At 59.5% G+C, this 48,002-nt stretch carries 46 protein-coding genes, 2 tRNA genes and 3 pseudogenes; 29 read left to right on the top strand and 22 right to left on the bottom strand.

Annotation, left to right across the window (positions count from 1 at the left end; translation table 11 throughout):
* Positions 1-52: 52 nt before the first annotated feature.
* The 3 genes and pseudogenes from RBQ93_RS11075 to RBQ93_RS11060 all read right to left on the bottom strand — a co-directional run bounded on the left by RBQ93_RS11075 (position 53) and on the right by RBQ93_RS11060 (position 2,149).
* Positions 53-628, bottom strand: coding sequence for a hypothetical protein (locus tag RBQ93_RS11075; RefSeq protein WP_320372178.1), 576 nt, complete (start codon positions 626-628; stop codon positions 53-55).
* A pseudogene (locus RBQ93_RS12465) lies at positions 629-1,892 on the bottom strand (tyrosine-type recombinase/integrase). It lies immediately after the preceding gene.
* Positions 1,893-2,072: 180 nt separating this feature from the next.
* A tRNA-Met gene (locus tag RBQ93_RS11060) sits at positions 2,073-2,149 on the bottom strand.
* 287 nt (positions 2,150-2,436) lie between these two features.
* On the opposite strand from RBQ93_RS11060, the gene fdnG reads away from it, so the two are divergent.
* From fdnG to mobB, 5 genes and pseudogenes are all read left to right on the top strand, one after another.
* Complete coding sequence (gene fdnG / locus RBQ93_RS11055) at positions 2,437-5,463, top strand: formate dehydrogenase-N subunit alpha (RefSeq protein WP_320372175.1); 3,027 nt, start codon at positions 2,437-2,439, stop codon at positions 5,461-5,463.
* A complete protein-coding gene (locus RBQ93_RS11050) occupies positions 5,460-6,311 on the top strand; it encodes a 4Fe-4S dicluster domain-containing protein (RefSeq protein ID WP_320372174.1) in 852 nt (283 codons plus the stop codon). Before fdnG ends, RBQ93_RS11050 begins: the two co-directional genes overlap by 4 nt.
* A complete protein-coding gene (nrfD, locus tag RBQ93_RS11045) occupies positions 6,308-7,516 on the top strand; it encodes an NrfD/PsrC family molybdoenzyme membrane anchor subunit (protein WP_320372173.1) in 1,209 nt (402 codons plus the stop codon). Before RBQ93_RS11050 ends, nrfD begins: the two co-directional genes overlap by 4 nt.
* A 78-nt stretch (positions 7,517-7,594) precedes the next feature.
* Positions 7,595-8,071 (top strand): annotated as a pseudogene (mog, locus tag RBQ93_RS11040) (molybdopterin adenylyltransferase); the annotation flags it as partial.
* A 27-nt stretch (positions 8,072-8,098) separates the two neighbouring features.
* Positions 8,099-8,614: a molybdopterin-guanine dinucleotide biosynthesis protein B gene (mobB, locus tag RBQ93_RS11035; protein ID WP_320372181.1), complete on the top strand. Its 516-nt coding sequence runs from the start codon at positions 8,099-8,101 to the stop codon at positions 8,612-8,614.
* Between the two features lie 157 nt (positions 8,615-8,771).
* Here mobB and RBQ93_RS11030 read toward each other — a convergent pair whose 3' ends face one another.
* From RBQ93_RS11030 to mutS, 12 genes are all read right to left on the bottom strand, one after another.
* Positions 8,772-9,149 carry a HigA family addiction module antitoxin gene (locus tag RBQ93_RS11030; protein ID WP_413818381.1) on the bottom strand — a complete coding sequence of 126 codons (378 nt, stop codon included), beginning with the start codon at positions 9,147-9,149 and terminating at the stop codon, positions 8,772-8,774.
* 11 nt (positions 9,150-9,160) lie between these two features.
* Positions 9,161-9,442, bottom strand: a complete 282-nt coding sequence (locus tag RBQ93_RS11025; protein WP_320372171.1) for a type II toxin-antitoxin system RelE/ParE family toxin — start codon at positions 9,440-9,442, stop codon at positions 9,161-9,163.
* 101 nt (positions 9,443-9,543) lie between these two features.
* Positions 9,544-9,620 (bottom strand) — tRNA-Met (locus tag RBQ93_RS11020).
* A 53-nt stretch (positions 9,621-9,673) separates the two neighbouring features.
* Entirely contained in the window at positions 9,674-10,441 is a 768-nt protein-coding gene (locus tag RBQ93_RS11015) for an SPOR domain-containing protein (protein WP_320372170.1), read from the bottom strand.
* 8 nt (positions 10,442-10,449) lie between these two features.
* On the bottom strand, positions 10,450-12,144 hold the full coding sequence (argS, locus tag RBQ93_RS11010; protein ID WP_320372169.1) for an arginine--tRNA ligase: 1,695 nt from the start codon (positions 12,142-12,144) through the stop codon (positions 10,450-10,452).
* Positions 12,141-12,317, bottom strand: a complete 177-nt coding sequence (locus RBQ93_RS11005; protein ID WP_320372168.1) for a hypothetical protein — start codon at positions 12,315-12,317, stop codon at positions 12,141-12,143. Before RBQ93_RS11005 ends, argS begins: the two co-directional genes overlap by 4 nt.
* Before the next feature lie 12 nt (positions 12,318-12,329).
* Complete coding sequence (locus RBQ93_RS11000; RefSeq protein ID WP_320372167.1) at positions 12,330-12,626, bottom strand: septum formation initiator family protein; 297 nt, start codon at positions 12,624-12,626, stop codon at positions 12,330-12,332.
* Positions 12,627-12,629: 3 nt separating this feature from the next.
* Positions 12,630-13,568 (bottom strand): UDP-glucuronic acid decarboxylase family protein, encoded by a 939-nt coding sequence (locus RBQ93_RS10995; protein WP_320372166.1) that lies wholly within the window; start codon positions 13,566-13,568, stop codon positions 12,630-12,632.
* Between the two features lies 1 nt (position 13,569).
* Positions 13,570-14,928 (bottom strand): UDP-glucose/GDP-mannose dehydrogenase family protein, encoded by a 1,359-nt coding sequence (locus tag RBQ93_RS10990; protein WP_320372165.1) that lies wholly within the window; start codon positions 14,926-14,928, stop codon positions 13,570-13,572.
* Complete coding sequence (gene rsmI / locus RBQ93_RS10985) at positions 14,929-15,771, bottom strand: 16S rRNA (cytidine(1402)-2'-O)-methyltransferase (RefSeq protein ID WP_320372164.1); 843 nt, start codon at positions 15,769-15,771, stop codon at positions 14,929-14,931.
* On the bottom strand, positions 15,771-17,066 hold the full coding sequence (locus tag RBQ93_RS10980; protein WP_320372163.1) for an N-acetylmuramoyl-L-alanine amidase: 1,296 nt from the start codon (positions 17,064-17,066) through the stop codon (positions 15,771-15,773). The genes rsmI and RBQ93_RS10980 overlap by 1 nt, the downstream gene beginning before the upstream one ends.
* The gene (gene mutS, locus RBQ93_RS10975) at positions 17,063-19,675 is read right to left on the bottom strand and encodes a DNA mismatch repair protein MutS (RefSeq protein WP_320372162.1); all 2,613 of its coding nucleotides are present in this window, start codon (positions 19,673-19,675) and stop codon (positions 17,063-17,065) included. The genes RBQ93_RS10980 and mutS overlap by 4 nt, the downstream gene beginning before the upstream one ends.
* Positions 19,676-19,774: 99 nt before the next feature.
* Between mutS and RBQ93_RS10970 the strand changes: the two genes are divergently transcribed.
* From RBQ93_RS10970 to RBQ93_RS12460, 4 genes are all read left to right on the top strand, one after another.
* A complete protein-coding gene (locus RBQ93_RS10970) occupies positions 19,775-20,893 on the top strand; it encodes an efflux RND transporter periplasmic adaptor subunit (protein ID WP_320372161.1) in 1,119 nt (372 codons plus the stop codon).
* Positions 20,890-23,964 carry an efflux RND transporter permease subunit gene (locus RBQ93_RS10965; RefSeq protein WP_320372160.1) on the top strand — a complete coding sequence of 1,025 codons (3,075 nt, stop codon included), beginning with the start codon at positions 20,890-20,892 and terminating at the stop codon, positions 23,962-23,964. The genes RBQ93_RS10970 and RBQ93_RS10965 overlap by 4 nt, the downstream gene beginning before the upstream one ends.
* Positions 23,965-24,044: 80 nt before the next feature.
* On the top strand, positions 24,045-24,686 hold the full coding sequence (locus RBQ93_RS10960; protein ID WP_320372159.1) for a TetR family transcriptional regulator: 642 nt from the start codon (positions 24,045-24,047) through the stop codon (positions 24,684-24,686).
* A 71-nt stretch (positions 24,687-24,757) separates the two neighbouring features.
* Complete coding sequence (locus RBQ93_RS12460; protein WP_413818380.1) at positions 24,758-24,943, top strand: Rdx family protein; 186 nt, start codon at positions 24,758-24,760, stop codon at positions 24,941-24,943.
* A gap of 34 nt (positions 24,944-24,977) precedes the next feature.
* Here the strand turns inward: RBQ93_RS12460 and RBQ93_RS10955 are convergent, their stop codons facing one another.
* From RBQ93_RS10955 to RBQ93_RS10940, 4 genes are all read right to left on the bottom strand, one after another.
* Positions 24,978-25,946 (bottom strand): 4Fe-4S dicluster domain-containing protein, encoded by a 969-nt coding sequence (locus tag RBQ93_RS10955; RefSeq protein ID WP_320372158.1) that lies wholly within the window; start codon positions 25,944-25,946, stop codon positions 24,978-24,980.
* Positions 25,903-26,544 (bottom strand): molecular chaperone, encoded by a 642-nt coding sequence (locus RBQ93_RS10950; RefSeq protein ID WP_320372157.1) that lies wholly within the window; start codon positions 26,542-26,544, stop codon positions 25,903-25,905. The genes RBQ93_RS10955 and RBQ93_RS10950 overlap by 44 nt, the downstream gene beginning before the upstream one ends.
* Before the next feature lie 79 nt (positions 26,545-26,623).
* Complete coding sequence (locus RBQ93_RS10945) at positions 26,624-27,388, bottom strand: 4Fe-4S dicluster domain-containing protein (RefSeq protein WP_320372156.1); 765 nt, start codon at positions 27,386-27,388, stop codon at positions 26,624-26,626.
* An 18-nt stretch (positions 27,389-27,406) separates the two neighbouring features.
* Positions 27,407-29,971 carry a molybdopterin-dependent oxidoreductase gene (locus RBQ93_RS10940; RefSeq protein ID WP_320372155.1) on the bottom strand — a complete coding sequence of 855 codons (2,565 nt, stop codon included), beginning with the start codon at positions 29,969-29,971 and terminating at the stop codon, positions 27,407-27,409.
* A gap of 117 nt (positions 29,972-30,088) precedes the next feature.
* On the opposite strand from RBQ93_RS10940, the gene RBQ93_RS10935 reads away from it, so the two are divergent.
* The 15 genes and pseudogenes from RBQ93_RS10935 to RBQ93_RS10865 all read left to right on the top strand — a co-directional run bounded on the left by RBQ93_RS10935 (position 30,089) and on the right by RBQ93_RS10865 (position 40,247).
* Positions 30,089-30,430 (top strand): metalloregulator ArsR/SmtB family transcription factor, encoded by a 342-nt coding sequence (locus RBQ93_RS10935; protein WP_320372180.1) that lies wholly within the window; start codon positions 30,089-30,091, stop codon positions 30,428-30,430.
* A gap of 91 nt (positions 30,431-30,521) precedes the next feature.
* Positions 30,522-31,592: an ACR3 family arsenite efflux transporter gene (arsB, locus tag RBQ93_RS10930; protein WP_320372154.1), complete on the top strand. Its 1,071-nt coding sequence runs from the start codon at positions 30,522-30,524 to the stop codon at positions 31,590-31,592.
* Positions 31,593-31,837: 245 nt separating this feature from the next.
* Positions 31,838-32,836: a GTP 3',8-cyclase MoaA gene (gene moaA, locus RBQ93_RS10925; RefSeq protein WP_320372153.1), complete on the top strand. Its 999-nt coding sequence runs from the start codon at positions 31,838-31,840 to the stop codon at positions 32,834-32,836.
* Between the two features lie 4 nt (positions 32,837-32,840).
* Positions 32,841-33,266 (top strand): annotated as a pseudogene (locus RBQ93_RS10920) (MOSC domain-containing protein); the annotation flags it as partial.
* Complete coding sequence (locus RBQ93_RS10915; protein ID WP_320372179.1) at positions 33,264-33,650, top strand: DUF2703 domain-containing protein; 387 nt, start codon at positions 33,264-33,266, stop codon at positions 33,648-33,650. The pseudogene RBQ93_RS10920 and the gene RBQ93_RS10915, both read left to right, overlap by 3 nt.
* Complete coding sequence (gene modA / locus RBQ93_RS10910; protein WP_320372152.1) at positions 33,647-34,447, top strand: molybdate ABC transporter substrate-binding protein; 801 nt, start codon at positions 33,647-33,649, stop codon at positions 34,445-34,447. The genes RBQ93_RS10915 and modA overlap by 4 nt, the downstream gene beginning before the upstream one ends.
* Entirely contained in the window at positions 34,447-35,127 is a 681-nt protein-coding gene (modB, locus tag RBQ93_RS10905) for a molybdate ABC transporter permease subunit (protein ID WP_320372151.1), read from the top strand. The genes modA and modB overlap by 1 nt, the downstream gene beginning before the upstream one ends.
* A complete protein-coding gene (locus RBQ93_RS10900) occupies positions 35,108-36,211 on the top strand; it encodes an ABC transporter ATP-binding protein (protein ID WP_320372150.1) in 1,104 nt (367 codons plus the stop codon). Before modB ends, RBQ93_RS10900 begins: the two co-directional genes overlap by 20 nt.
* A 114-nt stretch (positions 36,212-36,325) precedes the next feature.
* The gene (locus tag RBQ93_RS10895; protein WP_320372149.1) at positions 36,326-37,303 is read left to right on the top strand and encodes a permease; all 978 of its coding nucleotides are present in this window, start codon (positions 36,326-36,328) and stop codon (positions 37,301-37,303) included.
* A 42-nt stretch (positions 37,304-37,345) separates the two neighbouring features.
* Positions 37,346-38,278, top strand: coding sequence for a cation diffusion facilitator family transporter (locus RBQ93_RS10890; protein ID WP_320372148.1), 933 nt, complete (start codon positions 37,346-37,348; stop codon positions 38,276-38,278).
* Between the two features lie 32 nt (positions 38,279-38,310).
* On the top strand, positions 38,311-38,538 hold the full coding sequence (locus tag RBQ93_RS10885) for a thioredoxin family protein (RefSeq protein WP_320372147.1): 228 nt from the start codon (positions 38,311-38,313) through the stop codon (positions 38,536-38,538).
* Between the two features lie 57 nt (positions 38,539-38,595).
* Entirely contained in the window at positions 38,596-39,282 is a 687-nt protein-coding gene (locus tag RBQ93_RS10880; RefSeq protein WP_320372146.1) for a DUF4405 domain-containing protein, read from the top strand.
* Positions 39,283-39,294: 12 nt separating this feature from the next.
* The gene (locus tag RBQ93_RS10875; RefSeq protein WP_320372145.1) at positions 39,295-39,762 is read left to right on the top strand and encodes a rhodanese-like domain-containing protein; all 468 of its coding nucleotides are present in this window, start codon (positions 39,295-39,297) and stop codon (positions 39,760-39,762) included.
* Between the two features lie 3 nt (positions 39,763-39,765).
* The gene (locus RBQ93_RS10870) at positions 39,766-40,089 is read left to right on the top strand and encodes a metalloregulator ArsR/SmtB family transcription factor (RefSeq protein WP_320372144.1); all 324 of its coding nucleotides are present in this window, start codon (positions 39,766-39,768) and stop codon (positions 40,087-40,089) included.
* A complete protein-coding gene (locus RBQ93_RS10865; protein ID WP_413818379.1) occupies positions 40,086-40,247 on the top strand; it encodes a (2Fe-2S)-binding protein in 162 nt (53 codons plus the stop codon). Before RBQ93_RS10870 ends, RBQ93_RS10865 begins: the two co-directional genes overlap by 4 nt.
* A gap of 41 nt (positions 40,248-40,288) precedes the next feature.
* On the opposite strand, the gene RBQ93_RS10860 is transcribed toward RBQ93_RS10865, so the two are convergent.
* Positions 40,289-41,866: a putative bifunctional diguanylate cyclase/phosphodiesterase gene (locus RBQ93_RS10860; protein WP_320372143.1), complete on the bottom strand. Its 1,578-nt coding sequence runs from the start codon at positions 41,864-41,866 to the stop codon at positions 40,289-40,291.
* Positions 41,867-41,968: 102 nt separating this feature from the next.
* Positions 41,969-42,832, bottom strand: a complete 864-nt coding sequence (locus RBQ93_RS10855) for a class I SAM-dependent methyltransferase (RefSeq protein ID WP_320372142.1) — start codon at positions 42,830-42,832, stop codon at positions 41,969-41,971.
* Between the two features lie 108 nt (positions 42,833-42,940).
* On the opposite strand from RBQ93_RS10855, the gene queC reads away from it, so the two are divergent.
* From queC to RBQ93_RS10830, 5 genes are all read left to right on the top strand, one after another.
* Positions 42,941-43,612, top strand: coding sequence for a 7-cyano-7-deazaguanine synthase QueC (queC, locus tag RBQ93_RS10850; protein WP_320372141.1), 672 nt, complete (start codon positions 42,941-42,943; stop codon positions 43,610-43,612).
* 155 nt (positions 43,613-43,767) lie between these two features.
* Entirely contained in the window at positions 43,768-45,114 is a 1,347-nt protein-coding gene (locus RBQ93_RS10845) for a cytochrome ubiquinol oxidase subunit I (RefSeq protein WP_320372140.1), read from the top strand.
* A gap of 2 nt (positions 45,115-45,116) precedes the next feature.
* A complete protein-coding gene (cydB, locus tag RBQ93_RS10840; protein ID WP_320372139.1) occupies positions 45,117-46,145 on the top strand; it encodes a cytochrome d ubiquinol oxidase subunit II in 1,029 nt (342 codons plus the stop codon).
* A 112-nt stretch (positions 46,146-46,257) separates the two neighbouring features.
* Positions 46,258-46,536: a DUF6516 family protein gene (locus RBQ93_RS10835; protein WP_320372138.1), complete on the top strand. Its 279-nt coding sequence runs from the start codon at positions 46,258-46,260 to the stop codon at positions 46,534-46,536.
* Between the two features lie 4 nt (positions 46,537-46,540).
* Positions 46,541-46,885: a transcriptional regulator gene (locus RBQ93_RS10830; RefSeq protein WP_320372137.1), complete on the top strand. Its 345-nt coding sequence runs from the start codon at positions 46,541-46,543 to the stop codon at positions 46,883-46,885.
* 95 nt (positions 46,886-46,980) lie between these two features.
* Here the strand turns inward: RBQ93_RS10830 and RBQ93_RS10825 are convergent, their stop codons facing one another.
* Positions 46,981-47,556 carry a hypothetical protein gene (locus RBQ93_RS10825; protein WP_320372136.1) on the bottom strand — a complete coding sequence of 192 codons (576 nt, stop codon included), beginning with the start codon at positions 47,554-47,556 and terminating at the stop codon, positions 46,981-46,983.
* Positions 47,557-48,002: the final 446 nt, after the last annotated feature.

Below are 48,002 nucleotides of genomic sequence, written 5' to 3'. Positions count from 1 at the left end.
CTGCGAGATTGTAGAAACAGGGAATGAAAGCTGGAGAATCAAAACCAGAAATTCACACAAAAACTAACCGCTGGGGTGGGTCAATTTTGGACGCCGATGGTGGGTCAATTTTCAATGCCGATTGACATTGAATGGCTTTCTGTGACAAGGGGCCTGATAAAAGGTCCACCCACTGGTAAAAGGCTTTCATCACATACAGCATATTCCCTGTTTCTTCGTATTGGCGCCGTGCATCATCTGATATTCTTTTGAATATCTTCAGATCCTCTTGTTGGTCGATGCTTGAGGCGGTAATAATTGAAGGATTGGGATATTTGCCCTCTCGGTTTGACTGCTTGGTCTCCGGATGTTTTATTTCAATCGGATTGCGACGATTTGCATATTTGGTGTTTTGGGCTGTTGGCTTTCTGTGGGGCTCTGCTGGCTCATCTTCGAGTGCTGGGATACAGGCAAGGATGTCTTGGGCTGTAATCTGCTTTTTCTGATTGAATAAATGTTCAAGCCTGGCGTATCTCGCCCTTATCCCGGATCGTACAAGTTCTGAATGGAGGTCGTTTAATTTAAGTCCCCGCTCAAGCAATTCATTGATAACAGGTACAGTCATGTCTGTTATTTCATGCTCATCCATTTACGCCGCCTTGTGGAGGGGTATTACCTTTGCCCCGCTCTTTAGCCCATCCAAATAGTCGGTCCACTTCTGCATCATTCTGCGACGTTCGGCAACGAACGTGGTCCGGTTATAGGCGCGACCGTTTGCGTCTTTCACCGCATGGGCCAGTTGATGCTCGATGATGTCGGGCCGAAAGCCGAGCACCTCATCAAGGATAGTGCGGGCCGTTGCCCGAAAACCGTGACCGGTCATCTCACTGCCGGTGTATCCCAGTCGCCTCAGGGCGGCAGTGATGGCATTTTCGCTCATGGCACGCAGCGGCGTGCGGTGGCAGGGGAATACGTATTTACTGTGGCCGGTCAGGAGTTTTAGCTCGCACAGTATTTCAACTGCCTGGGTCGAGAGGGGGACGAGATGGTACTGACCCTTGCGGTCCAGCTTGGTCTGGGTCTTGAGCTTCATGCGTTCGACCGGGATGTTCCATTCGGCTTCATCAAGATTTAACTCCTCCCATTCCATGCCCCGTAGTTCGCCAGGCCGTACGAATAACATGGGCGCAAGCTTGCAGAGCGCACTTCACCACAAAACTTCCCTGGAAGCCGTCTATGGCTCTCAGGAGTGGGCCAACATCCTTGGGGTCGGTCAGAGCGCCGAAGTGCTTGGTGCTTGCAGGCGGTAGTGCTCCCCGTAAATCAGCTGTGCAGTCGCGATCTGCTCGTCGGCCGTGGGCTATGGCATATCGCAGCACTTGGCTGATAATAATTTTTACGCGGTGGGCCGTTTCGAGGATGCCTCGTGACTCTATCTTCTTCAGGACCTGCAGCACATCAGGCGCCTTGATGTCTTCGATCGGCATAGCTCCCAGGTAGGGGAAAATTTCACGTTCTAAACGGCGCAGGATGTTTGTGGCGTGTCCCTCCGTCCACTGGGTTTGGTAGGCACCGTACCATTCACGGGCGATTACCTCGAAGCTGTTGGCAGCGCGATCCTCAGCGGCTTGCTTCTTGGCCCGTTTGGCGACCATCGGGTCTACGTCGTTCGCTAATAATTTTTTGGTTTCGTCTCTGCGGCGTCTGGCGTCGGCCAGTGAGAGGGCAGGGTATGATCCGAAGGAGGCGGTCTTGCGTTTACCGTTAATACGGTAGTCCAGTCGCCATAATTTTCCGCCGGTAGGCGTGACGAGCAAATAGAGCCCTTGGCCGTCTGAGAGCTTGTATTCGCTGGTTTTAGGCTTTGCCTTGCTTACCTGGAGGTCAGTGAGTGGCAGAATCCGCTTTGGCATTGTGTTTACCCCCTTTTTGACGGTATCCATCTCGGGGTGACGGTATTTTGCAGTTATAAATACCGTCAAAAAATCTGGATTCAAGCATACCAAGTCGGACTGTGGTGGACAAGATAAAAGAAAAAGCCCTTGAATTTTCAAGGGCTTTTATCTTAATCCGGACGTTGCCGGATTTGTTCTTGGTGGCTGCTCAGGGACTCGAACCCCGGACCTCACGCGTATGAAGCGTATGCTCTAACCAGCTGAGCTAAGCAGCCAAATGAGTTTTTTTGTATAGCTGATTGTGATGCTGGCTGTCAAGGCTAAATCATGGTGGTGGGATGTTGTAGACGTGTAGACAGAAGTACGCAGCTGGAGACAAAATGATACAAAAGCTATGGGTCGTTTTGGAGTGCGTGTGTAAATTTGAAATAGCTAATCTGGTAATGGTTCGAAATTGCACTGGTTTGTTGGGGAGGGGGTGGTGCGGCAGCTATGGCACACATGTTGCTCAAAAGGGACGGATTTGTAACGTGTTTGTGCTTTATCGCTAAAGGAGGAAAGAATGGGTATTTCCAGACGTCAGTTTCTGCAGGGCGGGGTGCTGGCAGCAGCCGGTACGGCCCTGGCAGGCAAAGGGGAGGCCAGTGTCGATTCCCCTGAGCTGAGAACCAAGGGGGCCACGACCTCCACCACCATCTGCCCGTATTGTGCTGTGGGCTGTGGCCTGGTGGTCAGCACCAAGAACGGCAAGGTGATCAACATCGAGGGCGACCCCAAGCACCCGATCAACCAGGGTTCGCTCTGCTCTAAGGGCAGCTCGATGTTTCAGGTGGCGGTGAACGACCGCCGGCTGCAGAAGGTGATGTACCGCGCCCCTGGCTCCGCCACGTTTGAGGAGAAGAGCTGGGACTGGGCCCTGGATCGGATCAGCCAGCTGATGAAGGAGACCCGCGATAAGACCTTTAAGCATACCGAGCTGAACAAGAAGGACAACAAGCAGTACGTGGTGAACCGCACCGACGGCATGGCCTTTTTTGGCGGGGCCGGCCTGGATAATGAAGAGTGCTACCTGTGGTCCAAGTTTGCCAGGGCCATGGGAGTTGGGCAGCTGGAGCACCAGGCCCGACTTTGACACTCCGCTACAGTCGCCGGTCTGGCGGCTTCTTTCGGTCGTGGTGCCATGACCAACCATTGGAATGATCTGCAGAACAGTGATTGCATCTTTATTATCGGCTGCAACCCGGCCGAGAACCATCCGATCTCCTTCAAGTGGATCGAGAAGGCGGTGGACAACGGCGCCAAGCTGGTGGTGGTGGACCCGCGCTATACCCGTTCGGCCTCCAAGGCCGACATCTACGCCCAGATCCGTCCCGGCACCGATATCGCCTTCCTGGGCGGTCTGATCAACTACGCCCTCAAGAATAACCTTGCGCACCTGGAGTACGTGCGGGATTACACCAACGCCTCGTTCATCATTAATGACACGTATGGCTTTGAGGAGGGGCTGTTCTGCTCCTTTGACGACCAGGAGAAGACGTACGACAACAAGGCCTGGGCCTATGAGCTGGACGGCTCCGGCAACCCCAAGCGGGACCGCAGCCTGAAGGACCCGCGCTGCGTCTACCAGCTGCTGAAGAAGCACTACTCCCGCTACGACCTGGATACGGTCTGCTCGATCACCGGCACCAAGCGGGGCGATTACCTGGCGGTGGCCGACGCCTTCTGTAACACCGGCCGGGCCGATAAGGCCGGCACCATCCTGTACGCCATGGGGATCACCCAATCAACCCACGGCACCCAGAACGTGCGGGCGGTGGCCATGCTGCAACTGCTGCTGGGCAACGTGGGCATCGCCGGCGGCGGGGTCAATGCCCTGCGGGGTGAGTCCAACGTGCAGGGCTCCACCGACTACGGTCTGCTGTTCCACGTGCTGCCCGGCTACCTCAAGTCGCCGGAGATCGATAACGTGAGCCTTACGGCCTATAACGAGAAGTGGACCCCCACCACCAAGGACAGCCGCAGCGCCAACTGGTGGGGCAACACGCCCAAGTACGTCACCAGCCTGCTCAAGGCCTGGTACGGCGACAACGCCACTGCGGAAAACGACTTCTGCTACGACTACCTGCCCAAGCGCTCCGGTAACTACTCCTATTCCAAGATCATCGAAAAGATGGGTAAGGGTGAGCTGGAAGGGCTGGTCTGCATGGGGATGAACCCGGCCGTGGGCGGTCCCGATTCCGGCAGCGCCCGCGAGGCGCTGGGCAAGTTGAAGTGGCTGGTGACGGTGGACCTGTGGGAGACCGAGACCTCGATCTTCTGGAAGCGCCCCGGTGTCGATCCCACGAAGATCCAGACCGAGGTCTTCATGCTGCCGGCCGCCTCCTCCATCGAGAAGGAGGGGTCCATCTCCAACTCGGGGCGCTGGGCCCAGTGGCGCTACAAGGCGGTGGAGCCGGTGGGCAAGGCCCAGAGCGACCTGTGGATCATCGATCAGTTCTACAAGCGGGTAACCGCGCTGTACCAAAAGGGCGGCACCTTCCCCGAGCCGCTCACCAAGCTGGCCTGGAACTACGGCAACGGCCATGAGCCGGATGTGCACCTGGTGGCCAAGGAGATCAACGGCTACTTCACCAAAGATGTGACCGTAACCGAAAAGGGCACGACCCTGGTCTTTAAAAAGGGCGACCAGGTGCCGGCCTTCAAGTATCTGGCCGCCGATGGTTCTACCCTGTCGGGCTGCTGGCTGTATTGCGGCTCCTACACCAATGACGGCAACCAGATGGCCCGCCGCGACGACAGCGATCCGACCGGCCTGGGGATGTATCCTAAGTGGTCCTGGTGTTGGCCGGTCAACCGCCGCATCCTTTACAACCGCGCCTCGGTCACCCCGCAGGGGATGCCCTTTAACCCCAAGCGGACCGTGATCGCCTGGGACGGAGCGGCGAAGAAGTGGCAGGGTGACGTGCCGGATGGGCCCTGGCCGCCGATGGCCGACGACAAGGAGGGCAAATACCCCTTCATCATGCTGCCGGAGGGCCATGGCCGCCTGTACGGTCTGGATCTGAAGGATGGCCCGTTCCCCGAGCATTACGAGCCGGTGGAGAGCCCGGCCAAAAACCTGTTGTCTGCGGTACAGAACAACCCGGTGGTCAAGCTGCCCAAGAACGTCAGCTCCAACCTGGAGCAGTACCCCTACATCGGCACTACCTACCGGATGACCGAACACTGGCAGACCGGCGGCATGACCCGCAACCTGCCCTGGCTGGTGGAACTGGTGCCAGACATGTTCGTGGAGATGAGCGAATCCCTGGCCAAGCTTAAGGGGATCAAGCGGGGCGACAAGGTGACCGTGACCACCGAGCGCGGCTCGATTGAGGCGGTGGCGTTGATCACCTCCCGTCTCAAGCCGTTCAATGTGGGCGGTCAAAAGGTGGAGCAACTCGGCATGCCGTGGCACTTCGGCTACGCCGGCCTGTCCACCGGCGACAGCGGCAACATGCTGACCCCGGCCGTGGGATGCGCCAACACCAATATCCCGGAGTTCAAGGCGTTTCTCTGCAATATCGAGAAGGGGGGACGTAAGGGATGAGCGTAAAAACCATCGACTACAGCAAGAACAAGGCGTTTTTGATCGATACCACCAAGTGCACCGGCTGCCGCGGCTGCCAGGTGGCCTGCAAGCAGTGGAACCAGCTGAAGGCCGAGGAGACCACCTTCTTCAGCGGCGAAGGCTACCAGAACCCGCCGGCCATGTCGGAATACACCTTCACCCGGATCAAGTTCCGTGACTACCAGAAGGATGGTCAGAACGAGTTCGCCTTCTATAAAGAGATGTGCATGCACTGCAACGACCCGGCTTGTGCCTCGGTCTGCCCGGTGGGGGCCTTCAAGAAGACCAAGGAAGGCCCGGTGATCTACGATGCCGGCCGCTGCATCGGCTGTCGTTTCTGTATGATCGCCTGCCCCTTCGGCATCCCCAAGTACGAGTGGAGCAAGGCCTTTCCGCTGGTGCGCAAGTGCACCGGCTGCTACAGCCGGATCAAGGAAGGGCTGGAGCCGGCCTGCGTGACCGCCTGTCCGACCGCCATCAGCTACGGCAGTCACGATGCGATGCTGAAAGAGGCAGAACGGCGGATGAAGGAGAAGCCGGAGCGCTACTACAAGAAGATCTACGGCAAGGAAGAGGCCGGCGGCACCAGTATCTTCTATCTGACTCACCAGCCGCTGGATGAGCTGGGCTTCAAGCCGGTCACCAGCCGGGCCTTGCCCTCCTATACCTGGGAAGCCCTGCGGCTGGTGCCGGGCATCTTCCTGACCGTGGGCGGTACCCTGTCGGCCCTGTCCTGGTTTAACCATCGCAAGGAACGGGTGCGGCGCGAGGAGGAACAGCGCCAGCAGAACGCCGACCAGCAGCCCACGGAAGGAGATCAGCAATGACCGCCGCACGCCTGATTATCGATGAAGTCAAAGGCTATCACCGTTTTTTGAAGTTCATGATCGTCCTGGTGGCGCTGGGGGCCGCGGCTTCGCTGCTCCGTTTCGTGTTCGGCCTGGGGGCCACCACCAACCTGAACGACACCTATCCCTGGGGCCTGTGGATCTCCTTTGACGTGGTGACCTCAGTGCCGCTGGCGGCCGGCGCCTTCACCCTGGGGGCGATCGTACACTGCTTCCATATCAAGAAGCTGGAACCGCTGGTGCGGCCGGCCATCGTGACCGGCTTCCTGGGGTATTCGCTGGTCTGCGTGGGGCTGCTGCTGGACCTGGGGCAGTTCCACAAGGGCTGGCACGTCCTGGTCTACTGGAACGTGCACTCGCCGATGTTCGAGGTGTCGATGTGCGTGATGGCCTACACCACGGTGCTGTTCTTGGAGTTTTTGTCGCCGGTCTGCGAGAAGTTCGGCTACCGCCTGCCGCTGCGGGTGCTACGCTGGCTGGAGATGCCGTTGGTGATCGCCGCGGCCGCCATCTCCACCCTGCACCAGTCGTCGCTGGGCACCTTCTTCCTGATCGCCGTGGATAAGCTGCATGCACTCTGGTACAACCCGCTGCTGCCGCTGTTGTTCTGGATGTCGGCCATCTTTACCGGCATCTCGATCATCATCATCGAGGCCACCATGGTGCACCGCTACCTGAACCAGCCCGACGAGTCGGAGCTGTTGGAGGTGCTGACCCGCATCCTGCCCTGGGTGCTGGGGGCCTACCTGCTGGTGAAGCTGTACGCCACCATCTTCCTCAGTCACGGCCCGCTGTTCGACCGTCCCTGGCTGCTGATGTTGTTCTTGGCTGAACTGGTGGTGGGGGTGATCATGCCGCTGCTGATGTTCCTCAACAAGGCCAACCGCGAAGACAAGCGGATGCAGCTGCGGGGCGCCACAATGGTGGTCTTCGGGCTGGTGCTGAACCGCTTCAACGTCTCGATGTTCGGCATGATCCAGCCCGATCAGCAGATTTACATCCCCTCGCTGATCGAGTCCCTGGTGACGGTGGGGATTATCGCGGCCCACGTGTTGTTCTTTGTGCTGATCGCCAAGTATTTCCCGATCTTCGAGCACCATCCCGAGACCGTGGATTACACCCTGCCCGACAACTTCCGCAAGCTGGAGGGAGCGCACAAGCCGGCTGCTGTCCAGGCCGAGTAGGCCTGAGCGGCATGCGCTGGACGGCGCAGCGCTGATCTGGCACAATGGCTGCCAGATCACGTAAAGGAGTAGTGTGCGATGAAGATTGCCATCCTGACCTTAAGTGACCGTAGCGCCCGTGGCGAACGGGCTGACGCCAGTGCCCCGGCCCTGGCCGACTGGCTGGCGCAGCGGGGGTACGGCGTCGTTCAGACCGAGATTATTCCCGACGATGCGCCAACCATCGTGGCGAAGCTCACGGAGTGGGCCGACAGCGGTCGCTTTGACCTGATCCTGACTACCGGTGGCACCGGCGTGGCGCCTCGCGATGTGACCCCCGAAGCCACCCTGCAGGTGCTGCAGCGGGTGGTTCCCGGCATTGGCGAAGTGATGCGGGCCAGGTGCCTGCAGAAGACTCCCCATGCCATGCTCTCGCGGGCGGTGGCAGGCATCCGTGGCACTAGCCTGATCATCAACCTGCCCGGCAGCCCCAAGGGGGCAGTGGAGTGTCTGGAGGCGGTCTGGGAGGCAGTGCCTCACGGTGTGGCCAAGATCCAGGGCGACCCATCCGACTGTGTGCCGCTTCCTGCCAAACAAACCGTTCTGCCGGTGCCGGCGGTCTCCTTTGTGGCCAAGTCCGGCACCGGCAAGACCACTCTGCTGGAACAGGTGATTGTGGAACTGAAACAGCGCGGCTGGCGGCTGGGAGTGATCAAACATGACGCCCACCGCTTCGACATCGACCACCCCGGCAAGGACAGCTACCGCCTGACCGCTGCCGGGGCCGATACCATGCTGATCTCCTCCCCAGAAAAACTGGCCGTGGTTAAAAAGCATCAGGCCTCGCCGCCAATCGAGGAGCTGATCGCCACCTACTTTGCTGATGTGGATATCGTGCTGACCGAAGGGTTCAAGCAGAGCGGTCTGCCCAAGATTGAGGTGCATCGCGCCGAGCGCAGCAGCACCCTGTTGTGTCGCGGTGAGCAGCATGACCCGACCTTGCGGGCGGTGGCCAGTGATGAACCGCTTGAGTTGGATGTGCCGGTGTTGAATCTGAATGATCCTGTGGAGGTGGCCAGGTTTGTGGAAGAACGGTTTCTGGGAGGGGCGAAACGGTAAACTGCCCTAGCCTTAACTGCAACGGCCCGTCGAACTTACGGGCCGTTTTTTGTGGGGCAGGCAACAAAAAAAGGACGTCCCGTTGGGAACGTCCTTTGAATGCTTTGGTTGCGGGGAGAGGGCTGAACCTGTGAGCATCGGACTCATACCCCAGCGGTCAGGCTGCCAGCCGCTGTGAACGTTCCTTTTGTATCCGAGAAAATAGAGGGATGGAAGCCAGCACCGTCGCGATTTTTTCTCGCGCTGTTTCCGTGTCGTACGATGCTTGCAGGGCCATCCAAAATTCGGGTGTTGTGCCGAAGAACTGCCCTAAGCGCAGGGCGGTATCCGCAGTAATCGCACGCTTGCCATGCACAATTTCATTGATCCGGCGAGGAGGTACGCTGATCGTCACGGCAAGACGATACTGCGTCACTTCAAGCGGCTCCATAAAATCATACAACAGCACCTCGCCCGGATGTACCGGGGCCAGCCGTGTCCCGTCCGAAACATCGGAAAAATCCATTGTATCCAGTTTGTCGCGCGTAATAGTCATCATCCTTACTCCTAGTGGTAATCCACTATCTGCACATCCTCTGCATCACCATTGTTCCAGGCAAAGCAGATGCGCCATTGATCGTTGATTCGTATACTCCACTGTCCTTTGCGGTCACCTTTCAGGGCTTCCAGTCGATTGCCAGGCGGTATCTTCAACTCATCCAGGAGTCTGGCCGCATCAAGTTGTTTGAGCTTGCGACGAGCTACCTGCTGCATATCCTGCGGCAAGCGACGTACCACATACCCGGCAAAGACGGCAGCGGTTTCCTTGTCAGAAAAGCTCTGGATCATGGTGTAAACATAATGCTTCGCGTTAATAACGTCAAGCGATATGTTTGGGAGGTAGGTTAACAAAAAAAGGACGTCCCGTTGGGAACGTCCTTTGAATGATTTGGTTGCGGGGAGAGGATTTGAACCTCTGACCTTCGGGTTATGAGCCCGACGAGCTACCAGACTGCTCCACCCCGCGTCAATTGGAATACCTCTTATAGCAGGGCATGGTAAGGCGTGTCAACAATTTTATTATTCGTCCTGGTCGGGGACGATCTTGGCCCCCATCATCAGCTGATTGGAGATAGTTGTGGCCGATTCCTTGTCCAGGTGACGGCCGATCCGCACCCGGTACCAGGTCTTGCCCTCCAGGGTGGTTTCGGAAACCTTGGCTGCATAGCCCCTTGACGACAACCGTGACTTAAGCGTTTCGGCATCCTTGCGGTTACTGTAGGAGGCCACCTGAACAAGATAGCCAGTGGGTTTTGGTGCTGGCTTTGCAATCGGTTTTGCAGCGGGCTGTGCAGGCACGTTTTTTGGTGCCTCCACTGGCTGCTGTGGAGCGGATTGCGGTACAGGCGCCGTCACTGGCGGCTGTGGTGCTGGTTTCGGTTTTTCATTGATACCGCTGCCCAGCACGGTGTTCTTCTGGCCCTTGGGCAGGTTATCGAAGAAGGATAAGGGTAGCTCAGGGTGACTTGGGACGGGTGCAGTACCAGGTTGGGCTGCCGGTGCTGCCTCGGACTGCTGTGCTGGCCCGTCAGGTGTTGCGGCTGGCGGGGGCTGCAGACCTCCCTTGGCGCCGGTCTCCAGACTCTGTTGCTCCATGGCAGCCCGAAAGGCCTTTTTGGATGCCTGTTGTGAGAAGTACCAACCGACCCCAAAGCCGGAACCGAATAACAGGCCGCCGCACACGACGAGGGCGATCAGTGTGGCGCTGGAGACACCACTTTTAGGCCGATGCCGCGACGGGTTCGGTACGGTGTAGGATTGTCGGGGTTCGCTGTAGTCGATCCGCATCGGGGTGCCTACATCTTGTCCGGTGCCGAGACACCAAGCAGGGACAGCGCGTTGCGCAGCACCTGTCGGGTGACCGACAGCAGGAAGAGGCGTGCTTCGCTGACCTGGCGGTCATCGGTGACCACCTTGGTCTTGTTGTAGTAGCTGTGGAACTGGCCGGCCAATTCGGTCAGGTAGTAAACGATCCGGTGCGGCTCAAAGTCGCGGGCCGCTTCATCAACTACATCCGGCAGGCTGTCTAAGAGCTTGATCAGTTTCAGCTCTTCCGGCGTCTCCAGGCGGGACAGCAGCAGGTCGGCAGCGGCAGCGTTCGGTACGGCCAGCCCCTTTTCGGCGGCGTTTTCGAAGATGCTGCAGATGCGGGCGTGGGCATACTGGATGTAGTAGACCGGGTTGTCCAGCGACTGCTGCTTGGCCAGGTCGATGTCGAACACCAGTTGTGAATCCGGCTTGCGCATCACGAAGAAGAAGCGGGTGGCGTCGCGGCCCACCTCGTCGATCAGGTCCCGCAGGGTGACGTAACTGCCGGCCCGTTTGGAGATCTTGACCTCTTCGCCGCCGCGCATCACGGTGACCATCTGGTGCAGCACGTATTCAGGCCAGCCCTTGGGGATGCCGACATTCAAGGCCTGCAAACCGGCCCGCACCCGGGTGATGGTGCTGTGATGATCGGCGCCCTGCTCGTTGACCACCCGCACGAAGCCGCGCTGCCACTTGTCCAGGTGGTAGGCCACGTCCGGCACGAAGTAGGTGTAGCCACCGTCGGTCTTACGCATCACCCGGTCTTTATCGTCGCCGAAGTCGGTGGTACGCAGCCAGAGCGCCCCTTCCTGCTCATAGGTATGGCCGTTGGTGATGATGGCCTGCACTGCGGCCTCCACCTTGCCATCGCTGTAGAGGCTGGATTCGAGGAAATAGTTGTCGAAATGGACATCGAAGGCCTTCAGGTCCTGATCCTGTTCGCGGCGCAGGGCCGCCACCGCGAAACGGCGGATGGCGTCCAGGTCTTGCGGGTCGCCGGACGCGGTTACCTGCTGGTCGTCGGCCTGTACCGTCTCTTTGGCCAGGTAGGCGGCGGCCACATCCTTGATGTAGTCGCCCTGGTAGCCATCGGCCGGCCAGCGCGGGTCATCCGGTTCGATCCCCAGGCAACGGGCCTGTACCGAGAGGGCCAGGTTGCTGATCTGGGCGCCGGCGTCGTTGTAGTAGAACTCGCGGGTCACCTGCCAGCCACTGGCTGACAGCAGGCGGCAGAGTACGTCACCAATGGCGGCGCCGCGGCCATGGCCGATATGCAGCGGCCCGGTGGGGTTGGCGCTGACGAACTCCACCTGTGCCTTGCGGCCCTGGCCGCTGAAGGTCTGGCCGTAGCTGCTGCCGGCTTTGCTGATGGCCGGCAGGCAGGCCTGCCAGGCTGACGGGGCGATGAAGAAGTTGATGAAGCCCGGCCCGGCGATCTCGGTACGGGCCACCAAACCTTCCCGGTCTTCCAGGTGAGCAAGCAGCAGTTCAGCCACTTGACGGGGCGCCTTCTTTTCGGCCTTGGCCAGTTGCATGGCCACGTTGCAGGAGAAGTCACCATGCTCTTCATGGGCCGGGGTGCCGATGGTGACGGCGGGCAGGGTTTCGGACAACAGTACAGAGGCCTCGCGGGCCCTTTCCAGTGCCTGTGAGACCAATGTGGCAAGGTTATGACGGATCATTGTTTCTGTGGTTCCTTGGTGGGTTGGTTGGAGCTGGACGGGGGCGTGTCATCCGGATCTTTAATAGAGACATCTCGTGAAAAATCAGGGCAGCGTGCGCCGCCATCGGTAACGCTGAAACGTTTGGCGCAGGTCTCGCGCCAGGCGCAGACGGCGCAACTTTGTCGTGACATAGGGGCTCTTCCTTAGTTCCCGGCCGGCGGGAACTGGTAGATGATCTCGTTGGGCTTGACCAGCCCCAGGTCCTTGCGGGCGATCCGTTCCAGGTAGTAACGGTCGTTGTGCAGCGCGGCAATCTCGGTCCGTAGTTTGTCGTTTTCGGTTTTGAGTTCGGTCACCTTGTCGTCGATCCGCTGCTTTTCCTGACGCATCTCGTAAATCCGCAGCAGGCCCCGTTCGCCAAATACCGTAAAGAACAGGATAAAGGCCAGGCAGGCTGCCGGGATCAGATAGGTGCGTCGTGTGATGCGAATCTTCTGCACAGGTTATCCTCTGCTGCTGCGTGCCGCAAAGTAGTCGGCGGTCCGTTTCAGGCCGGTTGCCAGGGGAACCAGCGGCTGCCAGCCCAGCTGCTCGGCTGCCAGGCTTATATCCGGCCGGCGTTGCTTGGGATCGTCCTGGGGCAGCGGTTTGAAGGCGATCCGCGATGCCGATCCCGTTATACTAACGATTTTTTCAGCAAATTCAAGGATACTGTTCTCCTGCGGGTTGCCCAGGTTAACCGGACCGATAAAGCCCTGCTGGTTCTCCATCATGCGGATCATCCCCTCGATCAGGTCATCCACATAGCAGAAGGAGCGGGTCTGGGAGCCATCGCCAAAGACGGTGATCTCCTGGTTTTTTAAGGCCTGCAGGATGAAATTGGAGACCACCCGGCCGTCGTTCTCGGCCATGCGTGGGCCGTAGGTGTTGAAGATGCGCACGATGCGGATGTCCACCCCGTTCTGGCGGTGGTAGTCCATCATCAGGGTTTCGGCGACTCGCTTGCCCTCGTCGTAACAGCTGCGGATGCCGATCGGGTTGACATGGCCCCAGTAGTCCTCGGTTTGTGGGTGGACCTGGGGGTCGCCGTAGACCTCGGAGGTGGAGGCCTGCAGGATGCGGGCCTTGACCCGTTTGGCCATGCCCAGCATGTTGATGGTGCCCATCACGCTGGTCTTGACGGTCTTGACCGGGTTGTACTGGTAGTGTACCGGCGAGGCCGGGCAGGCCAGGTTATAGATCCGGTCCACTTCCAAGAGGATCGGCTCCACGATGTCGTGCCTGATCAGCTCGAAACGGCGGTTGTCCAGCAGGTGGATGATGTTATCCCTGGAGCCGGTGAAGAAGTTGTCCAGGCAGATCACGTCGTGCCCTTCGTTGATCAATCGCTCGCAGAGGTGGCTACCCAGAAAACCTGCTCCACCAGTGACTAGGATGCGCATCTTATTTGTCTCCGCCGGTAATGCCGCTACCGGCCCTGCCCAGCGGGATGTAACGGATGCCTGCCTCCTGCATCCGGTTGGGCTTGTAGAGGTTGCGGCCATCAACGATCAGCGGCTGACGCAGGGCGCTCTTGATCCGATCGAAATCCGGGTTGCGGTACTCGGACCAGTCGGTGATCACCACCAGGGCGTCGGCATTTTCCAGTATCTCGTACTGGTTGCTGCTGTATTCGATCCGATCGCCGAAGATCTTCTGCGCCTCATGCAGCGCCTCCGGGTCGTGGGCCCGCACCGTGGCACCGGCTGCCAGCAGCCGCTCGATGATGGTGATGGACGGGGCCTCGCGCATGTCGTCGGTGCGGGGCTTGAAGGAAAGGCCCCAGCAGGCGATGGTGCGGCCGGTCAGCGGCTGCTCTTCGTCGGCTGAGCCCAGCACCTTGATCAGCTTGGTGGCCAGCACCTCTTTCTGGCGGTCGTTGACCTCCTCCACCGCCTTTAAGAGCAGGAAGTCGTAATCGCATTCCTCGGCGGTGCGGATCAGCGCCTTGACATCCTTGGGGAAGCAGGAACCGCCGTAGCCGGGGCCGGGGAACAGGAAGTCGTAGCCGATGCGGCTGTCGGAACCGATCCCTTCGCGCACAGCAGCCACATCGGCCCCCATCCGTTCGCACAGGCCGGCGATCTGGTTCATGAAGGAGATGCGGGTCGCCAACATGGCGTTGGCGGCGTATTTGGTCATCTCGGCCGAGCGGATGTCCATCACGATCATCCGGTTCTGCTTGCGCATGAACGGGTCGTAGAGTTCCTTCATGATCTCGGCGGTGCGGACGTTATCGGTGCCGATCACCACCCGGTCCGGTTTCATGAAGTCATCGATGGCGGCCCCTTCTTTGAGGAACTCAGGGTTGGAGACTACGTCGAACTCCAGCGATGAACCGCAGGCGTTCAGTTCTTCCTGTACCGCAGCCCGCACCTTGTCGGCGGTGCCCACCGGTACGGTGGATTTGTCGACGATAATCTTGAAGCCGTTCATATGCTTGCCGATGGTGCGGCCCACGGCCAGCACGTACTGCAGATCGGCGGAGCCGTCTTCGCCGGGCGGGGTGCCGACGGCGATGAACTGGATCAGGGATTGCTCAACGGCCTCAACCACGTCGGTGGTGAAGGACAGCCGGCCTTCGGCCTGGTTGCGCAGGATCAACTCTTTCAGGCCCGGCTCGTAGATCGGGATGATGCCGTTTTTGAGGCCTTCGATCTTCTTCTGATCAACATCAACGGCGATGACGGTGTTGCCGCTCTCAGCAAAACAGGCCGCTGCGACCAATCCGACATACCCGGCGCCAAATACGGAAATCTTCATCTAGACAAGCTCCTTGTTTTTCATGATCAGCGCCTGGGCGTACAGCTCACGGCGTGGCAGGCCGGTGGCAGCAGCTACCAGGGCAGCTGTTTCCTTGACGCTGTGACCTTTGGCCAGGGCTGTCCGCAGCTGTTCCTCAGGGGAAGGCCCCTCCAGCCGCTGGCTGTCTTCATCGGCCGCTGCGATCAGGATCACCAACTCGCCCCGTTCACGGTCTTCCGGCAGCTGCTCCTGCAGCGTGCTGGCTGTACCCTGCAGAAATTCCTCGTGCAGCTTGGTCAGCTCACGCGCCACCACCACCCGGCGTTCGCCCAGCACTGCGGCGATATCGGTCAGCGTGGCCTTTAGCCGGTGCGGCGCCTCATACAGCACCACCGTGCCCTGTGCCGAGGCGAGTGATACCAGAAACGAGCGACGCTTACCTTCTTTATTCGGCGGAAAACCGGCAAAGGTAAAGGCATTTGTCGGCAGACCTGCCGCCGAAAGTGCGGCTATGGCGGCACAGGCGCCGGGGATCGGCACTACGGTGATTCCTGCGGACAGGGCATCCCGCACCAGTTGGTAGCCGGGGTCCGAGATGCAGGGGGTACCGGCGTCCGAAATCAGGGCCACCTGCCTGCCCTCCAGCAGGGTTGCCAGGATCCGTTCACCCTTCAGGGCCTGATTGTGGTCGTAGTAGGAGGTGAGCGGCGTGGTGATGCCGAAGTGGACCAACAGCTTGCGGGAGTGGCGCGTGTCTTCGGCGGCGATCAGGGCCGATTCCTTGAGGATACGCACCGCCCGGAAGGTCATGTCCTCCAGGTTGCCGATCGGCGTGGCCACGATGTACAGGGTGCCTGGCATTACTTGAGCGAGGAGATGTAGCCCCTGATACCGTCCAGGATGCCGTCGGCGGCCAGGTCATGGAAGGCGGGGTCCTGCAGGTGGGCCTCTTCGGCACTGTTGCTGATAAAGGCGGTCTCCACCAGGATGCTGGGCATGGTGGCCCCCACCAGCACATAGAACGGGCCCTGTTTGACCCCTAAGCTTTTGGTGTCGCTGTGCCTGCCCTTGATGGTCTTGTAGAGCGCCTTCTGTACTTCCTCCGCCAGGTGGGCCGAGTCGTTCAGCTTGTAGTTGGCCATCAGATCAAACAGGATCGCCTGCAGGGTGCTGACCTTCTCCAGCGAGGTGCCGTTTTCCTTGGCCGCCAGTTGGGCTACCTTCTCGGTCTTGGCCAGGTTCAGGTAGTAGGTCTCGATGCCGTTGGCATTACGGTTGGGGGCGGCGTTGGCGTGGATTGAGACAAACAGGTCGGCCCCCACCTTGTTGGCGATGGCGGTCCGCTCCTCCAGCGGGATAAAGACGTCTGTCGAGCGGGTCATGACCACATCCAGTCCCAGTTCATGCTGCAGTTTTTCCCGCAGCTTGAGGCCAATGGACAGCACCACCTCTTTTTCCTGCAGGCCCGATTGGCCGACGGCCCCCGGGTCATGACCGCCGTGGCCGGGATCAACCACAATCCGGCGCACCTTGGCGATGGCCGGATGCTGTTTGTGTGCCGACCGCGGCTTGGCAAACTCCTGATGATCGGCTGGTTTCGGCAGCTCGGCCGCTGTGGCCTCGTTAACCAGGTTGGTCAGGCTGTTTTCCAGGCTGCTCAATTCGGTTGGCCGCTCGCCGCGCACGTCGATGATCAGCTTGGACGGGTCGGAAAGCGGGAATATCTTGTAGTCGCGGATCTGGTCGGTGTCCAGCACCACCCGCACCACGCCAGCCCTGAACAGGGCCACCCGCACCCCTTTCAGCAGGCCGTCACCGATGGTGATATCGCGGATAGCGGCCCCCAGCTGGGAGTTCTGGATGTCGATCACGATTCGTCCCGGCTTGCCGGCGCTGCCCTTGTCCAGCTCATAGCTCTTCCACGTTGCGTCGCGATCGAGGCTGACAGCAACCCTGGTGTAATCGGGGGTAGACCAGTGCTTGATATCCAAAACCTGGGCCGGGGGCAGCGTTGGGGCCGGTTCCTGTTTTACAACCGCCGGTCGTGTGGTCTTTTTTGGGTTTTTCTTCTTGCTGGCGGCGTCTGCGGCGGTGACCAGGGCGAGGGTCAGGGTCAGGGTGAACAACAGGTATATGCAGGTGCGCAGGTGTCTCATGCCATCCTTTTTAATTCGTCCAGCAGGTTCAAGGCTTCAAGGGGAGTCATAGCAGAAATATTCAGTTTTTTCAACCGTTCCCGCAGCAGGTCGCCCTGGGGTTCGAACAGGGTATACTGGCGGGACTCCTTCTTGGGCGGGGCGATCCGGCTCTTGGCCAGCCGTGGCGCACCCTGTTCAAACTCGCCTTCCTCCAGGGTTTTCAGCACCTCGCGGGCCCGCTCGATCAGATCCACCGGCATGCCGGCCAGCCGGGCCACCTGGATGCCGTAGGAGTGTGAGGCGGCGCCGGGTACGATGGTGCGCAGGAAGATCACCTGGTCGTTCCACTCCTTGACCGCCACAGTCAGGTTGGTGATCCCTTCGCGGGTAGCGGCCAGGTCGGCCAGCTCGTGGTAGTGGGTGGCAAACAGCGTACGGGCCTTGCAGCGATTAGTGTCGTGCAGGTATTCGGCCACCGCCCAGGCGATGGACAGGCCGTCGAAGGTGGAGGTGCCGCGGCCGATCTCGTCCAGCACCACCAGGCTCTTGGGGGTGGCGCTGCGCAGGATATGGGCGGTCTCCATCATCTCCACCATGAAGGTAGACTGGCCCCGGGCCAGGTTATCGCCGGCCCCCACCCGGGTAAAGATCTGGTCGGCGATGCCGATGGTGGCAGCCGTGGCCGGCACGAAGCAGCCGATCTGGGCCATCAGGGTGATCAGGGCCACTTGGCGCATGTAGGTGGATTTACCGGCCATGTTGGGGCCGGTGATCATCAGCAGCTGGTGCTGCTGCTGATCGAGGAGGGTGTCGTTGGGCACAAACCGTTCGCCCAGGTTCATCGCCTCCACCACCGGGTGGCGCCCCTCCGTGATCTCAAGCAGGTCGCCGTCATCCACCTGCGGTTTGCAGTAGCTGCGCTCCACCGCCACCTGCGCCAGGGCCCGCAGCACGTCCAGGGCTGCCAGGGCAGCGGCGGTGCGGCTGATACGGCCGCCCTGGGCGGCGGTCTGCTCGCGCACCTGCTGGAACAGGCTGTACTCCAGCTCGCAGATCCGGTCCTCGGCCCCCAGCACCTTTTCCTCATAGCTTTTCAGCTCTTCGGTGATGTAGCGCTCGCCGGTGGCGATGGTCTGGCGGCGGATATAGTCGGCCGGCACGCTGGCTAAATTTGCTTTCGTCACCTCGATGTAGTAGCCAAAGACCCTGTTGTAACGGATCTTGAGCGAGCTGATCCCGGTGCGCTCCCGTTCCTGGGCCTCCAGCCGGGCGATGAACCCTTTGCCCTCGCGGCTCATGCTGCGTAGTTCGTCCAGCTCAGGGTGGTAGCCGTCGGCGATGATGCCCCCCTCACGCAGCGAGAAGGGGGGGGTGGGGCTGATTGCCTGTTCGATCAGGGTGCGGATATCGCTAAGCGGGTCCAGCTGCCCCACCAGCTCTTGCAGCAGGGGCGCGGCGATTTCGGCCAACAGTACCCGGATCTGCGGCACCTGCTCCAAAGAGTCGTACAGGGCCCGCAGGTCGCGGCCACCGGCGCCGGCCAGGCTGACCCGGCCATTGAGCCGCTCCAGGTCGTGGACCTGTTTCAGCAGGTCGGCCAGCGGCTCCCGCAGGTCGGGCCGTTCGATCAGTTCTTCTACGGCAGATAAGCGTTGGCGGATCGGTTCTACCTGCACCAACGGGTAGGAGAGCCACTGTTTGAGCAGGCGGGCCCCCATGGCGGTGACGGTACGGTCCAGGCAGCCCAGAAGCGAACCGGCCTTCTTGCCGTCGTTCATGGTGGCGGTCAGTTCCAGGTTACGGCGGGTGGCCGGGTCCAGGGCCAGGTGGTCGTTCTGGCGGACGATGGTCAGATCCCGCAGGTGCGACAGTGAGGCGTGGCGGTTATCCTGCAGGTAGTGCAGCACCATCCCCACCGCCAGCAGCGCAGTTGGCAGGTCGGCCAGGCCCAGCGCCTCCGGGCTGGCCACGTTGAACTGGCTGCAGAGCAACTTGGCGGCGTAGTCTTTGTCCAGCACCCAATCCGCCACGGCAGCGCGGGGACGCTCACCCAACACCGCAATTAGTTCGGCCGGTGGCTCATGGCGCAGTGCTTCCGGCAGCAGCAGCTCGCGGGGCAGCACCGAGGCAGCCAGTGAGGCGGCGGCGCTCAGATTATCCAGTTCAGCGGCGCGGAATTCTCCGGTGGAGAGATCGAGCCAGGCAGCTCCCCATCGGCGTCCGTTTTCGGTCAGCGCCAGCAGGAAGGAGTTTTCCTCCGGCACCAGTGATTCGGCCTCGGTGACCAGGGCCGGGGTGACCACCCGCACCACATCGCGCTTGACGATCCCCTTGGCCTGTTTGGGGTCTTCCACCTGCTCGCAGACCGCTACCCGGTAGCCTGCTTCGATCAAGCGGGCGATGTAGGGCTGGGCTGAGTGAAACGGCACCCCGCAGAACGGAATCTCGTCGCCGCTGCCCTTGTTGCGGGAAGTGAGGGCGATATCCAGGATGCGGGAGGCCAGCAGGGCGTCCTCCAGAAACATTTCGTAGAAATCACCCATCCGGAAGAACAGGATACTCTCCGGGTGCTGGGCCTTGATCTCCAGGTACTGTCGCATCATGGGGGTCTGCAGGGATGAACTCATAGCGGTGTTAATACCATGCCACCGCTTGGCATTGCAACAAAGCGGGCGAGCGTGTATAGGGAATAGTCATTGTTGACTCCAGCCATGAAAGAATCATCTATGACTCGTAGCGTAGCGCTCTTGGCCAGTTGTGGTGTCATGCTGTGCATCGTGGCCTGTGATGGCGGCAAGCAGAAACCTGCGCAGAAGCCGGCCATACCGGTCAAGGTGGCCCAGGCGCAGCACAAGGATGTGCCGGTGCAGATCAGGGTGATCGGCTCTGTTGAGGCGCTGAACACGGTCGAGATCAAGCCCCAGGTCAGCGGACAGATCGCCCGCATCCACGTTGCCGAAGGCAGTGACGTACACCAGGGGGCCCTGCTGGTCAGCATCGATGCCGAGCCGTTCCAGGCGGCGTTGCGCCAGGCCGAGGCTAACCAGGCCAAATCCCAAGCCCAGGCCCGTTTTGCTGCCGATCAGGCCCGACGCTACGAAGGTCTGGTGCGGGAAGGGATTGTTACCCGCGATCAGTATGAACAACTGCAGGCCTCGGCCGATTCGTTGGCCGCTGCGGTGGCGGCCGACCGTGCCGCCGTTGCCAATGCCAGGATTCTGCTGAATTACTGCAGCATCCGCTCGCCGATTGCTGGCCGCACCGGCACGGTGGCCCTACATGCCGGCAACCTGGTCAAGGCCAATGAACAGGCCATTCTGACCGTGAACCAGATCAGCCCGGCTGCGGTAGCCTTCGATCTGCCGGAGAAGCGGCTGGCCGAACTCAAGCGTGCCATGGCCGGCGGACAGTTGCGAGTGGAGGCGGTCATCCCCCACGATGGCGGGCCGGCGGAGGTCGGCCGGATCAGTTTTCTCGACAATGCCGTCAATCCGGCCACCGGCACCATCAGGCTGAAGGGGCTGTTTGCCAACGGGTCCCGCCGGCTCTGGCCGGGGCAGTTTGTCGATCTGGTGCTGACCCTGGGGGTCAAGAATGGCGCGGTGGTGGTGCCGGCGCCGGCGGTGCAGAACGGCCAGCAGGGAGAATATGTCTACCTGGTGACCAGGGAGCAGAAGGCCGAGCTGCGCCAGGTGGTGACCTCTCCTGCCGGGGAAGGGGAGACGGTGATCGAGCAGGGGGTGGCAGCCGGCGAGACCGTGGTGGTTGACGGCCAGCTACGCCTGACCCCGGGAGTCGCAGTTACCAGCGCCGCCCCGGCTGGCAAAGGAAAGCAACAGCTTTGAACATAGCCGATCCCTTTATCCGGCGTCCGATCATGACCTCGCTGATCATGGTGGCGATCCTGATCTTCGGATTGGCTTCCTACCGTCAGCTGCCGGTCAACGACCTGCCCAACGTGGATTTTCCCACCATTCAGGTCAACGCCAGCCTGTCCGGCGCCAACCCCGACACCATGGCCTCGGCCGTGGCCACCCCGCTGGAGAACCAGCTCTCCACCATCGCTGGGGTGGATTCCATGACCTCCTCCAGCGGCACCGGCCAGACCCGGATTACAATCCAGTTCAACCTGGACCGCGACATCGACGCCGCTGCCCAGGATGTACAGGCTGCCATCTCGCAGGCGGTCCGCTACCTGCCCAAGAACATGACCACCCCGCCCTGGTTCCGCAAGGTCAACCCGGCCGACCAGCCGGTGCTGTATCTGGCCTTAAGCTCGCCGGCCCTGCCGCTCTCCACCATTGATGAATACGCCCAGACCATGATCGCCCGTCGGGTTTCCACCATCAGCGGTGTGGCCCAGGTGAACGTGTTCGGCGCCCAGAAATACGCGGTGCGGGCCCTGCTGGATCCCCGGGAGCTGGCAGCCCGCCAGATCGGCATCGACGAGGTGGCGTCCGCCATCGGCACAGGCAATGTCAAGCTGCCCACCGGCACTCTGGATGGCGCCCGTCAGGCCTACACCATCGAGACTAATGCCCAGCTGATGCAGGCCAGCGCCTACCGCAAGCTGGTGGTGGCCTACCGGGCAGGCTCGCCGGTCTACCTGGAGGAGCTGGGCCGGGTGGTGGACAGCGTGGAAAACACCAAGGCCGCTGCCTGGTACAACAGCAGCCGCGGCATCATCCTGGCGGTCTACCGCCAGCCCGGCACCAACACCATCCAGGTGGTGGACAGCGTCCGCAGGCTACTGCCCCAGTTTCGGGCCCAGATACCGGAGGCGGTGGGGATCGACGTGCTGTACGACCGCTCCCTGACCATCCGCGAGTCGATGCACGACGTCAAGTTTACCCTGGTGCTGACCATCAGTCTGGTGATCATGGTGATCTTCCTGTTCCTGCGCAACCTGCGGGCCACCCTGATCCCTTCGCTGGCCCTGCCGCTCTCCATCATCGGCACCTTCAGCGTGATGCAGCTGTTCGGTTTCTCCCTCAACAACCTCTCGATGATGGCCCTGACCCTGGCGGTGGGCTACGTGGTGGATGACGCCATCGTGATGCTGGAGAATATCGTCCGACACATGGAACAGGGTAAAAGCGCCCGTGAGGCTGCTTTTACCGGCTCCCGGGAGATCAGCTTCACCATCATCTCCATGACGATCTCGCTGGTGGCGGTCTTCCTGCCGGTGCTGTTCATGGGGGGCATCCTGGGGCGGCTGTTGCATGAATTCGCCATCACCATCAGCGCCGCTATCCTGGTCTCCTGTTTTGTTTCCTTAAGCCTCACGCCGATGCTTTGCAGCCGCTTCCTGGTGCCGCATCAGCAGGCCCACGGCCGTTTCTATCTGGCTATGGAGCGTTTCTTCAATGCTATGCTGCACCGCTATCAGCGGTCGCTTGCAGTGGTGCTGCAGTACCGCCGGGCCACCCTGGCGGTGACGCTACTGACGATCCTGCTGACGGTCTGGCTGTTTCAGGTGGTGCCGATGGGCTTCCTGCCATCGGAGGATACCGGGCGGATCAACATCGATACTGAAACCGCCCAGGGTACCTCCTTTGAGGCGATGAAGGAGCGCCAGCTGGAGCTGGCCCGCATCCTGGCCGCCGACCCGAACATCGACGGCTTCATGGCCTCGGTGGGCGGCTTCAGGAACGTCAATAACGGTTTTTTCTTTGTCCGCCTGAAACCTCGCAGCCAGCGCAGGCTGACTGCCGATCAGGTGATACAGCAGCTGCGCCCCAAGCTGGCCCAGGTGCCGGGCATCAAGGCTTATCCCAAAAATGTCCCCTCGATCCAGGTGGGGGGCGTCAGTTCCAAGAGTCTGTACCAGTTTACCCTGCAGGCCCAGAACACCAGCGAACTGTACCGCGCTGCTGCCGACTTCGAGGCCCAACTGCGGGAGCTGCCGCAACTGCAGGATGTGACCAGCGACCTGCAGATCAGCAATCCCCAGATCAAGGTATCCATCAACCGCGATAAAGTGGCGGCCCTAGGGCTGACCATGCTGCAGGTGGAGGATGCCCTCTCCTATGCCTACGCCAGCCGGCAGGTTTCCACCATCCTGGCCCCGGCCGACCAGTACCAGGTGATCATGGAGCTGGATCCCCGCTGGCAGGGTGATCCGTCGGCCCTGCAGCTGCTCTACATCCGCTCCGCAGCCGGACAGCTGGTGCCGCTGGAGACCATCGCCACGCTCTCCAAGGAGCTGGGTCCGCTGGCGGTTAATCACCTTGGTCAGCTGCCGGCGGTGACGATCTCCTTTAACCTGCGGCCCGGTGTCTCCCTGGGGGACGCGGTCAGACTGATCGAAGACCGGGCCAAGCGGGAGCTGCCACCCATCATCAGCACCAGCTTCCAAGGCACGGCCCAGGCCTTCAAGGATTCCTTCAGCGGCTTCTGGCTCTTGCTGGCCCTGGCGATCTTCGTGATCTATCTGGTGCTGGGGGTACTCTACGAGAGTTACATCCATCCGATCACCATCCTGTCCGGTCTGCCGGCGGCTGGATTCGGCGCGCTGCTGACCCTGATGCTGTTCAGAAGCGACCTGAACATCTACGGCCTGGTGGGGATCATCATGCTGATCGGCATCGTCAAGAAGAACGCCATCATGATGATCGACTTCGCCCTGGAGGCGGAACGCACGGGGGGCAAGCAGCCGTTGGAGGCGATCTACGACGGTGCCATCATCCGTTTCCGGCCGATCATGATGACCACCATGGCGGCCCTGTTGGGAACCCTGCCGATCGCCGTCGGGTACGGAGCCGGCGGTGAGGCACGCCAGCCGCTGGGGTTGGCGGTGGTGGGGGGGCTTTTAACCTCGCAGTTGCTGACGCTGTATATCACGCCGGTGATTTACTACTACATGGATCGGTTGTTAAAAACGGTTCGCTCGCGGCGGCAGTCTGTGCAGACATAATGTTGCCGGCATTGCAGGCGCAGGCGAAGTGATATACAGTGCCAAAAGTAAAAAAACTGCTGCAATCAAGGAGCGTTCAGATGGCTGATCAGAGCAAGGCTGTCCAGACAAACGGCGCTGGAGAGGCACCTGACCAGAATACCCGGGCCAAGATTATTGAAGCCACCGCAGCCCTGCTGAGCCAGAGCTGTCGCCATGCGGTCTCGATTCGGGACATCGCACGGGAGTCAGGCGCCAATAGCGCCCTGGTATCCTACTACTTTGGCGGCAAAGAGCAGCTGTACGGCGCGGTGGTGGCCGAGCAGTTCGCCGCCTATGAGCGCGAGGTGGTGCCGTTTTTCAAGTGTGAAGGCGATGCTCGCCACAACGTCACCGAGGCTTGCAAGGCCCTGACGCGCTTCCACCAGCAACGGCCCTTCTGGCTGACGCTGTACCTGCGGGAATTGACCAACCCTTCGGCCTGTTATGAGACCGTGGTCAAGCCCTGTATCGAAAACGCCTCACGGCAGGCCACCGCCATGATCCAGGCCGGTATCGATCAGGGTATTTTCAGGCCTGGTATCAACGCCCGCTTCGTGGTGCAATCGCTGATCGCGTTGGTCAACTACCAGTTTATCAGCCAGCGGCTGCTGCGTGATCTGCGGCTTGACCCGGCTGACCAGGCCGACAGCTACGTTGATTTTGCGGTCGCAATGGTACTCAACCATATTGTTTCCAAATAAAATCAAAGGCGGAAGGAGTTGTAGCGATGCAGATTGTGATCCAGTACTGTGCATCCTGAGGTCAGCAGCAACTGGCGGCCGGTCTGGCCGCAGAGCTGGAAAAAAATGTTGAGGGGGCTCAGGTTACGATCGAACGTGGTCCCAAACAGAGTGAACTGGCGGTGTTGGTAGACGGGGAGCAGATCTTCTCCCGTCTGGAGCAGATGCGTTACCCCGAGCCCCGCGAACTGATCGCAGCCTGTCGGGCACGGAGTTGAGAACGAATGAAGGCCGGGAGCGATCCCGGCCTTCTCAGTTGCGGGCGGGTGAGAGGGTGATGGCCTGATCCAGGCAGAATTCAACACACAGGCCGCAACCGGTACAGTTCAGCTGAAGGAACTCGGGCCGCTGCTTGCGGTCTTTGGTACGTAAGGCGCCGGTGGGGCAGCTGGCAACGCAGCCTTGGCAGGCGCTGCAGTTTTTACTGAAGGTGAGCTGGTGGGAGTAGTGTGTGGTGATCCATTGTCCTGGTTCAGTGGGCAGGGCGCGTAGGGTACGGTTCAGTAACTGACGACGTTCCGGTACCCGTTTTTCGGCATACTCACTGCGGTGATCCGCTGATTGCTGCGTGGCGTTGACCACGACGGCGGCGCTCTGAAACAGGACGCTTCGAAACGAGCTGAAAAAACTCCGCCGATTCAGCTGTTCTTGCTCCACGCGTAGTGCTACTTCGTCCTCCACCGTGCTGATCCGGCATTTCCCTTGGCCAGTTCCCTGGTCGGCAAGTCGGCGCAGCCGTTCCGTCAGACGATCCAGCATTGTGCTGTTGGGGCACTCCTGGCAGCTGCTCAGATTCAACTGCAGGGTTCCGGTCAGGCTGTGGACCAGGCTCAGCAGATGCTCGTCTGAGAGCCCACCCAGACAGGCCAGGGTGGCATTTGCAGAGGCATTGGTACGGCAACAGCCGAGTGTAGGTTTTTCTATCTTGCGCAGGGCAGCCAGGCAGGTGTCGAACGGCTGGTTGGTCTCCAATGCCCCTGAGGGGCAGACCGTGGTGCAGAGCAGGCAGCCGGTGCAGCGATTTGGGTCCACACGCAAGTGTTCATCAACACTGATGGCTTGTCGGGGGCAGATCGCCACGCAGCGACGGCAGCTGCTTTCGCTGTAACGATTGGGCAGACAGCGGGACTGTTCGATCCGCAGATCATCACGACTGCCACATGGTTGCGACGGCTGGTCAGGCATCGATAGCGGCCAGAAGTGCAGTGCTGTCTGCTGCAACAAACGCTGCTGTGCATTCGGCCAGCGCCATGTAGAACGGCGCCTCGCCATCCTCTATAATCGCCTGGCAAAACGGTGTCAGCCAGGGCGTCAGTAACTCGTTGATAAACCCCAGCTGGGTCGTTGCGAGCCGGGTCGCCTCGTCTTGGTTACCGGTTGCCTGCGCCTGCCGCTGCTGAAAGGCCAGGTAGGAAAGAAATTCCAGCTCCACTGCTATATGGTCCGGCAGTTCTGGGAAATCATCGGCCAGCTGCAGGCCGTGGGTCTGATAGACGGCAGCCACCTGTGCGGTTGAATCGCCCATCACAGTTTTTGTTTTGTCCAGCCAGACCGAGCCGTAGGGCGGGGCCACCAGCTTGAAGGGGCCCAGAAACAGGCGACTGTATTCGACCAGGAGCTCCTCAACGGGTGCTTTGTCGAGAATCTGTGTGGCTTTGCTGGCCTGTTGGGCTGCCTGCGGTGACAAATCGGCCAGCAGTTCGGCCAGCGCTGCACAGCAGCCTTCCTCGCGAAGGGCGCTGGTCGGGGCATAGTAACAGGCAGACAGCAGCCGGTAGGCATCTTCGCGGCTGCTGGTTGTAGGGACATATTTAGTCACGTTGCATCCTTGGATGGAAAGCGGGATGGGGCATGTGGCCCCACCCCGCCTGTTGCGCTACGGATTGGTTGCTATTGCCTCAGATCCTGGCCGATGGTTTGAAGGAGCGGATGTAGGCCACATTGGGTCGGGTCTTCTTCTCTTCCTTCAGTCTGAAGGCCTTAAATTTCTTCAGGGCTTGGGCCGGTGCGCTGGCGGCATCGTTCAGATCGCCGAAGATGCGAGCTTGCGAAGGACAGGCCGCCACGCAGGCAGGCTGATCACCCTTCTTTACGCGGTGCTCGCAGAAGATGCATTTCTCCGTCACTCCCACCTTGCGCACGCTGGCGTAGTCCGGGTGCTGGTAGTCATGTTTGTGCGGCGGCAGTGCCCCAGCCGCCTTGGCCGTTCCGGCGCCTGAGGCGGTGCAGCCTTTGATCAGCTCACTTTTGTCCTGATATTTGGGGTGAATTTCTCCCAGATTAGCGCTGATCACGCTGTACTGAGCTTTCTGTTTTTCCACATCCATGACGCTGTAAGGGCAGGCCTTCTGACAGCGCAGGCAACCGATGCAGCGCTCGTCATTGTGCATGGTGATGCCGTCCGGTGTCTTGAACATGGCCTTGGGTTTCACCGGGCAGGCCTTGACGCAGGGGGCGTCCGAGCAGTGGTTGCAGAGCACCGGTATAGTTGTGTATGTCGTGCGCGGGAATTTCCCTTCTTGCGTGCAGATGAAGTCGGCCCAGTTGAAGGTCTGGCCATCGGCCCGACCCTGAGTGTTGTTCTCGGTCTTGCAGGCCAGGGCGCAGGCGCCGCAGCCGACGCATTTTTGTAGATCAATCACCATTCCATATTGTTTAGCCATCGCTTAATCCCCCCTTTCCTAGGCCTTCTCAATCTTGACGCCGGTAAAGCCGCCGTTACGTGCCGTGGAGCCGCTGAGACGATCGTAATCGTCCGGCATCAACTCGTTGTTGTTGCCGCCGCGGGGTGTCTTGCCGTACTCCTTGGCCGCCACCCGACCGTAGGCCCAGTGACCCTGGCCGTAACACTTGGCCACGGTGCCCGGACGAACTCCCTCCCACAGCTTGGCCTTGCAGGTGATGGAGGCGGTGGGTGAAATCAGTTTGATGGTATCGCCATCTTTTATGCCCAGCTTTTTTGCATCTCTGGGGTTGATCTTGGCCACGTCGTCCCAGCTGACGTCGCCGGCGTCCAGCTTCTTGAATTCCTGGTACCAAGAGGTGTTGGCAGAGCGTCCTTCCCGGTTGAGACGGGATTTGTGGTCGATGAAGGTAAAGGGATACTCCTTCTCGCTGCCCCACCGTTTGGGCGTTTCATAGTGGGGGACAAAGACCAGCTCACCCTGGGCTTCGTAGCCGCTGCTCTTCAGCACGTCGTCGATGCTGGTCTTGTGCTTGGTAGCAAACAGGGTCAGCGTCTTCTTCAGGGTCTCGCTGTAAAACTCGAACTTTTTGGTAACCGTCTTGAACTTGCCCCAGTTTTTCTTGTAGGCATAGCGCTCCGAGTTGTAGATACCTTTCTTTCTGAACTCGGCCCAACCGGCTACCTTGTCCCCTTTCAGCGCCTCCTTACCGTTCCAGACCTTCTGGCTGGAGATACGGGCGGCAATTTCGACGAATTCGGCAGCATTGCCCGGCTTTTGCTTGGTCTCCGGATCCTCAAAGGAGGCGTAGTAGTCGTACAGATTGCTGAAGCCGCGGGCTTTCAGCTTTTCAGCAAGCAGCCACATGACTTCGGTTTCTTCAGCCTTGACATCCCAGAGCGGCTTGGCCACCGGCTGCTGAATCGACATGTGACCATGCAGGTTGGCCATGTTGGTGACGATGGTCAATTTTTCGGTGGGGGCAAAGGTGGCTGGTAGCACAATATCGGCAAACTGCGACATCTCCGAGGCGTTGGTCACCATATGCGCAAAAAACGGTATGGTGGCAAGGGCCTTGTCCCAGCGATCGGCACCGGTGGCCGAGAAATTGAAGTTGTTCCAGGTGCCGATAAACACCTTAATTGCGCCAGGATTCTTGAGCAGCCCGTTCGCCACGTTATTGGTAACCACACCAGCCTTGGCGCTCTCGGTCACCTTACCGTCCTTGTCCTTCTTGGAGTCATAGCCACCCATGATAGCGGGCATATCCTTGGCACCGCGACCGTCCAGTTTTTTCTCCTTGCCAAACTTTTTGGCCACGTCGTCGATGAACGGATCCGGCGCCGGAAATGAAGTGCCAGGAGCGCTGGATGACTGGAACACGCCGCCTTCGGTCTCGATGGAACCGAGGATGCCGTTTAAGGCATAGACGAACATGGAGGCGTAGGTGCCGCGAGGCGACATGGCCACGCCCGGTCCCATCCAGACTGCACAGCTCGTACCGGCCTTACCCATGGTGCGTGCCGCTGCAATGATCTGCTTGGCCGGGATCAGGGTTTTCTTGGCGGCCCAGGCCGGGGTCTTGTCCTTCAACTCGATGTTCCACCATTTGATCAAACCGTGGGTCTGTTTTTCTTCAAAGGCAGCTTCATCAATCGTCTGCCCGGTCTTGAACAGGTTTTTGCCATCCTTAAAGTCGCCTACAAACTCCCTGCTCCAGTACCCTTCAGTCAGCAGCACGTGGGCGATGGCCGCTGCCAGGGCGCCGTCTTCGCCCGGCTTGATCGGCAGCCACTGGTGTGCCTTGGCGGTTGAGGTGCTCATGCGGGGATCAACGGCGATTAGGGTGCCGCGGTCAAGCAGGTCGCCGAACTTGTTAATGGCGTTGGGCACCTGGCGGTTGGAAGAGAGCGGGTCACAGCCCCAGACCACCAGGCACTTGGTTTTGGCCAGGTCGTAATCGCGGTAGCCGAAGAAACCCTGGGTGTAGCCGGGTCCCATCTTTTCGGCCTCGGCGCAGATGGCGCTGTGTGAGAACGAGTTGGGGGTGCCGAAGATCTTCGGCATGTTACCGTAGGCCAGATAGGTTGAGGTGGGAGAGTAGCGGCCCCGCATATACATCAACTTATGCGGCTCGTTGTTCTTGCGCAGTTCCATCATCTTGTCGGCAATGGTGTCCAGCGCCTCATCCCAGGAGATCGGCACAAATTTAGGATCGATGCCGCGCCCCTTTTGGGGATTGGTCCGTTTCATCGGCACCTTGATCCGGTCCGGGTCGTAGGTCTGCTGGATCATCAGGTGGCCTCGGGGGCAGCAGTAGCCGTTGTTGGCCTTACTGAGCTGGTTGCCTCGCACCTTGGTGATCCGGTTGTCCTGCACGAAGAACTCCACCGGGCACCAGGCGGTACAGCCCTGGCAGGTGGAAGGGATCCACTCCCCTGCGCTTGCCCCGGTCTTTGGGCCATGATGGGCTGCAAAAGCATTCAGCTTTGGTAGTCCCACGGTTGCCACTGCGCCGGCTGCCGCTGTCACCTTGAGAAAATCCCTGCGATTAATCTCCATAGCGTTTCCCCCTTTCGGTGTCGTGCTGTGTGTCAGGTCTGATACAGCTCCATAAAAACTACGTTAAACGCCTGCAACATTCTTGACGCTTGTTTGTTGGAGTCCTATAGTTTGGCCATGCTGACGGCAGCCAAAATATTCAAATCTCTGGCCGATGAGACCCGCTTGAGAATTCTATTGCTGCTTTCGGATCACGGCGAACTGTGCGTCTGTGACTTGATGACGGCGTTGGAACTACCCCAATCAACGGTATCGCGCCACCTAGCCTACCTGAAAAACGTCGGTTGGTTGAGTGACCGTCGGGGTGGGGTCTGGATGTACTATTCACTGCGCTCTGGCCTGGATGCCCTGCACTGTGATCTGGTTGCGCTGTTGCGTCTCCGTTGTGTCGCTCTCCCGGAAGCGGTCGAAGATCGCGCGCGTCTGTTGGCCTATCAGTATGAAAAGAGATGCATCTAACTATCCGAATATATTTTTTATTCTATATGCATCCGCTTAGGCAGATATTATGATAAAAGCTGATTCCTGTGAAGTAAAAAAGGAGGGGGGCATGTCCGAGCGCATCGCGTCGCATCTTTCGTTGCTCGACCGCTGGCTAACCCTGTGGATCTTTGCTGCCATGGCCCTGGGAGTCGGGGTGGGCTATTTGGTGCCTGGCACCGAGACGTTCATCAACTCCTTTCAGGTCGGGGCCACCAATATCCCGATTGCCATCGGCCTGATCGTGATGATGTATCCACCCTTTGCCAAGGTGAAGTACGAGGAGGTGCCGGAGGTCTTTCAGAACAAGAAGATCCTGGGCATCTCGCTGCTGCAGAACTGGCTGATCGGCCCGGTGCTGATGTTTGTGCTGGCCGCCCTGCTGCTGCCGGACAAGCCGGAGTATCTGGTGGGTCTGATCATGATCGGCCTGGCCCGCTGCATCGCCATGGTGATCGTCTGGAACGAGCTGGCCAAGGGCAATACCGAGTACGCCGCCGGACTGGTGGCCTTTAACAGCATCTTCCAGGTGTTGTTCTACAGCGTCTACGCCTGGTTCTTCATCACCGTGCTGCCACCTGTGATCGGCCTAAAGGGGATGGACGTCAACATCAGCATCGGTCAGATCGCCGAAAGCGTCTTTATCTATCTGGGCATCCCTTGTATCGCCGGTGCGTTGACCCGCCTGATCGGGGTCAAGCTGCTGGGCAAGGAACGTTACCATCGGGAAGTAGTGCCGAGGATCAGCCCGCTGACCTTGCTCGCCCTGCTGTTCACCATCGTGGTGATGTTCAGCCTGAAAGGCAATCTGATCGTGCAGTTGCCGCTGGATGTGGTGCGGATTGCCATCCCGTTGGGAATTTACTTTGTGGTGATGTTTATGGTCTCGTTCTTGATGGGTAAAAAGCTGGGGGCCGACTACAGCAAGACCACCACCCTGGCCTTTACCGCCGCCAGTAATAACTTTGAACTGGCGATAGCCGTGGCCATCGCCGTGTTCGGCATCAATTCAGGTGCAGCCTTTGCGGCGGTGATTGGACCGCTGGTGGAGGTGCCGGTGATGATCGGCCTGGTGCATGTGGCCTTTTGGTTTCAGCGCAGATGGTTTAAACCGTCTGCTGATGCTTCCTGTAACCTCTGATACCCTGTTACGCATCGGCAATGGGTAAATTCAAGAAGCGATATCTGTTTGTGTGGACAGGATCTTTTGTGTAGCATGCACTTCAAAGGCGGCGGGTCAGAAACAGGTGGCTGATAAATCCGGCCGGTAGAAGTGACAGCGGCGAGGAGTAGCAGGATGAACAGGGGTGGTTGCGGCGATGCAGGCGAAGTGGGGAATGGTATCCCGGCAAGAAGTCCGGTATCGCCAGCTATTGGTTGGTTGCCATGAAAACAGCTGGCTCGGGAAACCTGATTGATTCCTTCAATCGACGGATCAACTATCTGCGCCTGTCGGTAACCGATCGCTGCAACCTGCGTTGCTTCTACTGCATGCCGGCGGAAGGGGTGCAGGATGTCGGCCACAGCGGTGTGCTGAGCTATGAAGAATTGCTGCAGATAGCCGGCTGCGCCGTACAACTGGGCATCGAGAAGATCAGGATCACCGGCGGTGAGCCGACCGTGCGTGCCGGGATCATTCCTTTTCTGGCTTCGGTTGCCGCTCTTCCCGGTCTGCGCCACCTGGCGCTTACCACCAACGGTTTGCTGCTTGAGCAGATGGCTGGTGATCTTTACCGGGCTGGTGTGCAACGTCTGAATGTCAGCCTCGATTCGTTGAAACCTGACCGGTTCCGTCAGATCACCCGTGGCGGTAACCTGCGGGACGTGCTGGCCGGACTTGATGCAGCCGTGACAGCCGGGTTTGCCCCTCCCAAGATAAACGTCGTCATCATGCGTGGCATCAATGATGACGAGATCCACGACTTTGTTGAACTGACCCGTACACGGGGCTGCAGCGTCAGATTTATCGAATACATGCCGGCTGTTAAGGAAGACGGCTGGCAGCGGTTCTGTTTTTCCGGTCAGGAAGTGCTGCAGCGGATCAGAGAGCGGCATCCGCTTGAAACCGTAGACAAAGGTGTTTTTGCCGGGCCATCCCAGGACCATCGTATCCCCGGCGCCAGCGGCAGCATCGGTATCATCACCGCCATATCGGGTCACTTCTGCACGAACTGCAACCGGATACGGGTCACTGCCAGAGGGCAGGCCAAAGGGTGTCTGTTCAGCGATCAAAAGGTTGACCTGACTCCCTTTCTGCGCCCCCCCGACGCAGCAGGTCTCTGCAGAACCCTGCAGAAGATTGTGGCCAGCAAGCCGGAGGGGCATGGTATCCGGTGTGGCGAGTATGAACACAGTAACTTCAGCATGGCTCAGATAGGAGGATAGCGCGATGGCAGAGGTGGTGGCAGTCTGTATCAGTGCCAACAAGGGAGAGCGCAAAAAGCCGGTTGCACAGGTCGAGCTGCGGGTCGATCACGGAATTGTGGGGGATGCCCATGCCGCCAACTGGCACCGGCAGGTGAGTCTTTTGGCCCAGGAGAGTATCGATAAGATGCGCGCCCTGGGACTGGATGTCACCACCGGCGATTTTGCCGAAAACATCACCACCAGCGGGATTGATCTGGTCAGCCTGCCGATCGGCAGCCGTCTGGCGATCGGTGAAACCTTGCTGGAGGTGACACAGATCGGCAAGGAATGCCACACCCGCTGTGCCATCTTTTATCAGGCTGGCGACTGCGTCATGCCCAAGGAAGGCATCTTTGTCAAGGTGATCAGGCCCGGTGTTATCAGGCCGGGTGATCGTATTGAGGCTGTGGCGGCACCGATCAGGGTGGAATGGCGGCACTACGACAAGGCCGGCGCCACCTGTGATCGCTGCGGCGATACCGGCGCCAACCTCAAACAGGTGCTGAGCGATTATGCCGCACAAGGCGTGCTGTTTGAGCTGCAGGAAACCTTGCTGGACGAAGACCGGATCAACGAGTCAAACCTGGTGCTGATCAACGGCATACCGCTGGAAGAACTGCTGGCGGCAACCAGCGGCGTATCAGACTGCCCCTCCTGCAGTTGCCTGACCGGCTCCGACACCAGCTGCCGCACCGTGCAGTGTGGCGGAAGCGTCTATGAGGAGTTGACTCCCGAGCTGCTACGGAAAGGGATTGAGGCGGCGCTCCGGCAACGGGGGGTCACAGCCCCATGACCGGCCGACAGTCGGACCTGGCAGTGCAACGGCTAGCCTGGTGTCTGGTGCTGGCCGTGTTCCTGTGGACGGCCCCGGCCGTAGCTGCCGAGCCCAGCATTGCCGCTGCCTCCGACCTCAAATTCGCCCTTGATGAAATCGCACAGGCCTTTCAGCAGAAAACCGGCCACCGGCCGAGGATCACCTACGGTTCTTCAGGTGTGATCGCCACCCAGATTCGCAACGGCGCCCCCTACCAGCTCTATCTCTCAGCCGATGAACAGTATGTGCTCAGCCTGCATCACGACGGGTTCACCCGTGATCGGGGCAGTCTCTATGGCGTTGGCCGGATCGTGCTGGTGGTGCCGACAGCCTCCCGCCTTACCCTTGATGCCGGTCTGGAAGGCTTACCTGCCCAGATTGCGGCAGGCCGTCTGCGGCGGATCGCCATTGCCAACCCGGAACATGCGCCCTATGGCCGCCGGGCAGAAGAGGCGCTGCGCCGGGTAGGCAGCTGGGAGGCAGTGCGGCCGCGCCTGATCTTGGGTGAAAACGTGTCGCAGGCTGCCCAGTTTGCGCTCAGCGGTTCGGCCGACGGCGGTATCATCGCCCTTTCGCTGGCGCTCTCCCCCCAACTACAGCCGCTCTTGCGCTATCTGCTGATCCCCGAGCGTCTGCACAGTCCGCTCAGGCAACGGATGGTGCTGCTCACCAGGGCCGATCAGGCTGCCGAAGCCTTCTACCGTTTCATGCAGGAGCCGCACGCCCGTGCGATCATGCGTCGTTACGGCTTTGTTCTGCCGGGTGAGGGGGCCTGATGGATTGGCCGGCCCTGGTCTTGTCGCTGCGGCTGGGCGGGCTTACCGTGCTGCTGCTGCTGCCGCTGGCGATCATTGTCGGGCGCTGGCTGGCCTATCGTCACTTTGTCGGTAAATCGCTGGTAGAGGCTATGCTGGCCCTGCCGCTGGTGCTGCCCCCCACGGTGGTGGGCTATTACCTTTTAACCGGCCTGGGGGGCAGCTCGCTGATCGGCCAGTGGTGGGAACAGTTTTTCGGGCAGCCACTGGTTTTTCATTTCTCCGGCCTGCTGCTGGCCTCGCTGATCGTCAACATCCCCTTTGCAGTGCAACCGGTCAATCGCGCCTTTGAGTCGATACCGCAGGAACTGCGTGATGCCGCCGCCTGCTGCGGCATGGGCTTCTGGCGGACGCTGCTCACGGTGGAGCTGCCGCTGGCCTGGCCAGGTGTGCTGACCGGCATGGTGCTGACCTTTGCCCATACCCTGGGTGAATTTGGCGTGGTGCTGATGGTGGGAGGCAACATACCGGGCGAAACCAGAACCGTGGCCATCGCCATCTACGATCGTGTGCAGGCCTTTGATTTCAACGCAGCTGGCAGCATGTCGTTGCTGCTGTTGCTGCTTTCACTGGCCGTGCTGGCGGTGGCCGGTGGTTGGGCACGGCCAGCAGGGAGGCGGCATGTCCTGCCACGGCGCTGATTTTTGTCTGACCATCCAGCAGCACAGCCCCATTTTCCTGGATGCCACGTTCAGTTGCAATGGGGGGCAGCTGCTGGCCCTGGTGGGGCCTTCAGGCAGCGGCAAGTCCACCCTGTTGCGGATGATCGCTGGGCTGTCCCGGCCTGCTACCGGCCAGATCATTTGCGGCGACAGCTGCTGGTATGACCAGGCGCAGGGCATCTGGTGCAGCCCCCAGCAGCGGCATGTCGGCTTCGTACCGCAGCACTACGGCCTGTTTCCGCACATGACGGCGCTGGCCAATATACTGGCAGGCCTGCACCACCTTCCGGACCACAAGCGTGAGCCCTGTGCCCGTGAGTGGCTCGCTCGGGTCCATCTGGCCGGCCTTGAACAACGTCGTCCGGCTGAGTTGTCAGGCGGACAGCAGCAGCGTGTGGCCCTGGCCCGCGCCCTGGCCCGGGAACCTTCGATGCTGCTGCTCGACGAGCCGTTTGCCGCAGTTGACCGTGCAACCCGCGAAACCCTCTACATTGAGCTGGCTGAGCTGAAGCGGGAACTTTCACTGCCGATCATCATGGTTACCCACGACCTGGGTGAGGCCCTGCTGCTGGCCGACCGGATGACCCTGCTTTCTCATGGTAAAACCCTGCAGAGTGGCCATCCCCGCGAGATCCTGGCGCGGCCGGTCAATGAAGCTGCAGCACGGCTGCTGGGCATCCGTAACCTGTTTGATGGCGAACTGCTGCGCCACGATGAACAGGCCGAGCTGACTTGGTTCCGTTCCGGCGACCATCTGTTGGCCTGTCGACTTGATGCCAGGTGGGCTCCCGGCAGCCGTGTGCGCTGGATGGCTCCCAACAGCGCCATCAGGCTGCGGGCGGCGGGGCAAGGCTCCTTGCCAGCTAGTCACAATCAGTTGCGTATAACGGTTAGGGGGGTTCTGGAGCTGGGGGATGAGGTACGGATCACGGCCGCTTTTGCCGGGCAGGAGCTGCCGTTGCATCTGTTGGTGCCGTTCCGTCTGGCCCAGAAACTTGACCTGCGAGTCGGCTCTGCAACCGATGTGGTGCTGCTTGAAGAGGGACTTCATATCTTGAACTAAGGCAGAATGGCTGCTGATCGGCTGTCCGTCTTTCGGATTGACGCTGTCCTGATTGAGGAGTATATGATTGTTCAGTCATGTGTTGGCAGCGCCACGTAAAGGAGTTCGAAGGATATGTTGTCTTTTTTTAAGGATGTAGCCGATTGGCTGGTCTATGGGCTGGTGGGGCTGTCATCCCAGTCCCGTGTGGGCCAGGCGCTCAGTTTTTTTCTCGAGGATACGGCCAAGATCTATTTCCTGCTGATTGTGATGATCTACCTGATTGCCCTGGTGCGGATATCCTTGCCGGTTGAGCGGGTGCGTGGCTACCTGGCCGGCAAGCACCGGCTGGTCGGGTATGTGCTGGGCTCGGTTTTTGGGGCGATCACCCCGTTTTGTTCCTGTTCCAGCATCCCGGTGTTTCTGGGGTTCATTTCCGCCGGTATCCCGGTCGGCATGACCATGGCCTTTCTTCTCACCTCGCCGCTGATCAACGAGATTGCGGTTGTCCTGCTGCTGAGCCTGGTGGGCTGGAAGATCACCCTGCTGTATGTGCTGATCGGTCTTGGCGTGGGAATTGCCGGCGGTATGTTCCTGGATGCGATCAAGGCCGAACGTCTGCTGCAGGGCTTTGCCCGCAAGGTGTATGACGATGGGCAGCATGCCCACGTAGCGGCCGGTGAGAAGAAGCGTTTTACCATGCAGGAACGTCACGAGTTTGCCAAACGTGAACTGGCAGAGGTGTTTGGCCGCATCTGGATCTGGGTGATTGTCGGTGTGGGAGTGGGGGCGGCCTTGCATGGCTTTGTGCCTGATACCTGGTTCGAGGCCCACCTTGGGGCCGGGCAGTGGTGGTCGGTGCCGGTGGCGACTGTTATCGGCATACCGCTGTATTCCAATGCCACGGCCATTATACCGGTGATGGAGAGCCTGATTGTGAAAGGGCTGCCGCTTGGGACGACCCTGGCCTTCTGCATGAGTACCGTTGCGGCCAGTTTTCCCGAGTTCGTGATGCTCAAGCAGGTCATGCAGTGGCGGCTGCTGGCGATCGTGTTTCTGATGCTGTTGATCGCCTTTACGATTGTCGGCTGGTTGCTGAATGCAATGTACTGATGGACCACGTAACAGGGCTTCCTGTTGCCCACAGGCGATCTGATGAGTGTTTCGATCGACAGCCGTTTGACTGCCCGGTTCAAGATCGCCATCGCCCTGACCGCCGTGACGCTGGTGGCCGAGGTGGTGGGCGGCCTCTGGACCAATTCGCTGGCCCTGTTGTCCGATGCGGCCCATGTCTTTCTTGATCTGTTCGCCCTGGTACTGTCGCTGGCAGCGGTGCAGCTGGCCAGTCTGCCCACCTCGGAACGGCACACCTTCGGCTTTCATCGCTCCGAAGTGTTCGCCTCCTTCATCAACGGCCTGACCGTCTTTCTGATGGGCTTGGGTATCCTGTATGAGGCCTGGGGGCGTTTTGGCGAGCCGCAGCCGGTCAAGAGCGGACCGATGCTGGTGATCGCCGTGATCGGCCTGGTGATGAACCTGTTGGCTGCCAAGACCCTGCACAGCCACAGTCACCATGACCTGAACGTCAGAAGCGCCTTTCTGCATGTGCTGGGCGATGCCGCGGCCTCGGTGGGGGTGATCATCGGCGGCATCATCATGTACTACACCGGCTGGTTTGTGCTGGATGCCCTGCTGTCGGCCGCCATCGGCCTGCTGATCCTGACCGGCGCTGGCCGGATACTGCGGGAGTCGGTGCATATCCTGATGGAGGGCTCGCCGCGGGGGCTGGATATCAAGCAGGTGGCCGAGGTTATCCGAGGCGTCGAGGGGGTTCGCGATCTGCACCACCTGAACATCTGGTCGGTCTGCTCCCATATCACCGCCCTGTCGGTACATGTGGAGGTTGAGCCTGGCTTTGAGGGGCAGAGAAGCCAGCTGCTGCACCAACTTGAACACCGCCTGGAACATGACTTTCACATCACCCACACCACCATCCAGCTGGAATGCAGCGACTGCAACGGCGGCCCCCTGATCAAGCCATTGCAGCATCAGGAGCGGCAGGCTGCTTGCTGCGGTCACGAGCGCTAATCGGACAAAAATCCACGCAAAGGAGCAAGACCATGAAACTGGAAGTGTTGGGCACCGGCTGTGCCAAGTGCAAGACCCTGTATGAAAATGTGCAAAAGGCGCTGACTATCAGCGGTAAACAGGCTGAACTGGTCAAGGTGGAGGATATCGCCACCATCATGAAGTACGGTGTGATGAGTACCCCGGCCCTGGTCAAGGACGGCACGGTGCTGTTTTCAGGCCGTCTGGCCACACCGCAAGAGATTGCGGGGATGTTGTGATGCGGCTGCTGCCAGAACCGGCACCGATTGACTAAGCTCTGAAGGAGAATACAACCGATGGTAGACCGTGCTATACGACGCGTACATCTGCGGGGATTCATCTCGCTGTTGACCGCCCTCAGTTTCCTGATCATGACCGTTTCCGGCGTGGTTCTGTTCATCGTGCCCCAGGGGCGCATCGCTGCATGGGTGGATTGGCGGATGCTGGGGCTGACCAAGACCCAGTGGGGTGACATGCATATCACCACCAGCCTGCTGTTTGCCCTGGCCGGATTGTGGCACACCTGGCTTAACTGGCGGGCGCTGGTCAGTTGCTTCCAAGACAAGGTCAGTAAGGCCCTAACCCTGAAGGTTGAGCTGGCCGTGGCAGCAGTGATCACGATTTTTTGTACCGTTGCCGGTATCTACAAAACCCCTCCGCTCAGTTACATTCTGGATTTGAATGAATATGTCAAAGAATCTTGGATCAAGACAGAGGAGGACGAACCGGTTATCAGCCATGCCGAGCTGCTGCCGTTGAAAAGTTTGCTGCGGAAGGTGGATATTGAGCTGGAACCGGCACTTGCCGAGCTGAAAAAACAGGGGATTACGATCAGCGGCCCGGAGGAGAAGCTGGAGACTATTGCCAGAAACAATAACCGCTCACCGGCGGCCATCTATCGTCTGATCAGTCACCTGGAGGGTGTCAGCGCAACGGAGTCAGGGCTGGTTGGTGAGCCGATAGCACCTGATCAGGAACGATAGGGAGGTGTAACGATGCTGCGTATTGCTACGTTGTCACTCGTGTTCATCTGTTTTTTTGTGATGCCCGCTGTTGCGGCTGAAGAGGCTTTTGACCGTTTCCTGACCAGCTTTGATTATGACACCCGGGCTGACATGAAGACCGATAGCAAGCGGCTGATCAAGCTGCTGGTGGAGAAAAAGGCGGTGTTGGTGGATATTCGCTTTCCGGAGGAAACCAGGGCCTGGCGGATGGGCTTTGGTCTGTTTATTCCGCTGAACGAGCTGCCCAAGCGGTATCAGGAGCTGCCCAAGGACAAGATCATCGTCACCGCCTGCCCCCATAAGGACCGATCGGCCCTGGCCATGGCCTATCTGCGCACCAAGGGCTACAACGCCCGTTACCTGACCGATGGCCTGACCGGGCTGGCAGAGAACCTGCGCGGCGATGCGGCTGCCGATTTCATGGAAGAGCTTGGCCTGTTGCCGGCTGGAAAGCAGTAGCGAATGGACGTGCTTGATCTGTGCGCTGACATACTGAAGGCCATGGCACAGCCAACCCGGCTGCGGATCATCGAGCTGCTGCAGGATGGTGAACACTGCGTCTGCGAGATTTTTCCGGCCATCGGTCATGAGCAGTCCAACACCTCGCGCCACCTTCAGATGATGCTCAAGAGCGGCATCCTCAAGCAGCGCAAGGAAGGGTTGAAGATCTACTACTCTCTGCGGCACCCGGAGGTGCTGGCTATGGTGCGGTTGGCGGAACAGATTGTCGTGTACGAGGCGGAGCGCACGTCGAGTCTGGTGAAGGGGAAAGGTGTCAAACGATGATCAACGATGACGAACTGGTCTGTTTCTGCAGTGCCGTGACCGCTGGCGCTATCCGGCAGGCCATGCGTGATGGAGGGCGGACGCTGGATGACATCCGCCGTATGACCGGCGCCTGTACGCTGGGACGCTGCAAGGAACTTAGTCCGCGGGGCAGGTGATGCGCGGCTGAGGTCAAGCAGGTGCTTGACCGTGGGTGTGATTAGAAAAGCGCCGGTTGCGGGCTGAGGATTTCACTGAAGGCAGACTGGCCAGATTCACCCTTTGCCAGCAGGGGGGCGATCTTTTCGGGCGGCATTGGACGTGCAAACAGGAAGCCCTGGGCCAGGTCGCAGTCCTTGTTCACCAGAAATGATTGCTGCTCAGTGGTTTCGATCCCTTCAGCAATCACGCGGATTCCCATGGCGTGTGACATGGCGATGATCGCCTCGGCAATGGCGGCATCGTCGGGGTTAGTGGTGATGTCGCGCACGAAGTGAATCGCGATCTTGAGGTGGTTGATTGGGCAGAGCTTTAAGTAGGCCAACGACGAGTAGCCGGTGCCGAAGTCGTCGATTGACAGGTTGACCCCCATACGACTCAGCTCATGCAAGACGGCCATCGCCTCGTTGGGACGCTCGACAAAGCAGCTTTCAGTCAGCTCCAACTCCAGCAGGGAGGGCTTAAGCCCGGTTTCTGCAAGCACGTTAGCCACGGTCTGCACCAGATCCTTCTGGCGGAACTGACGGACCGAAAGGTTGACCGCCATCCGGGTCGGAGGCAGGCCCTGACGTTGCCAGTTGACGGCCTGTTGACAGGCACTGCGCAGCACCCATTCCCCAAGCGGGATGATAAAGCCGGTTTCCTCCGCCAGGGGGATGAACAGCTCCGGCGAGATCGGTCCGATGTTGGGGGCCTGCCAGCGCAGCAACGCCTCCACCCCCACAATCCTTCCTGAGCGCAGATCAATCTGGGGCTGGTAGTGCAGGAAGAAGTCGCCACGCTCCAACCCCCGCTGCATATTGGCCTCCATGGCCAGACGTTCAACGGCTTGCTGGTTCATGTACCAGGAGTAGAAGCGGTAGCAGTTGCCGCCGGAGTCTTTAGCCTTGTACATGGCGATGTCGGCATGTTTGAGAATGGTGTCTCCATCATCACCATCCAGTGGCGCCAAAATGATGCCGATGCTGCAGCTGCAGAACACCTCTTGACCTTCCAGTTCGATCGGCTGGGCCACCGCAGTCAGTATCTTGTTGGCCACCAAGGCCACATCGTCGGGGTGTTTAAGGTCGGGCATCAGCAGCACGAATTCATCGCCGCCTAGCCGGGCAACGCTGTCGCTGTCGCGGATGCAGCTGGAGATCCGCTCAGCCACCAGCAGGATCAGCTGGTCGCCCAGGGTGTGCCCCAGGCTTTCGTTGATCCGTTTGAAGCGGTCGATATCCAGCAGCAGCACACCAAGGGTCTGTTGATGACGGCAGGCATGGGCCACGGCCTGCCGTAGCCGATCAAGCAGCAGGGTCCGGTTGGGCAGGCCGGTCAGCTGGTCGTAGTAGGCCGATTGCCAGATATCGTGGTAGGCCTCCTGCAGTCGGTCTTCCCGCTGCAGCAGGCGCCGATGGTACAGGCCGATAAACAGCCCGATGGAGGCGCCCACCAGAACCGGTATGACGAAGTTGCGGGGGATCAGCGGTACGTGCGAGACAAACAGGTGCTGCAGTGCGGCGATGCTGAGCAGCAGTGCGGCGCCGATTAGACAGGAAAGCAGGACGGACGCCATATGGTGACGGGGTTTATGCATGCAGTCGTAAAGCCTTTGATGACAAGGTGCGCCAGATGGTCGCAATTTTATAGCTGATTGATGCCGGGAGAGTCCAGTTTATTCTGCTTTTTTTACCGGTGTTTATCGGTTGCGGGCTGCAGGGGAACGTTGAGGAGCAGGAGTGGCGTTACGCAGCAGCAGCACGTAGTTGTCATCGAGGGTTCCATTCTCCTCCAGGCCTGCCAAGCGTTGCCATTCCTGGCAAGGGTCGCTCAGGGCGTTTGGGTGGCAGAAGGTCAGCAGCTCCAGGCCGCTCTTTGCAACCAGTCCAGCCAGCTGGGCAACCCGGTATGTGGTGACCTGGGGGTGCAGAAAGGCGTCGGACAGGCCGTGGTCGGTGTTCCCTTCAGGTGTCTCGGCCAGTCGCCGGGCCAGCCGCGACCCTTTGGGCAGGCGATCATAGAGCGCCTCTAGGCTGGCGACATCCGTGATGCCCAGTCGACGCAACGCCCGTCGTGCTGCCTCGGTCCCCCGGCGGGCGCCGTGGCTGTAGAGCATGACCCGCAGCAGGCCGTTGTGTGTCAGCCGCTGTTTCAGGGCCATCAGGCCTGCCAACGGATCGGGTAGATGGTGCAGCACCCCATAGGCGTCGATCATGCCAAAGGGCCCGGTTGCAATGGTCGGATCCAGCAGGTCGCCTAGTATGAAGTCCACGTTGAAGCGCAGGTGCAGCAGGCAGTGCAGCCGCGCCCGCTTTATGCTGGCCTGTGAAAGATCGAGGGCGGTGATCTGACAAGCGGGGTTGGCCAGGCTGAAGGGGTAGGGGGCGAAGCTGCCGCAGCCGGCAACCAGGATGCGGCGTAACTCCTGCGGCAGCTTGTGGCCATTGTGGCGCTGCCAGAGGTCGGCCAGGCTGAGGTGCTTGACATCCTTGCGTCGTAATGACGCCAGCAGCGGGTAGCGGGGGTAGGGGTGCTGCTCGTAGTGGCGGCGCAGGTCGTCCATGGCGGCACTGTAGCATGAATCGACGCGGTTGTGCCAGCATCGCCCCTTGACCCATGCCCCCTGACCCTCTATGCTTGCAGCGAAGTATACTCACCTTCTGGAGGCACCATGCGCAAGGCGGTTGTTCTGTATAGCGCCGGTCTCGATTCAACCACCTGTCTGGCCATTGCCCAGGCCGAAGGATTCAGTCCCTACGCCATCAGCTTCGATTACGGTCAGCGGCACCGTTATGAGCTGGAACTGGCCAAGGCTAATGCCAAGCGGCTGGGGGCCGTGGAACACCTGGTGGTTTCCTTTGACCTGCGCCAGATGGGAGGCAGCGCCCTGACCGCCGATCTGGAGGTGCCCAAGCAGGGAGTGAACAACGAGATCCCGGTTACCTACGTGCCGGCCCGTAACACGATCTTCCTCTCCTTTGCCCTTGGCTGGGCCGAGGTGTTGGGGGCCTTCGACATCTTTATCGGCGTCAATGCCCTGGATTACTCCGGCTATCCCGACTGCCGCCCCGCCTTTATCGAATCCTTCCAGCAGACCGCCAATGTAGCCACCAAGGCCGGTGTGGAGGGCAGTGGCCGCTTCACGATCCACACACCGCTGATCGACCTGACCAAGGCCCAGATTATCCAGAGTGGAACGGCGCTGGGGGTTGATTACGGCCTGACCCATTCCTGCTACGATCCTGCACCGGATGGCCGTTCCTGCGGCCGCTGCGACTCCTGCCGGCTGCGGCTGAAAGGCTTCCAGGAAGCCGGGCTTTCCGATCCGCTGACCTATCTGTGACCATGTGAAAACATGCTCTTTCAATTTTGTGGCGTAGGTGCCGGTCGATCAATAGGATAAAAATGGTCTTTTTTGTTCTTGCTTTTTTATAAAACTGCGCTACAGTTACCAGCGGCAGTCAACCTGACTGCACCATTTCATATCCGGGAGGTTGCATGGACGTCCTCGCCCTCAGCCGGCTGCAGTTCGCAGTCACCACCATGTTTCACTTCATCTTCGTTCCCCTTACCCTCGGCCTGTCGGTCCTGACCGCCTGGTTCGAGACCAAGTATGTCCGCACCGGTGATCCGACCTATCTGCGGATGACCAAATTCTGGGGCAAGCTGTTCCTGATCAACTTCGCCCTGGGGGTGGTGACCGGCATCACTCAGGAGTTCCAGTTTGGTATGAACTGGGCCGAGTATTCCCGCTATGTGGGGGACATCTTCGGCGCACCGCTGGCCATCGAGGCCACGGCGGCCTTCTTCCTTGAGTCGGTCTTCATCGGCGTCTGGATCTTCGGCTGGGATAAGATCTCCAAGAAGGCCCACGCCGTCACGATCTGGCTGGTGGCCTTCGGCACCAACCTGTCGGCGCTCTGGATCCTGCTGGCCAACGGCTGGATGCAGAAGCCGGTCGGTTTTGTGTTGCGTAACGGCCGGGCCGAGATGAACGATTTCCTGGCGCTGATCACCAACCCCTACGGCTGGATCAAGTTCCTGCACACCGTCACCTCCGGCTATATGGTGGCGGCCTTCTTTGTGATGGGCATCGCCGCCTGGCACCTGCTGCGCAAGAACGAGATTGACTTCTTCACCCGTTCCTTTAAGACCGCCGCCATGTTCGGCCTGCTGTCCGGCCTGGCAGTGGGGGCCAGCGGTGACTTTCACGCGGTGGAGATCGCCAAGGTGCAGCCCACCAAGTTTGCCGCCATGGAATCGGTCTGGGAAACCCGGAGTAACGCGCCGATGCACCTGCTGCTGGTGCCGGACGAGGCCAACGAGCGCAATGCGGTTGCCACCGCCTCCATACCGGGCATGCTCAGCTTTATGGCCTTCCATGACGTGAACGGTGAGGTCAAAGGGCTGAAGGAGTTCCCCAAGGAGGAGCGTCCGCCGGTACTGCCGGTGTTCTTGAGCTTCCGGCTGATGGTGGGCCTGGGTACCCTGCTGATCGGGCTCAGCCTGCTGGCGGTGATCATGCCCCGTTGGAAGCATTTTCTCGATTTTAAACTGTTCCTGTGGATTATGGTGATTGCCCTGCCACTGCCCTACATCACAGTACAACTGGGCTGGCTGGTGGCTGAGCTGGGCCGTCAGCCCTGGTCGGTCTACGGCGTACTGAAGACCGCCGACAGCGTCTCCAAATCGGTCTCGCTGGTGCAGGTGGGGGGCTCACTGGTGGGCTTTACCCTGCTGTACGGTCTGTTGGGGGTGATCGACATCTATCTGTTGGCCAAGTATGCCAAAAAAGGGCCTGACAACGACACAACCGGTATGATCCCGGTCAAGGAGGTGGCGTAGCTATGGAACTCCAGATTACCTGGTTTGTGCTCTGGTCCGTGCTGTGGGCGGTCTACTTCATGCTGGACGGTTTCGTGCTGGGCACCGGTTTCCTGTCCGGCATCCTGGCCAAGAACGATACGGAAAAACGGCTGCTGATCAACTCGGTCGGTCCGGTATGGGACGGTAACGAGGTCTGGCTGATCACCGCCGGGGGCGCCACCTTTGCCGCCTTTCCCACCACCTATGCCCTGATGTTCAGCTATATGTACACCGCCCTGCTGTTGCTGCTGTTCTCGCTGATCGTGCGCGGGGTCTCCTTCGAGTTCCGCGGCAAGCTGGAAGGGGAACAATGGAAAGGGGCCTGGGATCGCGCCATTATGGTTTCCAGTTTTCTGCCGGCCCTGCTGTTCGGGGTGGCCTTTGGCAACATCTTTAAAGGTCTGCCGATGGATGCCAGCGGCCACCACGGCGGCCTGCTGTCGCTCCTGAACCCCTACGGCATCCTGACCGGTCTGCTGTTTGTCTGCCTGTTTGCGGTGCATGGCGCCCTCTACGCCTCGGTCAAGACCGTGGGCGATCTGAGCAAGCGGGCCTTTGAGCTGGCCAAGATGCTCTGGATCCCGCTCTTGCTGGTGGCACTGTTGTTCCTGGGGGCCACCGCCTACAGCACCAAACTCTATGACAACTACCTGGCAGCGCCGTACCTGTTCCTGATCCCGGCCATCGCCGTGCTGGCCCTGGTGGCGGTGCAGGCCTACATGATCGCCAACAAGCCGCTCAAGGCCTTTGCCGCCTCCTGCGTCACGATCCTGTTCGTGGTCTTCACCGGCGTGACCGGGCTGTTTCCCAACCTGATCCCGTCCAGCCTCGATCCGGCCCACAGTCTGACGATCTACAACTCGTCCTCCAGCCAGTACACGCTGGTGATCATGACCGTGGTGGCGCTGATCTTCGTCCCGATCGTGATCGCCTACAAGATCTGGGTCTACCGGGTCTTCCGCGCCCCGGTCACCGAGCAGGATCTGCTGGAGAACAAAGAGGCGTATTAACGAGCAGAAGAGCTAGTGATGCAAACAAAAGCCGCCCTGTGTGGGGCGGCTTTTGTAATTTTACGTGTTGTGGTAATTGACAACAGCACATGGTGTTGGTAGTATCTCCAACATGAACGCTATGCTCCTGTATCGCGAACGTCTTGCCCTTGTTGAGAATCGTTTTGTCGAAATGGTGGTCTGGCAGTTGAACGTGCCGGCTAAGGGGAGCAACCATCGGTTCAAGTACCGGCTCGCGCTGGTGGTCGACGGAACGTGTGTGCTGCGCTATGACAATGAGGCCGGTAAGGGGGACCACCGGCATGCAGATGGCCGTGAAACCCCCTATCGATTTGTTGGTCCGCAGAGATTGTTAGAGGACTTTTGGCGTGATGTTGATGCCTGGAGGTAGTGAGATGAACACCGTAACACTAGAAATTGCGAGTCGAGACCTGGCCAGCCGCCGTTTTATCGGTGCCTTTAGCGGCAACCAGCAAGGCAGTTTCATCAGCTTTGCAACACCGGAGCTGTTGTTTAAGACACTTACCGCCAAACGCTGGGAATTGCTGCAGGCAATGACCGGGGCAGGGGCGATGAGCATCCGCGAGGCCGCACGTCGTGTGCAGCGTGATGTAAAGGCGGTGCATGGCGATGTGCAGGCACTGCTGGTGGCCGGATTGTTGGAAAAGAACGAGGCCGGGCAGATTCTGTTCCCCTATGATGCCGTTCATGTGGATTTTATGCTGAAAGAGGCAGCCTGAAGCGAGTTGTTGCGTGAATGTTAAAAGGCCGGCCCGGAAACGGGCCGGCCTTTTTTGTTGGTGCAGGGGGGTGCGTGCAGGCTGTAAGGTGAATACTATCTCTGTACATCCTTTAGCGTGCCACTTAAAGCCTTCATCAAATCTCCTGATACCTTTTTTTCAATTACTTCATCTGTTGATGTGAATACAGTTACTTTTAAAGACTTTGCAATGATTCGGTTCTTGCCTACAAATGAACTTGCTGATTCCAGCCAATTCAATGCTGGTAAATAGACGTTAAATTCATCTCCATGATTGAGAAGCAGTGGAAGTTTTGACGATATCTTTTGTATCTCTGATGCACTCGGTGAAAATGAGATGTCCTGAATCGCATATTTTCTGCCCCAATGCCAAATCCCACACTTCCAACCTATATTAGTGATAGTAATCGGGCGTAGCCCAATATTTACCGCCCTTATTCTGCAATATTGGTCTCCAGTGATATCACCCATGGCAACCATAAGCCCTACGTGAACTTTAAGGCGCAGCCTGTTTTTTGACCATGCAAACCAGAGCGACGTAATTACAGCCCCGATAGTGCCAACTGCCGTTAACCATGTTGCGATAGAAGTCGAAAAATTGATTTTGTCATTTAACGGCCATGCAGATACAGATGAATAGACTTCAAACACGATATGCACTCTCCGAATATAGAATGACGGTGTCGTTAGGTGTGATATACCTCCATAGCTATTTTTCTTCAATGTAAATCCAAACACAGAAAGCCGATCCTTCAGGGGTCGGCTTTCTGTGTTTTCGGTTATGCCGGTTTCAGATCACGCGGAAATCCGGGGAAATCCGGGGACGCAATACGAATTTTAGATTTTGACTTGCAATTCTGTATTGTGTCCCCTAATTTTGCCTAATTTTTCCTAATTTTTCTGATTTTTCGTCTTTTTTCGCGTGCAGGCTGTTAGCAAATACGGGAAATGTCCCTGGCTTTCCTTTAATTTAGGCTCTTCGTCGAAATGAGTGGGTAGCCGTGGTATAGTCGGTCATCTCATTTTGGAGGTGCCCGTCACATGCAACCCGAACAGCTCTTTGGTATGGCCCTTGGCATCGTCTCTCCCTGGGAAGT

The organism is Trichlorobacter sp. (genome assembly GCF_034008105.1).
Taxonomy (GTDB): domain Bacteria; phylum Desulfobacterota; class Desulfuromonadia; order Geobacterales; family Pseudopelobacteraceae; genus Trichlorobacter.
This window is presented reverse-complemented; position numbering and strand designations above follow the sequence as displayed.

Bases quoted from the DNA above. Each gene is read 5' to 3' on its own strand.
- RBQ93_RS10830 (WP_320372137.1), top strand. From the start codon at position 46,541: ATGAACACCGTAACACTAGAAATTGCGAGTCGAGACCTGGCCAGCCGC.
- RBQ93_RS10880 (WP_320372146.1), top strand. From the start codon at position 38,596: ATGGTAGACCGTGCTATACGACGCGTACATCTGCGGGGATTCATCTCG.
- RBQ93_RS11050 (WP_320372174.1), top strand. From the start codon at position 5,460: ATGAGCGTAAAAACCATCGACTACAGCAAGAACAAGGCGTTTTTGATC.
- RBQ93_RS10835 (WP_320372138.1), top strand. From the start codon at position 46,258: ATGAACGCTATGCTCCTGTATCGCGAACGTCTTGCCCTTGTTGAGAAT.
- RBQ93_RS10900 (WP_320372150.1), top strand. From the start codon at position 35,108: ATGTCCTGCCACGGCGCTGATTTTTGTCTGACCATCCAGCAGCACAGC.
- RBQ93_RS10960 (WP_320372159.1), top strand. From the start codon at position 24,045: ATGGCTGATCAGAGCAAGGCTGTCCAGACAAACGGCGCTGGAGAGGCA.
- mutS (WP_320372162.1), bottom strand. From the start codon at position 19,675: ATGAGTTCATCCCTGCAGACCCCCATGATGCGACAGTACCTGGAGATC.
- RBQ93_RS10940 (WP_320372155.1), bottom strand. From the start codon at position 29,971: ATGGAGATTAATCGCAGGGATTTTCTCAAGGTGACAGCGGCAGCCGGC.
- RBQ93_RS11030 (WP_413818381.1), bottom strand. From the start codon at position 9,149: ATGACTATTACGCGCGACAAACTGGATACAATGGATTTTTCCGATGTT.
- RBQ93_RS10990 (WP_320372165.1), bottom strand. From the start codon at position 14,928: ATGAAGATTTCCGTATTTGGCGCCGGGTATGTCGGATTGGTCGCAGCG.
- RBQ93_RS10885 (WP_320372147.1), top strand. From the start codon at position 38,311: ATGAAACTGGAAGTGTTGGGCACCGGCTGTGCCAAGTGCAAGACCCTG.
- argS (WP_320372169.1), bottom strand. From the start codon at position 12,144: ATGATCCGTCATAACCTTGCCACATTGGTCTCACAGGCACTGGAAAGG.
- RBQ93_RS10845 (WP_320372140.1), top strand. From the start codon at position 43,768: ATGGACGTCCTCGCCCTCAGCCGGCTGCAGTTCGCAGTCACCACCATG.
- nrfD (WP_320372173.1), top strand. From the start codon at position 6,308: ATGACCGCCGCACGCCTGATTATCGATGAAGTCAAAGGCTATCACCGT.
- RBQ93_RS10865 (WP_413818379.1), top strand. From the start codon at position 40,086: ATGATCAACGATGACGAACTGGTCTGTTTCTGCAGTGCCGTGACCGCT.
- RBQ93_RS11025 (WP_320372171.1), bottom strand. From the start codon at position 9,442: ATGATCCAGAGCTTTTCTGACAAGGAAACCGCTGCCGTCTTTGCCGGG.
- queC (WP_320372141.1), top strand. From the start codon at position 42,941: ATGCGCAAGGCGGTTGTTCTGTATAGCGCCGGTCTCGATTCAACCACC.
- RBQ93_RS11005 (WP_320372168.1), bottom strand. From the start codon at position 12,317: ATGTCACGACAAAGTTGCGCCGTCTGCGCCTGGCGCGAGACCTGCGCC.
- modA (WP_320372152.1), top strand. From the start codon at position 33,647: ATGACCGGCCGACAGTCGGACCTGGCAGTGCAACGGCTAGCCTGGTGT.
- RBQ93_RS10980 (WP_320372163.1), bottom strand. From the start codon at position 17,066: ATGAGACACCTGCGCACCTGCATATACCTGTTGTTCACCCTGACCCTG.
- RBQ93_RS10875 (WP_320372145.1), top strand. From the start codon at position 39,295: ATGCTGCGTATTGCTACGTTGTCACTCGTGTTCATCTGTTTTTTTGTG.
- RBQ93_RS10870 (WP_320372144.1), top strand. From the start codon at position 39,766: ATGGACGTGCTTGATCTGTGCGCTGACATACTGAAGGCCATGGCACAG.
- rsmI (WP_320372164.1), bottom strand. From the start codon at position 15,771: ATGCCAGGCACCCTGTACATCGTGGCCACGCCGATCGGCAACCTGGAG.
- RBQ93_RS10890 (WP_320372148.1), top strand. From the start codon at position 37,346: ATGAGTGTTTCGATCGACAGCCGTTTGACTGCCCGGTTCAAGATCGCC.
- RBQ93_RS10935 (WP_320372180.1), top strand. From the start codon at position 30,089: ATGCTGACGGCAGCCAAAATATTCAAATCTCTGGCCGATGAGACCCGC.
- RBQ93_RS10855 (WP_320372142.1), bottom strand. From the start codon at position 42,832: ATGGACGACCTGCGCCGCCACTACGAGCAGCACCCCTACCCCCGCTAC.
- RBQ93_RS10860 (WP_320372143.1), bottom strand. From the start codon at position 41,866: ATGCATAAACCCCGTCACCATATGGCGTCCGTCCTGCTTTCCTGTCTA.
- RBQ93_RS11015 (WP_320372170.1), bottom strand. From the start codon at position 10,441: ATGCGGATCGACTACAGCGAACCCCGACAATCCTACACCGTACCGAAC.
- RBQ93_RS10995 (WP_320372166.1), bottom strand. From the start codon at position 13,568: ATGCGCATCCTAGTCACTGGTGGAGCAGGTTTTCTGGGTAGCCACCTC.
- RBQ93_RS10895 (WP_320372149.1), top strand. From the start codon at position 36,326: ATGTTGTCTTTTTTTAAGGATGTAGCCGATTGGCTGGTCTATGGGCTG.
- RBQ93_RS10945 (WP_320372156.1), bottom strand. From the start codon at position 27,388: ATGGCTAAACAATATGGAATGGTGATTGATCTACAAAAATGCGTCGGC.
- RBQ93_RS10970 (WP_320372161.1), top strand. From the start codon at position 19,775: ATGACTCGTAGCGTAGCGCTCTTGGCCAGTTGTGGTGTCATGCTGTGC.
- cydB (WP_320372139.1), top strand. From the start codon at position 45,117: ATGGAACTCCAGATTACCTGGTTTGTGCTCTGGTCCGTGCTGTGGGCG.
- RBQ93_RS11075 (WP_320372178.1), bottom strand. From the start codon at position 628: ATGGATGAGCATGAAATAACAGACATGACTGTACCTGTTATCAATGAA.
- moaA (WP_320372153.1), top strand. From the start codon at position 31,838: ATGAAAACAGCTGGCTCGGGAAACCTGATTGATTCCTTCAATCGACGG.
- modB (WP_320372151.1), top strand. From the start codon at position 34,447: ATGGATTGGCCGGCCCTGGTCTTGTCGCTGCGGCTGGGCGGGCTTACC.
- arsB (WP_320372154.1), top strand. From the start codon at position 30,522: ATGTCCGAGCGCATCGCGTCGCATCTTTCGTTGCTCGACCGCTGGCTA.